Source organism: Pseudomonas sp. USHLN015, assembly GCF_037153275.1.
In the GTDB taxonomy this organism is placed as follows: Bacteria; Pseudomonadota; Gammaproteobacteria; order Pseudomonadales; family Pseudomonadaceae; genus Metapseudomonas; species Metapseudomonas tohonis.
In genome coordinates this window covers 56,975-112,792 of sequence record NZ_JBBCKP010000005.1, presented here as the reverse complement: position 1 = coordinate 112,792, position 55,818 = coordinate 56,975, and the positions used below count along the sequence as shown (strand labels likewise).

The window sequence follows — 55,818 nt, the reverse complement described above, 5'->3', positions numbered from 1 at the left end:
GGTGCAGGACCGTCTCCTGCAGGCGGCGCAGGCGATCCATGGCCTTGATCTTGGCTTCGAGGATGACGCGGTTGTAGGGCTTGGCGAGAAAATCGTCACCACCGGCTTCCAGGCAGCGCACGAGGGCTTCGTTCTCGGTCAGCGAGGTGAGGAAGATGATCGGCACCAGCTCCTCGCCAGCCAGTTGCTTGATCCGGCGCGCGGCCTCGAAGCCGTCCATGACCGGCATCAGGGCATCCATCAGGACCATGTCCGGCCGCTCCTGCTCGAACAGCGCCACCGCTTCCAGGCCATTGGCCGCCGTCAGGGCACGGTGGCCCTGGCGGTTGACGATGGTGGAGAGCAGCATGCGGTCGGCTGCGTTGTCCTCGGCGATGAGGATCGACAGGCGGGCCGACATGGCGGTTTCAGGCAATCTGGAACAGCTGTTCGAAGTTGGAGATGGCGAGGATCTTGCGGACGTCGGGGTTGCAGTTGACCAGGCGGATCTGCGCGCTGTCGCCGCCTGCGTGGTCACGCAGCAGGAGCAGCATGCCCAGGGCCGAGCTGTCGAGGTAGGTGGTGCCCTTGAGGTCCACCACGTAGCGCGTGGGGTGGATGCTCACGCGCTCGTAGGCGTCGCGAAACTCCTGGTGGGCCCCGAAATCGAAACGTCCCTGGATGACGATGGTCAACTCTTGCCCGTCGCTCGAAGGCAGCGAGGTGATGGCCATGCAAGACTCCTTGATCAGATGAAAACGCGTGCTGAAGATTTAGCACCCGCCTGGAGCCTCGGCAACCGCGATTTAGCGTTCCTCACGCCCGACGAGGCGTTGCGAGAGCTCGTCGAGCAGCTTCTGCTCGCGCTTGTCCTGGATCGCCCGCGCTTCGTCGATGTAGCGCTGCACCAGTTTCTTCAGGCCTTCCAGGCGTGCGTAGCGCTGCTGCCAGGCCTCACGCGCCTTCACCAGGTTCTCGCGGTGCCAGGCCACGCTCTGGGTCTGCTGGGCGACGGCCGTTTCCAATTGCGAGAGAAAGCGCTGGTAGTTGGTCAGCCACTGGCCGGAGACGCCCTTGCTGCCCTGGGTGATCCACTGCTGCTGGTAGTCGGACCGAAAACGCTCGAGATCGCCGAGCTTGCCTTCGGCCTGGCCGAGCAGGCCCTGGCAGTGGCCGACCTGGCGGGCGGCGTCGCGTTCGGCTTTCTGCGCCATTTCCACGACGGGGGCCAGGCGCGCGGCGCGGTCACGGGCCATGGATCATCAGCCCGCGTTGCCGGTGTTCAATACCGCTGCCAGGCGCTCGACACTCTGCGCCAGCGGCTCGCTTTCGTTGAGCCCCTGGTGGAGGTAGCGGGCCATGGCCGGTTGCCGGGCGATGGCCAGGTCGGTGTCGGCGTCTCCACCGGCGACATAGGCCCCGACGCTGATCAGGTCGCGGCTCTGCTGGTAGCGCGACCACAGTTGCTTGAAGCGCTGGGCCAGCTTCATGTGCTCCGGGCTGACCACCTGGGGCATGACCCGGCTGATCGACGCCTCGATATCGATGGCGGGATAGTGCCCCTCCTCCGCCAGGCGTCGTGACAGCACGAAGTGACCATCGAGCACGCCACGTGCAGCGTCGGCGATGGGGTCCTGCTGGTCGTCGCCCTCGGAAAGCACGGTGTAGAAGGCGGTGATGGAACCCCCGCCCTTCTCGCCATTGCCGGCACGCTCCACCAACTTGGGCAGCTTGGCGAACACCGATGGCGGGTAGCCCTTGGTCGCCGGGGGCTCGCCGATGGCCAGGGCGATCTCGCGCTGGGCCTGGGCGAAGCGGGTCAGCGAATCCATCAGCAGCAGGACGTTCTTGCCCTTGTCGCGGAAGTACTCGGCGATGCGCGTGCAGTACATGGCGGCGCGCATGCGCATCAGCGGGGCGTCGTCCGCAGGTGATGCGACCACCACGGAGCGCTTGATGCCCTCCTCGCCGAGGATGTGCTCGATGAATTCCTTGACCTCGCGGCCCCGCTCGCCGATCAGGCCGACCACGATGATCTCCGCCTCGGTGAAGCGGGTCATCATGCCCAGCAGCACCGACTTGCCGACACCGGTGCCGGCGAACAGGCCGAGGCGCTGGCCCCGGCCCACGGTGAGCAGGCCGTTGATGGAGCGGATGCCGACGTCCAGCGGCACGGAAATGGGGTCGCGGTTGAGCGGGTTGATCACCGGGCCGTCCATCGCCACCCAGTCCTCGGCCTTCATCCCGCCCTTGCCGTCCAGGGCGCGACCGGCGCCATCGAGCACGCGACCGAGCATGGACATGCCCATGGGCAGGCGGCCGGTATCGGGCAGCGGCACCACGCGCGCGCCAGGGGCGATGCCGGCGAGGCTGCCCACCGGCATCAGGTAGATCTTGTTGCCGGAAAAGCCCATCACCTCGCCTTCGACCTGCACCGGGTGGTAGCTGTCGTCGTTGATCACCAGGCAGCGGCTACCGATCGCGGCGCGCAGGCCCTCGGCCTCGAGGGTGAGGCCGACCATGCGCAGCAGGCGCCCTTCCACCACCGGCTGGGTGGGCAGCCGTACGGCATCGGCGTAGCCGCCGAGGCGCTTGGCGAAGCTGGTGCGTTCAAGACGCATGGGGCGGTTCCGGGGAACTCAGGTTGATGGCGATGTCGGCAGCCGGCGGGTGGACCTTCTGCTCGCGCTGCTGGTCGAAGAGCTGCTTGAGCGCCTGGCTCATGCGCGTCTCGATACTGGCGTCGACGCGGCTGTGCTCGGTCTCGATGCGGCAGCCACCGGGCAGCAGCGTCTCGTCCTCGAGGATGCGCCAGGTCTCTTCGTGGCGCTCGCGCAGTGCCTTGACCAGCTCGAAGTCCTGCGGGTTTATGTGGATGCGCAAGTTGCTGGCGCCCATGGGCAATAGTTTCAGGGCCTCACGCAGGATCTGGCGGATCTGGCTGGAGTCCATCGCCAGCTCGCGCTGGATGATCTGCCGGGTCATCTGACCGATCAGGTGCACCATGGCCTCTTCCAGTTGCTGGTCCTGTTCGGCGATGGGTGCCATGAGCTGGCCCATGAGGCTTTCCAGGGACTCCAGGCGCGCGTTGGTGGCCACCTCGGCCTCCTGCCGCGCCTTGATCTGGCCGGCGTGGAAACCGTCCTTCTCGCCGGTGGCGAAACCCTCGTTGTAGGCATCCTGGCGGATCGCCTCCAGTTCATCGAGCGTCAGCGGCTTGACGGCCTCGGGCTCGACCTCCTCGATCGCCTGGGGCGCTTCCATCGTCGGGAGGGATTCGGCAGCGGCCGGTTCGTCCGGCTGCCGGACGGGCTCGGCCGGCTCCTCGGCCACTTCGGCGGGGCCCTCGGGGTCGAAGCTGGGCAGGGACCAGCGGTCGAAGGCGTTCACATCCTTGGCGCGGATCAGTTCGCTCTGCGCTTCCTTGGTAGCCATCGGGCGGGCCTCAGATCATTTCTTCGCCGCCCTTGCCGCCGAGCACGATTTCTCCGGCTTCGGCCATGCGACGGGCGATGGTGAGGATTTCCTTCTGCGCGGTCTCCACGTCGCTGACGCGGACCGGACCCTTGGCTTCGAGGTCGTCGCGCAGCAGCTCGGCCGCCCGCTTGGACATGTTCTTGAAGACCTTCTCCTTGATCGCCTCGTCCGACCCCTTGAGGGCCAGCACCAGCACATCGGAGGACACCTCGCGCATCAGCGCCTGGATGCCGCGGTCGTCGACGTCGGCCAGGTTGTCGAAGACGAACATCAGATCCTCGATCTGGCTGGACAGGTCCTCGTCCACCTCGCGGATGGAGTCCATGAGCTGGCCCTCAACCGAGCTGTCGAGGAAGTTCATGATGTCCGCCGCGCGCTTCACGCCACCCATGGTGGTGCGGGTGGAACTGGCGTTGCCGGCGAACTGCTTCTCGAGGATCAGGTTGAGTTCCTTGAGCGCGGAAGGCTGCACGGTGTTCAGCGAGGAGACGCGCAGGATGATGTCCAGGCGCACCTTGTGGTCGAAATGGCTGAGCACCTCGCCGGCCTGGTCCGGATCGAGGTAGGCGACCACGATGGCCTGGATCTGCGGGTGCTCATAGCGGATGACGTCGGCCACGGCGCGCGGCTCCATCCACTTCAGGCTATCCAGGCCACTGGTGCTGCCGCCCAGGAGGATGCGGTCGATCAGGTTGTTGGCCTTGTCCTCGCCCAGGGCCTGGGTGAGCATCTTGCGGATGTAGCCGTCGGCGCCGACGCCCAGGCTGGTCTGGTCGCCGACGATCTCGACGAACTCGCCCATCACCTGCTCGACCTGCTCGCGATGCACGTTGCGCATCTGCGCCATCGCCACGCCGACCTTCTGCACTTCCTTCGGGCCCATGTGGCGCAGCACCTGCGCGGCATCGGTCTCGCCGAGGGAAAGGAGCAGAATGGCGGCCTTGTCCACCTTGGTCAGCTTGACCGGGGCGCGGTTATCACTCATCGGCGTTGATCCACTCTTTGACTACCAGGGCCACGCGACCCGGGTCTTCGGCTACCAGGCTCTTGATCGCGTTCAGTTGTGCATCATACCCCTCGCTCGGGCTCGGCAGCAGGATGCTTTGCGGCCCGCCGAGGCTCACCCGATCATCGGACAGCTCGCCGGACAGCCCACCCATTTCGCCCAGCTCGACGTCGCCGTCGCGACCGCCGCCGACCAGGTCCTTGCCCTTGCCGCCGCCGGAGATGTTGTTGAGCACCGGACGCAGCACGAACCACACCAGGATCAGGATCAGCAGCGCCGGGAACAGCTGCTTCAGGCCCGAGGTCAGCATCTGGAACCAGACCTGCTCGTACCACGGCAGTTCGATCACCTCGTCGCCACCGCCGACGAACGGGGTGTTGATCACGCTGACGCTGTCGCCACGGCTGGCATCGAAGCCCACGGCATCCTGCACCAGGCGGGTGAAGCGGGCGATCTCGTCGGCCGTCCAGGGCACATGGGTGGTCTCGCCCTGGGCGTTGACCTTGATCTGGTCGTCGAGCACCACGGCGACGGAAAGCCGGCGCAGGCGACCCTGCTGCTGCTTGGTATAGCTGATGGAACGGTCCAGCTCGAAGTTGCGCGTGGTCTGGTCGCGCTTGTCGGTCGGGTACGGCGCCAGCATCGGCTTGCCGGTGGCCTGGTCGATGATCTGCTGGCCGTTGTCGTCGAGGATCGGCTGGCCGGGCGCCACGGCCGGTGCGGCAGCGGCCGGAGCCGCCTGCTGCGGGGCAGTGGCCGGGCCCGGGGGCTGGTTGGACAGCGCGCCGGGAACGCCCTGCGGACCGGAGGCGGCCTGGCGCTCCTCGTTGAGCTTCTGCTCGCTGCGCAGCGCGGGCTGGTCCGGGTTGAACATTTCGGCGGTTGACTCCACCGCGCTGAAGTCGACGTCCGCGGAGACCTCGGCCTTGTAGCGGCCATTGCCCAGCACTGGCTGCAGGATGCTGTGCACACGCTGGGTGAACAGGCCTTCCATGCGGCGCGTGTAGTCGTACTGCTTGCCTGCCATGGACAGCTCGGAAAGCTCCTGCTGGTCGGACAGCAGCGTGCCCTTCTGGTCCACGACCGTGACCTGGCCCTTGTCCAGTTCCGGCACGCTGGTGGCGACCAGGTTGACGATCGCCATCACCTGGCTCGGCTCCAGGGAACGACCCGGGTACAGCTCGACCAGCACCGAGGCGCTGGGCTTGCGCTCGTCGCGTACGAACACCGAGCTCTTGGGAATGGCCAGGTGCACGCGAGCGCCCTTGACGTTGTTCAGGCTGGAGATGGTGCGTGCGAGCTCGCCTTCCAGGCCGCGACGGTAGCGGGTCGCTTCCATGAACTGGCTGGTGCCGAGGCCCTGCTCCTGGTCGAGGATCTCGTAGCCGACGTTGCCATCGTTCGGCGCGATGCCGGCACCGGCGAGCTTGATGCGGGCACGGGCGACGTCGTCGGCCTTGACCAGCAGGGCGCCGGAATTGGGTTCGATCTTGTAGGGGATGTCGGCACCGTTCAGGGCTTCCATCACCTGGTTGGCGTCCATGCCGCTGAGGCTGCCGTACAGCGGGCGGTAGTCCGGCTGTTGCGACCAGAGCACCACGGCGAAACCGATCGCCACGCTGGCGGCGAGACCGACCAGCAGGCCGATCTGGCGCAGCATGCTCATCTGCGACAGGTTTTCCAGGAATGCCAGCCCGAACAGGGGCTTCTTCTCGCCTTGCTCGCCCGCCTGGGCCGGGACGTTAGCGGTTGCCGCGTCTGCCATTTCTCAACCCTGCCCTTAAACCGGCATCTGCATGATGTCTTGATACGCCTGGACCAGCTTGTTGCGGACCTGGGTCATGGCCTGGAAGGACACGCTGGCCTTTTGCGAGGCGATCATCACGTCGGTGATGTCGACGCCGCTCTGCCCCATCTCGAAAGCGGTGGCGAGCTGGCTGGACGCCTGCTGGGTTTCGTTCACCTTGTTGACGGCCTGGCCGAGCATGTCGGAAAAGCTCGGCGCGTTGACCTCGGGCGTAGCGCTGGCCACGGGCTTGGTACGGGCCATGGCCTCCATCTGCATGGAGCGCATTTCCAACATCAGGCGATTGAATTCGACACCCTGGCTCATCACATTCCTCCGCGACCGCAATTTTTTGACACTGGAGCGGTCTTTGCGGGGGAGGTTGCAACAAGGGTGCCAAGGTGAGAGGAAGAAGCTTCAAGCGACAAGCGGCAAGCTTCAAGTAGTAGGCACGGGCAGACCTACCCAGGCTGGGTAGGCCGGATTTCTTGCGGCTTGCGGCTTATAGCTCAAGCGCTAGCGCGCGCTTCAGCGTCAGCTGGCATACAGATACGCCTCCACATCCATGCCCGCATCGCGCATCTGCGCGAGCTTGTAGCGCAGGGTGCGCGGGCTGATGCCCAGGCGTTCGGCGGCTTCCTTGCGGCGGCCGCGCTCGGAACGCAGGGTGTCGATGATCATCTGGAATTCGTGTCGACGCAGGTCCTCGCCCAACGCGCCCGCGGCGTCCGCAGCGGGCGCGGCAGGGCTGGCGGGCAAGCCGACCGGCGCCGGGACGACGGCCGCAACCGGGCTCAGGGGTACCGATACCGGTGCGACGGCCATGCCGATGGGCGCGGTGAGGCACAGGTCATGGGGCTGGATCAGGCCGCCCTGCTGCAGGATGAGCGCACGCTGGATGGCGTTGTCCAGCTCGCGGACGTTGCCCGGCCAGGGGTGGCTGACCAGCGCCTGGCGCGCCTCGGCGGAGAAGCGCACCGGGGCGTGGTTCATTTTCTTGACGTGCTTGCCCAGCAGGCGCTCGGCCAGGGGCAGGATGTCCGCCGGACGCTCGCGCAACGCGCGCCAGGCCAGGGGGAAGACCGAGAGCCGGTAGTAGAGATCCTCGCGGAAGCGCCCCGCCGCCACTTCGCCGGCAAGGTCGCGGTTGGTGGTGGCGAGCACGCGGATGTCCAGTTCGATGGGCTTGCGCGCACCGACCCGCTCCACCTCACGCTCCTGCAGTACGCGCAGCAGCTTGGCCTGCAGGCCCAGGGGCATCTCGGAAATCTCGTCGAGGAGGATGGTGCCGCCATCGGCTAGTTCGAACTTGCCGGGCTGGGCGGCGATGGCGCCGGTGAAGGCCCCCTTCTCGTGGCCGAACAGGGTCGCCTCGAGCATGTTGTCGGGGATCGCCGCGCAGTTGATCGCGATGAAGGGCTTGCTGGCACGCGGCGACTGCTGGTGGATGTAGCGGGCGAGCACTTCCTTGCCGGTGCCGGACTCACCGGAGATCAGCACGGTGGAGTCGCTACGGGCCACGCGGGCGGCCAGTTCCAGCAGCTGCAGGCTGGCCGGTTCCTGGGCCACGGGGCCCTCCCCTTCGCCGGCGCCGGCACGCCCCAGGGCATGGCGCTCGACCAATTCCAGCAGTGCGCGCGGCTCGAAAGGCTTGACCAGATAATCGGCGGCGCCCTGGCGGATCGCATCGACCGCGCGCTCGACGGCGCCATAGGCGGTCATCAGCAGCACCGGCAGTTGCGGGTAGCGGGTACGCACCAGCGCGAGCAGCTGGTGGCCATCCATGCCGGGCATGTTGACGTCGCTGATCATCATGCCGAAAGGCTCCTCGCCAAGCGCCACCAGGGCGGCCTCGGCGCAATCCGCTTCGCGGAAGTCGTAGCCGCCGAGCATCAGGGTGTCGGCAAGCGCTTCGCGCAGGGCACGGTCGTCTTCGACCAACAGAACTTTGACGGTCATGGGGTTACTCCTGAATTACCGGCTGTGCCGTGCCAAGCAGCGGCAGGACCAGGGTGGCGCAGGTGCCACGACCCGGGCGGGAGCTGAGCAGCAACTCACCCTGGTGCGCACGCGCCACCGCCTTGACCACCGCGAGGCCGAGGCCCGTTCCGGTGGTCTTGGTGGTGAAGAAGGGTTCGCCCAGGCGAGCCAGGGTGGCGGCGTCCATGCCCGGGCCGTTGTCACTGATGCACAGGCGCAGCGTGCCGCTCCGGCTGTACAGGTGGATCTTCAGGCGCACATCGCGGCCGGCGGCCTGGATGGCGTTTTCGATGAGGTTGAGCAGCGAGCCCACCAGGGTGTCGCGGTTGCACAGCAGTTCGCCGCCGCTGGCGTCGCACTGCCAGCGTACGGAGAGGCCACTGACATGGGATTCGGCGGCCGAGCGCAACGCGGCGAAGAGCATCACCGGCTTCAGGCGATCCGGCAGCGGCAGGTCGCCTCGGGCGAAGATCAGCATGTCGCGCACCTGGTGCTCCAGCTCGTGCAGCCGCTCCTTCAGGCGCCCGGCGAAACGCTGCTGCTGCTCCACCGGCAGTACCTGCTCGGTGAGATGGCTGGCATAGAGCAGCGCGGCGGAAAGCGGCGTACGGATCTGGTGGGCCAGGGAGGCGACCATGCGCCCCAGCGCGGAGAGGCGCTCGTGACGGGCCAGCTGGTCCTGCAGACGACGGGTTTCGGTGAGGTCGGCGAGCAACACCAGTTGCCCGGGCTCGCCGTTCAATGAACGGGTGGCGATGGACAGGCGGCGCCCGTCCTTCATGGATATCTCGTGGCCGTCGTCCTTGCGGGGGGCGAAGTTGCGGGCGATGACCTCGCGCCACAGCATCCCCACCAGCGGCTTGCCGAGCAGGCTGCGCGCCACGGGGTTGGCTTCCCGGACCACGCCCTGGCCGTCGATGACGATGACACCGCCGGGCAGCAGGTCGAGCAGGCTCTGCAGGCGCAGGGCCAGGCGTTCCTTCTCGGCGAGTTCCTGCATGCGCTGAGCGCTGACCAGGGCCAACTGCCCCTTGAGCTCCGTCACCCGAGCTTCCAACAGGCTGTACGACTCGCTCAGCTGGTTGGACATCTGGTTGAACATGGCGAACGCCTGTTCGAGGCTGGCTCGGCCGGCCTCCTCCACGGGCGCCGCACTGGCGGACTCAGGTTTCTGCGATGGGCTGGCACTGGCGGTCATGATTCTCTCTCGCTCGGCAAACCGTCAGGAGACGGTCAGTCGAGAGAGACATAGCAATACCCGTGCCTAAAAAAATATCCTTTTAAAACAAAGAATTACGAAATCAGCGTCAATCTTCTGCCATTTCGTCGTCGCGACGGCTCATGCCGTACTTGCGCATCTTCTCCACCAGGGTGGTGCGGCGGATGCGCAGGCGCTCGGCGGCGCGGGCCACCACGCCCGCGGCGTCGTCCAGGGCCTGCTGGATCAGCCCCTGCTCGAGGTTGCCCAGGTAGTCCTTGAGGTCCAGGCCCTCGGGCGGCAGCATCGCCGGGCTGCTGACGCCAGGCAGGCCGGCACCGATGGCGGAGCGCTCCTCGAGCTCCTCGCGCAGGCTGGCGGCCAACTGCTCGTCCTCGTCATCCACGTGGCGGAATTTCTTCGGCAGTTCGGTCACGCCGATGACGCCGTAGGGATGCATGATCGCCATGCGCTCCACCAGGTTGGCCAGCTCGCGGACGTTGCCGGGCCAGTCGTGGTTGCACAGCGACATGATGGCGGCGGAGTTGAAACGGATGGAGCCACGCTTCTCGTGCTCCATGCGCGAGATCAGCTCGTTCATCAGCAGCGGGATGTCCTCGACGCGCTCGCGCAGCGGGGCCATCTCGATAGGGAACACGTTGAGGCGGTAGTAGAGGTCTTCGCGAAAGCCACCGGTCTCGATCATCTGCTCGAGGTTCTTGTGGGTGGCGGCGATGATGCGCACATCGACGTTCTGGGTCTTGTTGCTGCCCACGCGCTCGAAGGTGCGCTCCTGAAGCACGCGCAGCAGCTTGACCTGCATCGGCAGCGGCATGTCGCCGATCTCGTCGAGGAACAGGGTGCCGCCGTTGGCCAGTTCGAAACGCCCGGCACGGCTGGTGATGGCGCCGGTGAAGGCGCCCTTCTCATGGCCGAACAGTTCGCTTTCCAGCAGCTCGGCAGGGATGGCGCCGCAGTTGACCGGAACGAAGGGCGCGTCGCGACGCTTGGAGTGGTAGTGCAGGTTGCGCGCCACCACCTCCTTGCCGGTGCCCGATTCGCCCAGGATCAGCACGCTGGCGTCGGTGTCGGCCACCTGCTGCATCATCTGGCGCACCTGCTGGATGGCCCGGCTGGTACCCACCAGGCTGCGGAACAGGTTCGGCTCGCGCTGGCGGCCGCGCTCGCGGGCCTGGTCATACATCTCGCGATAGACCTGGGCGCGGTGCAGGGAATCCAGCAGCTTGTTGTAGCTGGGCGGCATCTCGAGGCTGGCCAGCACGCGGCGGCGCACCTCGTCGGACCAGTCGGCCGGGACCACCTGGTCGATCAGCAGCACGGGCAGGAACTCGTCCCAGGTCGCCACCTGCTTGAGCAGCTCGGTGGTGCCGCCCTTGGACTCGACATCCCCGAGCAGGACGCAGAGCACGTCGCGCGTGGCGTTCAGCGCGCCGACAGCTTCACGCCAGTCGCGGCTGGCGCAGGCCAGGTGCTCTTCACCGAGAAAGTTCAGAATGACCGCCAGATCACGGCGGCGATCGCTGTTGTCGTCAATCAGCAGAATCTTGGTTTCACGCCACATGCTTGTTCTGTTCTTTGCTCGAGGGCTGATGCCGCCTCAGTAGCGGCACAAGGGCAACCGGTGCCATCAGATTCCCGATGAGCGCCAGCAATTGGCCACTAGTAAAGTCAAAAAAGTGCCAAGAGTCAAATTTATGGCGTGCTTTTTTTGCGTCTGGCGACAGATAGCCTAAGAGGCTGAGGGTGCAGCGCCGATCACCTGTCGACGCCGCATCGGGAGGCTATCAACCGAACAGTTGATAGACCTTGGCGCCCTGGTTGGAACGGACGAGATTGCGGAGTTCGTCGGCGACCTGGTCGCGCTGCTGGGCACAGGCTTCGGTGAGACGACGGTAGACATCGATCAGCGCTTCCAGCTGGGCACGCAGGCCCTCTTCCATGTCGGCGCAATCGAGCATGGCGACATTCACCTGGTCGCGGCACTGGCGGTCGAGCTGGCTCACGATTTCCCAGTCCTGGCTCTCGAAGGCGGAGACCAGGGCCAGGCGGGTTTCTTCGATCTGCTGGAGCATGGCTTGGCTCATTTTCCTCTCCTAACTCAGGGCGCTATGGCATCCCAGCCGGACTTCACTTCACGCAGCAGGCCGGCAACCTCGGTGAGAACCGCAGGGTCGTTGGCTTTGTTGGCGTGGATGAGGCGCGCGATCATGTATTCGTACAGGCGATCAAGATTGGCCGCGACTTCGCCACCGCGAGTCGGGTCCAGTGCTTCGCGGAGGCCGCCGATGATACCGATGGATTTGCTGATCAGCTCGCCTTTCAGTGAGCCCTGGTCGCGCATCATCGCACCCTGGGCCTGAGCCATGCGTTCAAGCCCGCCTTCCATCAGCATCTGGATCAGGCGATGAGGGCTTGCATCAGAGACCTGAGCCTGAACATTCACCTGCTGATACTGCTTCATGGCCAACATCGCTCTCATCTCGCAACTCCTCGTGAACCAGTGTTTCTTCGATGTCCATAATATCGGCTGGTTTCACGGGAGCTTTAAGCCTCCTGCTGAGCTTTTTTCGTCATTAAGACGCGAGCTGACCAAACCTCGGGTTCGGTCAGTTCTTCTTGGTCAGGCCAGGCAGTGCGTCGAGCTGAGAGGTCAGGCTGTCGCTGGTGCCCTGCATCTGCGCCAGCAGGGAGTCGAGGGTGGTGAACTGCTTGTACAGGCGGGTCTGCAGTGCGGTCATGCGCAGGTCGAGGGCCTCCTGCTGCTTGTCGACCCCCTTGATGGTGTCGCGAAGCACCTTGCTGCGCTGCTCGATGACGCCGGTGGAGTCGGTGTAGGGCTTGGCCTGCTTGGTCATGCGGCTGGCCAGGCCGTTGTCACCGGTGAAGAAATCGGAGATGCCCTGGTAATCGGCGGCGATGGCCTTGTCCAGCTTGGTGGCGTCCAGGTCCAGGGTACCGTCCTGCTTGGTGGTGATACCCAGGCTGGCCAGGGCCTTGACGGAGCCTTCGCCACTGGGGGTGACCAGCTCGCTGCGCATCGAGGCGAGCAGGGAGCGTGCGGTGGAGTCGCCGGCCAGCGCCGCCACCACGGGGTTGCTGCCTTCCACGGTGGTCACCTTGGTCAGCGAACTGATGGTGCTCACCATCTTGTTGTACGCGGTGACGAAGTTCTGGACGTTGGTCTTAACCGCGCTGCTGTTCTGCGAGACGGTCAGGGTCAGCGGCTTGTTGGCCTCGGTCTCGGCGGTCAGGTTCAGGGTGACGCCATCGATGGCGGTGGTGACGGCGTTGGAGTCGCTCACCACGTTGAGGCCGTCCACCGTCAGCTTCGCACTCTGGGCGGTCGACAGGGTCTTGCCGGCCTTGGCCACGGCCGCGTCGTACTCGGCGGTGCTCGGGAAGTCCGTCGGATTCAGGGTCGGACCGGGGAAGGTCAGCTTGCTCAGGTCGGTGTTGCTGCCCGAGGTGCTGGTGCCGGTCATGGTGATGTCTTTGCCATCGCCCATCTTGCTGCTGCTCAGCACCAGGCGCGAACCCTGGTTGTCGGTGACGATGGTGGCGGTGATGCCCTTCGCCGCGCCCTGCTTGTTGATCGCGTCGCGGATGCCGGAAAGGGTGTTGTTGGTGCTGTCGACGGCAACGGTCAGCGCATCGTCGCCACCGATCTTGATGTCCAGCGAGCCTTCGTTGAACTTGGTGGTCGCGCCGGTACTGAATGCGGCGGACGCGATCTTGCTGCCGGCGGCCAGTTGGGTGACGTTGATCTTGTAGGTCCCGCCGATGGCGCTCTGGCTGGCCGTGGCGTTGAGCGCTGCGGTGTTGCTCGAGGTTGCGGTGCGCGACAGGAAGCTGGTGGGGCTGTTGAGCAGCGACATCGCCGTCTGGAAATCACTGACGGCGCTCCGAAGCGAGCCGAGGGCGGTGAGCTTGGTCGTGGACTTCGACTCGAGGGTATCGAGCTGGTTCTGCTTCGGCGCCCGGGCGTTGGCCACCAGCGCTTTCACAGTGGCATCGATATCGATGAGTCCAGATCCAACAGTACCGATGGTGGTAGCCATCTCACACCTCCGTCAAAAAAACGTCCCGAGTTCCCTTCGGGGAACGATCATGAGTTTGGCACTCAAGAAACGTACCAACTCAAGCCTTGGCCTCGAACATCAGACTGCGGATGTCTTCCAGGCGTTCAGCGAGCTTCAGCAATTCCTCGGAGGGGATCTGCCGGATCAGCTTGCCGGAATCGGTATCGATGACCTTGACCACCACTTCCCCGCTGGAGTCATCGACATTGAAGTCCAGGCCGCGTTTCACCGTCTGGACGAAGGACTGGATATCGGCGACTGCCGATTCCAGGTCACCACCTTGGGCCTGGGAACGGGCATCCGCCTCGGCGGGGCTTGCCGCATTGCTGGCGGGCGCCACCGTCCTGGCAGCCTCCTGGCCGGGCGTTACGCTGGCAACGGGGTCCTTGGCCAACCTGGGCAGGGCACCGACCGACGTAATGTTCGAGATATCCATTTTACATACCTCACAATGGCCAAATGGGAGGAAGGGTTATCCCCTTCCCCCCATCGTTGCTGGGCGCTCTTCCTGCGTTATTGCAGCAGGCTGAGGACCGACTGCGGCAGTTGGTTCGCCTGGGCCAGGATCGCGGTACCGGCCTGTTGCAGAACCTGGTTCTTGGACAGGGTCGCAGTTTCAGCTGCGAAGTCGGTGTCCTTGATCCGGCTGCGAGCAGCGTCGGCGTTCTCGGAGATGTTCTGCAGGTTGGCTACGGTGTTATCGAAGCGGTTCTGCACAGCACCGAGGTCGGCACGTTGGGAGTCGATCGCGGCCAGGGCGCTATCGACCACTGCCAGGGCGCGCTGGGCACCATCGGCGGTGGAGATGTCGACGTTGGCAACGGTGTTCAGCGTCGAGGAGCTGCCGTTGAACACACCACCGGTCGCACCGGTCACCGCGAAGGATACCGGGGAATCCAGCTGTACGTAACCGAAGGCCTTGCCCCCACCCGCTTTCACGTCCGCGGCTGCACCGTAGGTACCGTCGCTGCCCTGTACGGCCACGTCGATGGTGCCTGCGGAGGTACCGGTGGCAGTGCCGAACTGGATCGTCTCACCGGTGGACGAGGTGATGGTGATCTTGTCGTTCTGCGTGTCGTAGTTGGCGGTCAGGCCAAGCTTGCCGGCGTTGGAGTTGATCTGGTTGGCCAAGTCTTCGTTGGAGGTCACACCCACCATCTGAACGGTGTTGGAACCTACGGTCATGTTGAAGGTGGCAGCACCGGAGGTGAAGTTCACATCGGCCTGGATCACGGTACGGGCGCTGGCGGAGAGGCCGGCGATCGAGCCGTCGAACTTCTGCGCGATGCTCTTCGCGCTGTCGGTCGAAGTGATGTTCACGTCCTTGGTCTGGCCATTGCCGACCACGGTCATGGTGCCGGAGGCGAAGGCGCCACCGCTACCTGCGATCATGGTGCCTGCGACGGTGGAGACCGAGGCGGCCGAAGCACCGGCGGAGTTGGTGGAAGCACCGCCACCGACCTGGTAGGAGCCCAGCTTGGCGGAGGACGCGTCCTTGAGGGTCACGTCGATGGTTTCGTAGGCGTTGGAACCGACCTGGAAGCTGGTGGTACCGAAGGTGCCGTCCAGCAGCTTGCGGCCACCGAAGGTGGTGGTTTCGGCGATACGGGACAGTTCGGCCTGCTGGGCGGTCACTTCTTTCTGCAGGGCGGCGCGGTCGGCGTCGCTGTTCGAGCCGCTGGCTGCCTGGATGGACAGGTCGCGGATACGCTGCAGGATGTTGGTGGACTGCTGCAGGGCACCTTCAGCGGTCTGCGCCAGGGAGATGCCGTCGTTGGCGTTGCGGGTCGCCTGGTTCAGGCCGCTGATCTGGTTGGTCAGACGGTTGGAGATCTGCAGGCCGGCGGCGTCGTCCTTGGCACTGTTGATACGGTTGCCGGTGGAGAGACGCTGCAGCGAGGTGTTCAGCGAGTTGGACGATGCGTTCAGGTTGCGCTGAGTGTTGAGCGAAGCGATGTTGGTGTTGACTGTAAGTGCCATTTGGCGTCTCCCGAAGTACCTAGTATTTACCTGAGCTTTGCGACCTTCAGGACCTGCTGCTCAGGTGCCCCTAGAATTCGCATTCGAACTGTTTATCGGCGCTTGCTGGTGGAGCTTTAGGGGAAATTTGAAATTTATTTCGCCTTGGGCTTGCCGAGCAGGCTCGAACAGTGTTCGTACCAGGGTTATCGGCAGGCGTAGCGAAGGTTTAGCCTTTCGCCACGCCGTTCGTCGGCGACCTCCGGTCAGTCCGGCAGCCAGGCGGAGCGCCAGCGCGCGAGGTTGTCCCCCTCCAGCATCCAGTTGCCCAGCACCTGCTCCCGCAGGGCGTCGCCGGCGGCGGCCGTGGCGTCCAGGTCGGCCAGGTGCATGCGGATGGCGTCCACCCAGTCGCGGAAGCGGTTCTTCACCCGAGTGGCGGTGAGATCGCCGCGGTAGCAGAGCACGTCGCTGCAGATCACCGGGAAGCCGCAGGCCCCGTACTCCAGCAGGCGCAGGTTGCTCTTGCACTCGTTGAACAGGTTCTGCTCCAGCGGGGCCAGGGCCAGGTCGAGGTCCAGGCTGGCCAGCTTGGCCGGGTACTGGTCGATGGGCAGGCCGATGTGGAACTCGTGGACGAACGGCCGCAGCTTCTCCGGGCACATGCCGAAGAACACCCACTCCACCTCCCCCGCCAGCTCGCGCACCACGTCGGCGATCAGCTCAAGGTCGCCCTGGTGGCTGCTGCCGCCGGCCCAGCCCACGCGGGGCTTGCGGCCACGACGGCGCTGGCTGCGCAGGTTGCCCCACCAGTGGGTGGGCAGGGTGTTGGGCACCACGCGGATGTCCGTGTGCAGGTCGGCGAAGGCTTCCGCCAGGGGCTGCGTCGAGACCACGAAGCGGTCGGTCAGGGAAACCGCCTGGCGCAGGGACTTGAGCACGTCCCGGGGCATGCTCTCGCGGTGCATGCTCTTGAGCGGCAGGTTGGGCAGGTAGTCGTCCAGCTCGTAGACCTTGAAGGCGCCGGAGAGCGCCTTCACCTCGCGCATGCCCGCGATCTGCGGCTCCATGATCTGCCGCTGGAACACCACGCTGCGGGCACCGAAGCGCTCCAGCTCAACCGGCGCCAGGTGCACGGCGCTGATCAGGCCGTCGATCAGGCCCTCCTCGCGCAACGCGGCGAACGGCTGGCGCACGCGGTAGTGGCCGCAGCCGGTGGCGTCCGCCGGGTAGCAGAGCACCTGGGGCAGCAGCGGATGGTGCACCCGCCGCGTGCCGTACTCGAAGCCGAAGCCATTGCCGGCCAGGGACAGGTTGGCGTTGTAGGCCGGATCACGGGCCAGGGTCGGCAGCCAGCGCTGCAACATCTCCTCCCGCGCCGCCTTGAGCGCGGCCTGGCGCTGCAGGGCGCCATCGATGGCCAGCACGGGCAGCTCGATGCCGTCGCGCAGCACCGTGCAATGGGGCGTCCAGACGTTCAGCAGGCCCGCGCTGCGAATGCGGAGGCACAGGTCGATGTCGCCATAGAAGGCGCTCAGCTGCGCCTCGTCCATGCCGCCGACCTCGATGAAGGCGCTGCGTCGCACCATCAGGCAGGCCGAGCCGACCGCGCTGTAGTTCTGCGTCACCTGCAAGCGATTCATGTAACCGGGGGCGTCGCCCTCTTCGCCGACGAAGGCGCGCCCGGCGACATCGTGCAACCCCAGCACCACGCCGGCCTGCTCGATGCACCCCATCGAATCGAGCACCTTGGCGCCCACCACCCCCACTTCCGGGCGCTGGGCGTGATTGAGCAACTGCTCCAGCCAATCCTCCTGCACCACCTGCACGTCGTGGCTCAGCAGCAGCAGGTAGTCGGACTCCACCGCCATCGCCACGGCGTTGACCGTCGCCGAGAAGTTGAACGCCCCGGCGAAGCGCCAGACCTTGACCTGCTCGCTCTGCAGCGCCTCGACGCCGTCAAGCCATTGGCGGGTCGCCGGCTCCCGGCTCTCGCAGTCGACCAGGAGCAACTCGTAGCGGGCATAGCGGGTCTTCTCCAGCACGCTCTCCACGCAGCGCTGGAGTAGCGGCAGGTGGTCACGCACCGCGACCACGATGGACACCCGCGGCTGGTCCGCGTGGCCGTAGTCGATGTGATAGCGCCCCGGCATGAACGCCTGCACCGTGGCCGAGTAGCCACGGGCCTCCAGGTGGCGCTCCAGCGCGACCTGCTCGGCCGGGTTGAAGGCCAGGCTGGGAACATCCGCCACCAGCAGCACCTCGGGCAGGTGCAGCAGGCCGTTGCCGCCGGAGCCCTGGACCAGGCGCAGGACGAGGTCCAGCCGGCAGGCATCGCCGAACACCGGATCGAAGCCGCCCAACTCGACGAAGCTGCGCTGGCGCAGCGCCCAGTGACGGCCGTGCATGGCCGGGAAGCTCAGCAGCAGATCGAGGTTGAAGTCCGGCTTGAACAGCGCCCCCAGGGCACCGGAGGGCGAACGCTGCAGCTCGTCGGCATAGAAGGCGTGGATGATCTCGCCGGTCTCCGCCTCGTGGGCCAGGGCCTCGGCGAGCTCCAGGCAGAACAGCAAGGGCCCGGCCTGGGTGAACTCGGTGCCCGCGTCCACCAGCAGCACCCAGTCGAAGGCGGCGGCGGCGACGAACCCGTTGATTGCCTCAACGGGGGCGTCGGGCGAGACCTGGACGAAACCGGCGCGCGTGCCCACGGCCGCTGCGCTGGCGCCGAAGACGGTGACCTCCACCGGCGCCGGCAGCGCGCGCTCCAGGCTCGCCAGGGTGCGCTCCAGCGCCCGCGCATCGTTGCGCTCGAGCACCAGCACCCCGAGCACGGGGCCTTCGCCCTTGCACAGCGCCAGGCGCTCGTCGATCAGCGCGCGCTCGGCCGCCACCGGCAGGCGCGAATCGAGCCAGGCGAGCAGCTTGGGCACCAGGCCCACGGCCATCTCGCCCATCAGCTCGGCGACACGGGCCGAGGCCAGGCCGTCGATGCCAAGGTTGAAATAGGGACGCGCCCGTGCCGCCAGCGCCTGCTGCCGCTCGCGGAACGCCGTATCCACCAGCAATTGGCGGATGGCCTCGGCGAGCTCACCGGGCTCGACGTCCAGCACGCCCGCCTGGGCGTCGTAGCACGGCCCGAACAGGGTGTTGGCCGGGTGCTGCAGGTTGATCGCCGGAGTGCCGCAGAGCATCGCCTCGACGCAGTAGTTGGAGTCCACCGCCACCAGCACGTCGGCGCTGGCGGCCCAGAGCGGGCCATCCTCGACCAGGTAGAAATAGCGCTCGGGGTCCGCGCCGCGCTCGGCCAGCAGCTCCTTGAAGCGGCGCTCGCCGAAGTGATAGTTCGGCGGCCGGTCCTTGATGATCGGGTTGAAGTGCAGGCCGGCACGGAACAGGGTTTCGCAGGCGTCGATGAAGGCGCCCACCGTCTGCCCGAAGATGCCTTCGTCGCCATGGGCGGTCAGGCTGCTGGTCCAGGTGGTGCCGAACACCACGACGGGCTCGCCCTCGCGCAAGGCGTGCCGGCGCCGCAGCTCGCCCTCGTGGACCAGCCGTTCGCCGGCCAGCTTGAGGAACTTGTCCCAGGCCGGGTTGCCGGTGACGCGCAGGCGCTCGGCCGGCACGCCGTAGTCCAGGTACCCCTCCAGCCCGCGCTGCCCATAGACCGCATGGATGTCCGCCACCAGTTGCGCGTGCACGGTGTGCGGGTCGTTCAGGGCCAGGGCGTGGGACAGGTGCAACGAAGGGATGCCCTGGGTCCGCGCCCAGTGCATCGCCACCTTGGACACCGGCAGCACATCCTCGCTGCCGATCATCAGGCACAACTGGTAGTGCCGCTGGGCCAGTTCCAGGCCATGCAGCACGGTCATCAGCAGCGGCAGCTCGGCATCCAGGCGCGCGCCGATCACTCGTGCCAGCGCCCCGCCCTCCTCGGCCGCCAGCAGCGCCGGCAGCGCCTGCTCCAGGTGCTGGCCGTACAGCTCGCGCAGCGGTTCCCACTCGGCACGTATGCCCTGGGCGCCCATGTCACCGAGCTCCTGGTCCATGGCATAGAGCTTGCCGCCGGCCTCGTCGACGATATCGATCAGCGCCTGGGAGATGTACGGGGTCAGGGTGACCACGGTGAGCGGGCCGTGGCGCTTGAAGAATTCCTTCAGCACGCCCACCTGGGGCTCCCAGAGGAAACTGACGATGGCGGGGGTTTTCACGAGCTGACTCCGCTGTGGGTCTTGAAGTAATCGCGCAGCAGCGCGGTCGCCAGGTGGTACTCGAGGCCGGAGACCAGGTCCACGCCTTGCCGCTGCCGCAGCATCGGCTCCACCACCCAGCCCCGGGCGATGGCCATGTTGCGGCTGTCGATGGCCTGGGCCCGCTGCCAGCGACGCAGCTGCTCGGCGACCTCGGGCGCCAGCCAGGGCTCCAGGTCGAAGTCGGGGCGATGGAAGGCCAGGGCCTGTTGCAGGAGGAACAGCACGTGCCGGGTCCGCAAGCTGCCGAGCGGCCCGGCCGTCTGCGCGGCAAAGGCTTCGGGGCCCTGCTCCAGCAGGGCCTCGATACCGGCCAGCGACGGCGCCGCGAGCACCGCCTCGCGGGCGGCCAGGCGTTCGGCCCAGGCGGCGTTGCCGGCCGGGTCGCGACGCTTCTCCAGGGCCACCAGGTAGCGCCCGCTGGCCGAGGTACCGAGCCTGGCGAGCACCTTCTGCTCCAGTTGCAGCGCCAGGCCGAAGAGCGCCTCGTCGCTGTCGAGCCAGGACAGCAGCCGCAGCCATTTGAAGCGCCGCTCCAGGCGCAGGTAGAGCAAGGCGTTGTCCCACAGGCCCGCGTAGGGCTCCAGCGCCACCAGGCTCAGGCCCCGGGCATCGGCCGCCGCCAGCAACGCGGCAGGCGAGCAGAGCGCCACCGCCGGGTCGTCACGGCCACGCTCGGGCCAGGCCGCCGGCGACTCGCCGAAGGCCGCCTGCCAATGGGCGGGCGAGCGCAGGTCGAGGACCACCCGCCCCTCCGACCGCAGGCCTTCGGTGCAGCGATCCAGCAGTTGCGCCAGGTCGCCCGGTGCCGGCAGCGCGGCGAAGGCGCGAACGCCGTCCCAGGCCTCGCGGGCCCCGGCGGTCGGTTCGACGACCACGCGCCCGGCCAGGTGGCGGGCGGCGAAGTCGTCCTCCACGGCACGGCGCAGGCGGGCGATGCCGGGGTTGTCGAAGAGCTGCGGCCCTTCGGACAGCGCCAGGTGGTTGGCGCTCCAGTCTTTCTCGTCAAGCGGCTGCGGATTCATGTGCGGTTCCAGGGGCAAAGCCCCATCAGTGTCTGTTCAGGTGGCGGCCGAGCACGAAGGCCTCGGCGGCCTCCATGCCCACGCAGGCGCCGCGCCAGCGGGCCAGGTGCTCGACGGCCTTGAGCGAGCGCGGATGCGGCCATTCGCGCATCTCCATCGCGTAGGCATCGAGGGCGCGCAGCTTGGTGTCGAGGGTCGAGCCGATGTCGTTGAACCAGCCCGGCCAGAAGGCCGGCGCGCTGTGGGGCACCTGCCATTCGGTGGACGAGGGGATTTCGAAGAACAGCAGCGTGTGCACCGGGTGGCCAGGCTGCGGGCGGCAGGCGGTGACCACCGCCTCGTGCAGGCGCCGGTGGTCGATGTTCACGTCGCCGCTCCAGTGGGCATAGACGATGCCCGGGCGGTGGCGGGCGACCAGCGCCTCGACGGGCTTGACCAGGTCCAGCAGGTCGAGGCCGTCCAGGCGGTTATCCGGCAGGTCGAAGCACTCCAGGCCCTGCACGCCGAGGATGCGGTTGGCCTCGGCGCAGGCATCGCGCAGCGCCTGCTGCTCGGCCTCCTCCGGGGTGCCACGGCTGAACAGGCCCTGGGCCATGATCGCCACCTGCACCTGGTCGCCGTCGGCGACATGACGGGCGATGCTGCCGCCGCAACCCAGCACCTCGTCGTCGGGGTGGGCGGCGATGACTAGTACGCGTTCCTTGCTCATCGGGGGTCTCCGGGGGTGACGGGTGCGCCGAAGCGGCGTTCCAGCTGGGCGGCGGTATCCAGCAGGACATCGGTGGTGAAGAAGGCATCCGAGGCGTTGCGGCCGCAGAGCACCAACGCCGGGGCATGCTCCAGCACGCGCTCGCGCAGCTCGCGGTTGGCGGCCTCCTGGGCCAGGGTGACCTCCGGGAAGCCGTTGGCGATGGACTGCTCCAGCACCAGCCGGGCCTCGCAACCGGGGGCCAGCACTGCGGCATCGCGCAGCTCGCGCAGCACCGCCGCAGCCTGCTGGGCGGTGGTCTCGCCCGGCGCATCGAGGGCCTCCACCGTCAGGCGCCAGGGCGCCTCGTTCCGTTCCAGGACGTTGTCGTAGAGGGTGATGCGGAAGGCGCGCGCCGCCGGGTCGTTCAGGTACAGGTAATGGCAGTCGCAGGCCGCCGGCCGGTCCAGCAGGAAATGGAACAGGCGCAGGGGCAGGAAGCGCGGCGGCGCGGAGGCGACCGGCAGCCCCAGCGCCCTGGCCAGCAGCGCCAGCGGCGCGGTCCAGACCAGTTGCTCGAAGCCCAGCCGCTCGCCGTCGGCCAGGTTCAGCACCTGCGCCGCGTGATCGACGCCCTGGACCTGGGCGCCGGTTAGGATGCGCCCGCCGCCGGCCCGCAGGCGCTCGCAGAGGGCGTCGACCCAACTGCCGACACCACCGTTGCGGGGGTAGCGATGGCGCACCGCGCTGCGCCCTTCCAGGTAGTCGCGGAACGCCACCTTGGCGTCGTAGACCGCCGAACGCTTGAGCTCCCGGCATACCTCGGCGCTGCCGGCGATGACACGGCCATAGCCGAGGAAACGGTGGCTGCTCGCGCTGAGCTGGTCGAAGGGCGCCACGTAGAAACGCCTGAGCAGCGGGAAGAACACCTCGCGCGCCAGCGGCTCGCCGAAGTGCGCGAGCAGCGCCGCCTCCAGGCTCGGGGCGTCGCGGTCGGTGGTCAGGCTGTTCAGCAGCCCGGTGAAGCAGGCCTGGTAGAGGCTGGGCGCCAGGCCGCTGATGTCGATGAACTGGCTGCGCTCGTTGAGCACGCCGGCGAAGACATTGCCCACCCGCAACACGGGCACCTCCTGCCAGTCGAGGCCGGCCTCGTCGAACAGCAGGTGGTCGACCCGCGCATCGCCGGTCATCGCCGGGACATGGGTGCCCTGGTCGAACGCATTGCCGTCCTCGTCGCGGTAGGAGCGCAGCAGCCCGCCGCACGCATCGGCGCGTTCGATCAGCACCACGGGCAGGCCGCAGGCCTGTACCCAGTTCGCCGCCAACAGCCCGGCGATGCCGCCCCCCACCACCACGACCGGGCGCACGGCGTTCATGCCCGCACCGCCGGCTTGCGCGCCACCAGCATCCAGGAGGCGAAGCGATGGCCATCCGCCGGCTCGTAGCGCACCGACTGTTTCTCCTCCAGGTGCAGCAGCTCGAAGTCGGCGAACAGCGCGCGCAGGTGCGCCTCGTCGGAGAAATGCACGCGGCCGGTGCCGGCGAAGGAGCCATCGGTGAAGCCGCTGCGGGTGTGCGGGTCGGCATCGGGCTGGCCACGGCGGGCGTCCGAATGGTTCACCGAGTACCAGTCGACGCCGATGAAGAACCCTCCGGGCACCAGGGCTTCGTGCACCTGGCGCAGGCAGCGGCGGATGGCCTCCTCGCCGTTGCAGGTGAGGGAGGCGCGGTCCAGCACCAGGTCGAAGCCCGGGGCGAAGGGCCAGGGCTGGGTGAAGTCGCCGGTGGCGATGGTCGCGGCCAGCTCGGGCAGGCGCTCGCGCAACTGGGCGGCGATGGTCGGGCTGCCTTCCACGGCGTGGTAGTCCACGCCCAGGGACTGGAAGAACGGGATGTTGGCGCCCGCGCCACAGCCCAGCTCCAGCACGCGCCTGCCGGGGCCGAGCTCGCGGCAGTGGCGCTTGGTCAGGCTGACCACGTCGGACCAGGGCCAGATGGAAAGGTGGGTGCTGGCGGCGTAGCGCTGTTCCCACTCGATGGAAAAACTCATGTCAGCTCCCTGAATTCGCTGCGGCTGTCGCCGCTGTTCATCCACCAGTCCAGCACGCCGAGACCGGGCACGAACGCGCCCCACAGCTGAGGATAGGTGGGCGGGGTGAAGGCCTGGTAACGCACCTCGATGCCCCGTGCGGCGAAGGCGGCCTCGTCGAGGTAGTCACGCCCCAGGGCGCCGGACAGGTAGCTGTCCGCACCCAGGGCCAGGCAGATATCGAGCACCAGCTGCGACTTGCGGCTGTCGACGTCCAGCTCGCTGGCACGCACCAGGGGCGTCTCGATGCCGAGTTTGTCCAGCCAGAAGCCCAGTTGGCGCCAGCAGAGCTCGGCCAGGTTGTCCTGGCGCTCGGCGTACAGCTGCTCCAGCTGCGCGTAGCGTTCGGCGAAGCGCGGTGCCCGGCGGTAGTTCATGGCCACGGCCTTGAGGTGGTCGCGGCGCCAGTCGCGGCTCTCGTCGATGCGGGTCTCGCGCAGGGTGCCGGCCAGGTGGCCCCGGCCGAGCACCGGCACCGTCAACCATTGGGCGCCCTGGGGCGTCTTGATGCGATTGCGGTTGATGAAGCTGTTCTTCTCGAACTGCACGGTGTCGAGGAAGACGAAGCGGTCGACCCGGGCGATGCGGTCGAAGTAGCCCAGCCACGGCAGGTAGGCGGGCTGGTGGATGGCGACCTGGCGCGCGTCACTCATCGAAGAGCCCCGCCAGGAGCGGCCCGCGCAGGCGTCGCCAGTCCTCGGCGAAGAGCGCCAGGACCTCGACGTCGAAGACCCCATCCGGGCGGTGGATGTGCCGGCGCAGGCGCCCCTCCGGCACGAAGCCCAGGCGCTGGTGGACCCGCAGGCTGGCCGCATTGAAGTCGAGCACTTCCGAGCAGATCTTCTCCAGCTGCAGCCCCTCGAACACCTGCTCGGCGAGCAGCGCCAGCATGCGCAGGCCAGTGCCCCTGGGCTGCGGCGAGTCACCGAGGTTGAAGCCCCAGGTGCAGCGCCGGTGCCGCTCGCTGATGTCCGCGAGGCTGGCGTAGCCCACAGGCGTGCCGTCACGCTCCAGCAGCAAGTGGCGCGAGGCCGGGTTGGCCAGTTCGCGCTGCAACCACCTCTGGTGCTCGGGCAGGGCGATCTCGGCGGTGTTGTACATGCACTGGCGCACCGGCTCGGCGTTGCGCCAGCGCAGCAGCAACGCGGCGTCGTCCAGGGTCGCCGGACGCAGCTGGAAGGTCGATGCCGGCACCGCGCTCATGGCGCGTCCACCGGGGCGAAATCCCCCAGGCGGAGCAGCTCGCCGCTGCCGATGGCCCGTGTCGCGACGCTGCCCAGCGCCTGCTCGTAAAGGGCGGGCGGCAAGCCGTTGCCGGGACGGCGCAGCCCCAGGTTGTGCTCGTCCAGGCGTTCGCCCACGGCGATATCGCGCAGCGCCATGAGGCTGCGCCGGGCGAGTACGCGCATGTCCCCTTCGGCGCGCGTCGGGCGCAGGTAGGGCGAACCGATGATGGCGTCGGCCCGGTGGATATGGGCGATCCATTCGGCCAGGCCCTGGGGGTTCTCGGAGAACCAGTGATCCGGCCCCGGCAGGTCGTGGTCGAGGGTGAAGTGCTTCTCGAACAGCCGCGCCCCGCGCGCCACCGCCAGGGAGGCCGCCAGGGGCCCCTGGGTGTGGTCGGAGAACCCGGTCAGCAGCCCGGGGAAGGCCTGCTGCAGGGTGCCCAGCTTGGCCAGGTTGACGTCCGCGTCGGGGGTCGGGTACTGCGAGGTGCACAGCAGCAGCGCGACCTGGGCACCCTCGAACCAGCCCACCGTCTCCAGCGCCTGGTGCACGTCGGCCAGGTCGCTCATGCCGCAGGACAGGATCAGCGGCAGCCCGGCGCCGGCGTAGTGGCGCAGCAGCGGCAGGTTGCTGAAATCGTCCGAGCCGACCTTGATCGCCGGCACGCCGATGCGTTGCAGCAACGCGAGATCGCTGCGGTTCTGCGGCGAGGAGAAGAAGGTGATGCCGACCTTGGCGCAATGGGCCCTGACCGCCCGCCACTGCGCCTCGTCGAACTCGTAGCGCTTGAACATCGCCAGCATGGACTCGGTGACGCTGCGCCCCTGGGACTGGTAGGTGAACATCTGCTGCGGGTCGCCGCAGAACTCCTCGGCCTTGAAGGTCTGGAACTTCACCGCGTCGGCGCCCGACTCGCGGGCGACGTCGATCATCTTCAGGGCCAGGTCGAGATCACCGTTGTGGTTGATGCCCACCTCGGCGATGCAATAGGGCTTCTCGTCGGGCCCGATGGGGCGTCCGGCAATTTCGAAGCGGCGTGTCGACATGCTGATGGTTCCTCTGCGGACGGCTCAGGAGCCGACCGACGCATCCAGGAGGGCGCGGCAGACCCGGACGGCGCCGAAGCCGTCGACCAGGTCCCAGGCGCGTTGGGAAAGCCCGCGCAGCCGCTCGGCATCGAGGCCGTCCAGCGCGCGCCGGTAGTCCGTGGGGGTGACACGGGCGTGCTCGCCCAGGTCGATGGCCAGGCCGAGTTCGTGCAACCCCCTGGCCAGCTCGCGCTGGTTCTCGGCCAGCACCACCACCAGCGCCGGCAGGCCGAGGGCGCAACGCTCCCAGGACGACGAGCCGGCGGCGCCGATGGCCAGGTCGGCCTCGGCCATCAGCCGGGCCATGTAGTCGATCTGGCAATGCAGGCGCCAGCCGTGGGCGGCGCAGAGGGCGTCCAGCGCCTGCCGGTCCGCGTGCCCCTGGCCAATGACCACGTCCACCTGCAGTGACGGCCGCCAGCCGGCCAGCGCCTGCAGGGCCTTGAGCGTCTCGCCCTGGTCGTCGCCGCCGGTGAAGAACACCAGCACGCGTTCCAGCTCACCGGTACGCGGGGCGACCTGCTCGCGGGCCAGCAGGAACTCGTCGCGCAACAGCGCATGGGTGGGGCCGAACAGGCGGGTCGCCGCGTCCGCCAGGCGGCCGGCATAGCGTACGTCCGGCTCGGCGTGCAGGCCCTGGTCCAGCAGCAGGTCGCAGTCCAGCGGGCGGTTGGCCAGGTCGTCCAGCACCATGACCCGCCGCGCATGGCGACGAGCCAGGCCGTGCCACTCGGCGTCCAGGCCGTAGTGGTCGACGATGCACCAGTCGAAATGGCGTTCGCCCAGCAGCGCATGCAACGCCTCGGCGTCGGCGAGGTTGTCGATCCGTGCCTCGGCGGTGCCGGCCGCCCGCTCGCCGGCATAGCGTGCCGGCAGCTCGAGCAGTTCGTACTCGGCCGGCACCAGCGACAGGGGCGCGCCTTCCAGGCCGCGACAGGCGAAGCTCAGGTGGGCGCCCTGCTCGTGCAGTTCGCGGGCCAGCGTCAGGCAGCGCATCAGGTGGCCGCTGCCGATGACGGGCGACGCATCCACGCGAAACAGCACGCGCATCTCAGATGTCCCCCTCCAGCAGCAGGGTCGCGTACATCAGTTCGGCACGGTGCCAGTCCTCGGGGCTGTCGATGTCCTGCACCAGGTAGCGCGGCAGGATCAGCGGCAGCGAATGCGCGGCGTGGATCGCCTTGCCCTCGTTCCAGGCGGCGCTGCGCCCCCAGTAGAACTGGCCGGCGTCGTGGTAGGCGCGCTCCAGGTCCTGGGAGCGGGTCTCGTAGAACTCGGGGTAGAGCGACTCGACGCCGCCGTCGGCATTCACCCGCAGGGCGCGCTGCACCGGCGAGGCGAAGTCGGTGACGGTGAAGGCGAAATCCTTGTCCGGGCGCGCGGCCAGAAGCTCGAAGCCTTCGACGAGCTTCTCCGGCAGCACCAGGGGCGCGGTGGCGTAGAGGCAGCAGGTGTAGTCGGGCTGGTAACCGGCGGCGGCCAGCTCGCGCAGGGCGTGCTGGATCACCTCGACGGTGCCGGCATGATCGTCGGCCAGCGACGCCGGACGCACGAAGGGCACCTCGGCGCCATGGGCCAGGGCGATGTCGGCGATCTCGGTATCGTCGGTGCTGACCACCACCCGCTCGAACAGCCCGCAGGCCAGGGCGGCGCGGATCGAGTAGGTGATCATCGGCTGCCCCTGGAAGAGCTTCACGTTCTTGCGCGGAATCCGCTTGCTGCCTCCGCGGGCAGGAATGATGGCGACCTTGCTCATGGGCGTTTTTCCAGAAGGAACCAGTTGATGTCGTCGGTCGGGAAATTGACGTCGCGCCGATAGACGAAGCCGTAGTCGACCAGCTGCAGGTCGGGGTACAGGTCGAGCATCTCGCCGGCGAAGTCCCGCTTGAACAGCTTGCCCGCATGGCCCCGGTAGCTGATCTCCACCGGCGCGGGGCTGTAGTACTCGGCGATCAGCACGTGACGGCGGCTGGCCTCATGGAGTTTGGCATAGGCCTGGGGCAGCAGCTCCGGCGGCAGATGGATGAGTACGCCCCGGGTGAAGGCCAGGTCCACGGGCTGTTGCACCGGGTAGTCGAACAGAGAGCCCTGCCAGATATCGGCGATGCCCAGGGCCTGGGCGATGTCGCGGGCCTTGGCGTTGAGCTCGACGCCCAGCAGCGTCGCCTCGGGGAACAGGCGGTTCAGCGCGCGCAGGTTGAGGCCGCGGTTGGTGCCCAGCTCCAGCACGCTGTCGATGCGCCCGGCGCGGCGCAGGGCCTGGGCGAAGAAGGCGGTGACGTTGGCGACGTGGACCTCGCCGTCGTTGCGGTCGACGTACTGGTCGCCGAACTCGCCTTGCCAGAATCGTTCTTGCTCGGTCAGCTCACGCACGGGTTTCTCCAGTCACTGCAGGACGCTGGCGAGGGTGCTCGCCACCTGGTCCTGCTGCTCGTCGGTCAGGTCGGGGAACAGCGGCAGGCTCAGGGCCTCGGCGTAGTAGCGCTCGGCCTCGGGGAAGTCGCCCGGGGCGAAGCCCAGCTGCCGGTAGTAGGGCTGCAGGTGCACGGGGATGTAATGCAGGTTGACGCCGATGCCGGCACCGCGCAGTGCTTCGAAGATCGCCCGGTGGCCGTGCTGCAGGCGCTCCAGGCGCAGGCGCACCGGGTACAGGTGCCAGGCCGGCTCGGCGCCCGCCTGCACCTGCGGCAGTTCCAGCGGCAGGTCGGCGAGCCGCTCGCCATAGCGGGCCACCAGTTGCCGGCGACGGGCGACGAAGGCATCCAGGCGTTGCAGCTGGGACAGGCCGAGGGCGGCCTGCAGGTCGGTCATGCGGTAGTTGAAGCCCAGTTCCAGCTGCTGGTAGTACCAGGGGCCTTCGCTCGGGCCCGTCATCGCCGCCGGGTCACGGGTGATGCCGTGGCTGCGCAGGCGGCGCAGGCGCTCGGCCAGCCGCGGGTCGTTGGTGGTGAGCAGGCCGCCCTCCCCCGTGGTGATGATCTTCACCGGGTGGAAGCTGAACACGGTGATGTCGGCATGCTCGCAACAGCCCACCGGGCGACCGCCGTAGCTGGCGCCGATGGCATGGGAGGCGTCCTCGATCACGCGGAAGCCGTAGCGTCGCGCCAGTTCAGCGATGCGTGCCATGTCGCAGCTCTGTCCGGCGAAGGCGACGGGAACCACCACCTTGGGCAGGGTGCCGTCGCGTTCGGCGCGCTGAAGGCGGGCGTCGAGCTGGGCGACATCGAGGTTGAGGGTCGCCGGGTCGATGTCGACGAAATCCACCTGGGCGCCGCAGTACAGGCCGCAATTGGCGCTGGCGACGAAGGTATTGGGGCTGGTCCAGAGGCGGTCGCCCGGCCCCAGGTCGAGGGCCAGGCAGGCGATGTGCAGGGCTGCGGTGGCGTTGCTCACGGCGATGCCGTGGGCGGCCTGGCAACGCTGGGCGACGGCCTGCTCGAAGCGTTCGATGGCCGGGCCCTGGGTCAGCCAGTCGGAACGCAGGGTGTCGACCACCGCATCGATGTCGGCCTGGCTGATGTTCTGGCGACCGTAGGGAATCATGGTCAGGCCCAGGCGTCGGCCAGCTGTCGCAGCTCGGGCACGCTCAGGTAGTGGGGATTGCTGTCGGAGACGTACTCGAAGCCCTCCTCCACCGCCACACCGACGCCACCCAGGCCATCGCGGGCGTAGTCGTACTGGGTGTTGAAGGTGATCGACGGGGCGATGACGAAGTGCCGGTCGAATTCGAAGGTGTGGGTGCTGTCATCGCGGGAGATCATCATTTCGTGCAGCTTCTCGCCCGGGCGGATACCCACCTGCTTGTGCGGCATGCCGGGCGCCAGCGCCTCGGCCAGGTCGGTGATGCGCGCAGAGGGGATCTTGGGCACGAACAGTTCCCCGCCGTGCATGCGCTCGAAGCTGCGCATGACGAAGTCGACGCCCTCGTCGAGGGTGATCCAGAAGCGGGTCATGCGCGGGTCGGTGATCGGCAGCTCGCGGGCGCCTTCGGCGATCAGCTTGCGGAAGAACGGCAGGACCGAACCCCGGGAGCCGACCACATTGCCGTAGCGCACCACGGCGAAACGGGTCTGGTGGTCACCGGTGATGTTGTTGGCGGCGACGAACAGCTTGTCGCTGAGCAGCTTGGTGGCGCCGTAGAGGTTGACCGGGCTGGAGGCCTTATCGGTGGACAGCGCCACGACCTTCTGCACGCCATTGGCCAAGGCCGCGTTGATGATGTTCTCGGCGCCGCTGACATTGGTGCGGATGCATTCGGTGGGGTTGTATTCGGCGGCCGGCACCTGCTTCAGCGCAGCGGCGTGGACTACCAGGTCGATGCCGCGCATGGCCTGCTGCAGGCGTTCGGCATCGCGCACGTCACCCAGGAAATAGCGCATGCAGGGGGCGTTGAACTCCTGCTGCATCTCGTACTGCTTGAGTTCGTCGCGGGAGAACACCACAACCCGCTTGGGCTGGTAGCGCGCCAGCAGGGTACGGATGAACGCGCGACCGAACGAGCCGGTGCCCCCGGAAACGAATACGGACTTGCCATCGAACATGCTGCTCTCCCCTGCCCATGTCAGCCGGCCCTGCGCCGGATGAACGCGCTGCCTTTATCGCTGACAGTTTTATGGCGCTCGCTTTTGATGTCGAGACCCAAAGCAAGCATGGTGCCAACCCGTTGAAATGCAAGGAGGCCCGGCAAGGAGACGGAGGGATTGGCGCCGCGCGCGACGGGCGCGGCGGACGAGTCAGTTGAGGAAGTTGAACAGACTCAGGCCGCTGATCTTCACGTAGCTCTGCTGCGCGGCCTGGAGGATGGTGGACTGCATGGTCAGGCGCGACAGGGCCTCGGCATAGTCGAGGTCCTCCAGCGACGACTGCACGGACTTGTTCACCAGGCTGACATCGTCGACGAAGCCTTCGGTCGAATCCAGTGTGTTCAGGCGTGCCCCTACCGAGCCCTGCACCGCCAGCACCTTGGTGTTGACGGCGTCGAGGTTGGAGGTGGCGATCGCCACGGCGTCGCGGATCTGCCGGTTGCCTGCCGGGGTATCGGAGGACGACTGCAGGGCCTTGCGCAGGTCGGAGACGACGTTGAGCAGGCTGCGTTTCTCGGCGTCCGGCTTGCGGTTGACGGCAAAGTCGTCACCGGCCGCCGGCGCACCGTCGATCTGGACCTTGACACCACCGTAGGTGATGAAATCGGAGGTCTGCGAGTTGGTGTCCAGGGCACCGGTGGCCAGTTGCCCGGCCGGCGGGGTCGCCGGGTTGTAGGTGGTCCAGTCATAGCCGACCGGCAGGGTGGCCGGGTCGTAGACCACATAGCGCTGGGCATCGAGGAAGTGGATGCCGATGGCGTCGGTGGCCGCCGGCGGGTTGCTGGAGGGGAAGACCGTGTCGTAGTCCGTCTTGTCGACGACCAGGCCCTGGGAAATGGTCGCGGTGCTGCCGGTCCCCGTGGCGCTCTTGGAGGTGGTCACGCGGTTGGCGTTGAAGACGTTCTCGAACAGGTCCTTGCCGTTGTCGCCCAGGGCCAGGAAGTTGCTGCTGGCCACCTGGACCTCGCGCCGGCCTTCGTCGCCCTGGTAGCTGTAGGTGCCATCGGCATTACGCACGAAGGGCTGGGTGTCGGCCTGGGACCCGGAAAACAGGTACTTGCCGCTGGCGTCCTTGCTGTTGAGCAGGCTCATCAGTTCGTCTTCGCGCTGCTGCAACTCGGTGGCCAGGGAGGCCTTGTCGGTGGAGTCCAGGGCACCGTCGCCCGCTTCGACGGCGATCTCGCGGATGCGCTGCATCACGTTGCCGACGGAGGTGAGGATGCTCTCTTCGGAGTTCAGGCTGTTCTTCGCGGCGGTGATGTTGGACTTGTACTGGGCGTTGAGCGCCTCTTCCTGGCTCAACTGCAGCAGGCGCACGGAGGCCACGGGATCGTCGGCGGGCGTGAGGATGCGCTTGCCGGTGCTGATCTGCTCCTGGGTCCGGGTCACGTTCGCGTAGTTCTTCTGCAGGCCCGCGACCTGGTTGTTGAAAGCCTGGATAGTCGAGATTCTCATTTCACATCAGCCTCAATTGAAGGCGCCTATGAGTGTATCGAACAGCGCGCGCGCAACTTGAATGACCTGGGCGTTGGCGTTGTAGTACTGCTGGAACTGGATCAGGTTCGCCGCCTCCTCGTCCAGGTTCACGCCCGAGAGCGAGTCGCGGTTCTCCTGCGCCTGGCTCAGCACCGCCTCGCTGGCATCGGAGTTGACCCGCACCTGCGCGGTCAGCGAACCGACCCGCTCCACCAGTCCGCTATAGGCATCGGTATAGGTGGCGCCGGTGCTGCCGTTGCCGACCACCGGCTTGGTCTGCAGGCCGACCAGGGCCAGGGCGTTGCGGTTGTCACCGGTACCCTTGTTGTTGAAGGCCAGGCTGAAGCTGTCGCCGCTCTGCGGGGTGCCGCCCATGGTGAATTCGTAGGTGTAGCTGTTGTTGGTCGACGGGTCGGTGTAGTTCAGCCGCAGGGTGTTGGTCTGCCCCGGGGTCAGCGCCGTGGTGGACGGCGACACATAGCTCAGGGTGGCACCGGCCGGCAGGGTGCCGTTTAGGGTGTTGGTGGCCGCATCGAAGGTCAGCGCGATGCCGCTGGCGCCGAACAGGTCCTGCAGGTCGGTGACGTCGATCGGCGAGGGCCCGCTGGTCAGGGCCGGCTGGCTGATGGTGCCGGTGCCTCGGTTGTTGGTGGTCGCCTCGGCCCGCGCCGAGCCGGAGAAGGCCAGTTGGTCGGAGGTCTTGAGCACGCTCTCGAAATCAGTGGCGCCACGCCGGGTCGGCTGCAGGGTGAAGCGATCATTGGCCGCCGGCAGCGAGTCCAGCTGCACCTGGAAGCCCTGGTCGTTGCCCGCCGCGTCGGCGAAGCTCAGGGTATAGGGGCCGGTGCCGGTGACGCTGACCGTCATCGGCGCGTTGTCCGACAGGCGCGTGGCGGTGTAGTTGGTGCCGTCGAAATCCAGGCGGTAGTCGCTGGTGCCGAGCCTGCTGGTGTTGGTGATGTTCAGCGTGGCGTTGGCGGTGCCGGTGTTGTTGACGTTCGGCAGCACCCGCAACGACGCCGACTGCGGGTCGTTGATGTTGCCGAACAGCGGGCTGCCGGCACGACCGGCGGAGTCCAGGCCCTGCCCCAGCTGCTTGTTGATGGTGTCGGAGATGGTGATCGCCAGCTGGCCCAGGGCGTTGTACGACTGGTCCAGCGCGGTGTCGCGGTAGGCCAGCAGGCCACCCATCTCGCCACCGGAGATCTGCGTGGTGATGGTCTGCGAGACGCCGCCTGTGACCAGGTCGATCTGGTAGCGCGACGGGTCGTCGACGCCGGGCTTGGCCCGCAGGGTGGAGGCGGTGTTGCCCACCACCAGCGGCTGCCCGGTGCCGACAAAGAGGCTGACGCTGCCGTCGCTCTGCTCCAGGGTCTTGACCCCGATCATCTCGGAAATCTGGCGGATGGCCTCGTCACGGGCGTCCAGCAGGTCGTTGGGCTCGGCGCCGCTGGCGCGGGCCTTGGCGATGGCGTCGTTGTAGTTGGCGACGTTGGCGGCCAGGGAGTTGACCTGGGTGGTCAGCGCGCCGAGCTGGTCGTTGATCTGGCTGTTCTGCTTGTCGAGCTGGTCGTAGAGGGTATTGAAGGTGTCCGCCAGGCCCTTGGCCTGGGACAGCACCGCCTCGCGCGCGGCCACCGAGGACGGGTCCTGGGAGGCGGTCTGCAGCGAGGTGAAGAAGCTCTTCAGCGCCGGGCTGATGCCGGTGGTGGTATTGGACAGCAGGCCGTCGAGCTGTTCGATCTGGCTCTTGAAGGTCTGCAGCTCGCTGTTCTGGCTGGTGGCGGTGCGCAGCTGCGAGGTGAGGAATTCGCTGGCCAGGCGACGCACGTCGACCACCTGGCTGCCGGAGCCGATGTAGCCGCCGCCGGTGAACTGCGGGATATTCGATTGCTGCACGGCCTGCTGGCGCGAATAGCCCGGCGTGTTCACGTTGCTGATGTTGTGTCCGGTCACCGTCAGGGAGGTCTGCGAGGTGCGCAGCCCGGACAGCCCGATGGATAACAGGTCAGCCATGTCTCATCCTCATGAACGGGGCACCGTCGACTCGCCGGCCGCTACAGCCTGGTAGGTCTGCATCTGCCGGGCGATCTGGGCGACCTTGCGCGCATACTGCGGGTCGGTCGCGTAGCCGGCCTGCTGCAGTTCGCGTACGAAACGCTCAGGCTTGTCGGTTACTTCCAGTGCCTCTTGATATCGATCGTTCCCCTGCAGAAAGTTCACGTAATCGTGGAAGCTCTGCTGATAGGAATCGTATGCGCGGAACGATGCCGCTTCCTTGACGGCCTGGCCGTCCTTGAATTCGGTGGTCAGGGCGCGGGCCGACTGGCCGTCCCAGCCGTGGGACTTGATGCCGAACAGGTTGTGGCTGCTACTGCCGTCCTGCTGGCGGATGATCGACTTGCCCCAGCCGGTCTCAAGGGCCGCCTGGGCCACCAGGTAGCGCGGATCGACGCCGATGCTCTTCGCCGCTTCCTGGGCCATGGGCAGCATGGTGTCGATGAACTCCTGCGGCGAGTTGAACGCGGACTTGCCCGGCGCCAGCGGCGGCTGGGCGATGCGCCGGCCGATCACGGCGTCGTTGCCGGCAATGCGGTTGGCACTGGTCTCGGGCGCACCATAGGACTTGGCCGGCAGCCAGTCGGAGCCGGCCAGGGCCTGGCTCTGCGCCGGCGCCTGGGCAGCGCCGTCGGCAGCGCTGGCAGAGGGCACGATGCCGGCCAGCAGGCGGTCGGTGAGCTTGCTCGGCAGGCTGATGCGACGCATCGCCAGCAGCTTGGAGTCGTCGCGGCCATCGGCCGGTGCCTCGATCCTGCTGCCCTTCTGCGGCCAACTGATGCCATTGGTCTCGGCCACCTGGGCGAAGGGATTCGGGCCGGTGGACTTGGAGACGCCCTTGTTCTTGGTCAACTGGCGAGTGAGCACGTCGGACAGGCCGATGCCCTGCCCCTTGGAGATGGTCACGGCCAGCTGCTGGTCGTACATGTCCTGGTAGGTCTTGCTCTCGTTGCTGTTGAGGAAGTTGCCCTCGGCGAAGACATTGTTGGCCGAGCGCATGGCCTTCATCATCTCGTTCAAAAACAGCGACTCGAATTCCTGGGCGACCTTCTTGATGTTCGCGTCGCTGTCCCGATCCTTGCCCACCTTGAACTGGGCCATGCGGTTGAGGTCGGTGTACGCGCCGGTATCGACGGGGCTGCCTGCGCCTATACCTGCCGAGAGTCTGGAGTCCATGGCCGCCTCCTCAGATCACGATCAGGTCGGCCTGGAGGGCGCCGGCTTGCTTGAGCGCCTCGAGGATGGCCATCAGGTCGGAAGGAGCGGCGCCCACCTGGTTCACCGCGCGGACGATCTCGTCCAGGGTGGTGCCGGGGCCGAACTTGAACATCGGCTTGGCTTCCTGGTCGGCATTGACCTTGGAGCGCGGCACCACGGCGGTCTGCCCGCCGGACAGGGCGCCGGGCTGGCTGACGATGGGGTCTTCGGTGATGGTCACGGTGAGGCTGCCGTGGGTGACGGCGGCCGGCTGCACCTTGACGTTCTGGCCGATGACGATGGTGCCGGTGCGCGAGTTGATGATGACCTTGGCCACCGCCTGGCCGGCTTCCACTTCGAGGTTCTCCAGCACCGACATGTAGTCGACGCGCTGGCTCGGGTCCATCGGCGCGGTGACGCGCACCGAGCCGCCGTCCAGCGCCTGGGCGACGCCCGGGCCGAGCAGCTCGTTGAGCTTGTCGACGATGTTCTTGGCGGTGGTGAAGTCCGGGCGATTGAGGTTCAGGGTCAGGGTGTTGCCCTGGTCGAACCCGCTCGGCACCGGACGTTCGACGGTGGCGCCCGCGGGGATGCGGCCGGACGACGGAACGTTGACGGTGATCTTCGAGCCGTCGCTGCCTTCGGCGTCGAAGCCGCCGACCACCAGGTTGCCCTGGGCGATGGCGTAGACGTTGCCGTCGATGCCCTTCAGCGGCGCCATCAGCAGGCTGCCGCCGCGCAGGCTCTTGGCGTTGCCGATGGACGAGATGGTGACGTCGATGGCCTGGCCGGGCTTGGCGAAGGGCGGCAGGTCGGCGTGGATGGACACTGCCGCTACGTTCTTCAGCTGCACGTTGCCGGAGCCGGCCGGCACCTTGATGCCGAACTGCGCCAGCATGTTGTTGAAGGTCTGCAGGGTGAAGGGCGTCTGGGTGGTCTGGTCGCCGGTGCCGTTGAGGCCCACGACCAGGCCGTAGCCGATCAGCTGGTTGTTACGCACGCCCTGGATACTCGCCAGGTCCTTCAGCCGTTCGGCATGGACGGCTGTGGCGGCGAGCAACAGGCAGAGGGCAGCGGTCAGTCGTTTCATCTTCGCGATCACCTGCTCAGAACGGCCACAGCGGGCTCATGAAGAAGCGGTCGAACCATCCTGGCTGGCTGGCATCGGCGAAGGCGCCGGTACCGGAATAGGTGATGCGCGCATCGGCGATGCGGTTGGAGGAGACGCTGTTGTCGGTGCCGATGTCGTCTGCACGGACCAGGCCGGCGATGCGCACCAGTTCGTCGCCGGTGTTCAGGGTCATCCACTTCTCGCCGCGCACGGCGAGGATGCCGTTGGGCAGCACTTCGGAGACGGTGACGGTGATCGAGCCGCTGAGGCTGTTGCTCTGCCCCGCCTGGGAGTTGCCGCTGGTGTCGCGGGTGCCGCTGTAGCCGACGTCCATGGACAGGTTCTCCGCCTTGAGCGGATTGAGGCCGGTGCTGGGGTTGTCGACCCGCACGCCGCCGCCGAACAGCGAGGTCAGCCCGAGGTTGGCGGTGCTGTCCTTCTTGATCTGCGAGGTGGCGTTCTTGCTGGCCTGGGTACGCTCGTTGAGGGTGATGGTGATGATGTCACCCACACGATACGCCTTGCGGTCGTCGTAGAGATTGGTTTCGAAGCCGGCCTGATAGATGGAGCCGTTGTTCTGCGCGGCGGGCATGGGCGTGCGCGGCAGGACAGGGGCGTAATAGGGATCGTTCGGCTTGGCGGCCGGCGCGACGCACCCGGTGAGCAGGTGGGCGGCGAGCAGCGAGACGGGAAGGATCAGCCGGTTCATGACAACTTACCTCGAGGGTATTACAGGTTCTGCGAGAGGAATCCGAGCATCGAGTCGGCCGTGGAGATGACCTTGGAGTTCATCTCGTAGGCGCGCTGGGTGGTGATCATGTTCACCAGTTCCTCGACCACGCTGACGTTGGAGTTCTCCAGGGTGTTCTGCAGCACGTTGCCCAGGCCGGTCAGACCGGGGGTGCCGACCTGCGGCGCACCGCTGGAGGCGGTCTCCAGGAACAGGTTGTTGCCGATGGCCTGCAGGCCGCCGTAGTTGACGAAGTCGGCGGTCTGGATATTGCCGATCACCTGCGGCGTCGGGTTGCCGAAGGTGGTGACGGACGCGGTGCCGTCCTCGCCCACGGTGAAGGTCTGCACCTCGGCCGGCAGCACGATCGCCGGCTCCAGGGGGTAGCCCTGGGAGGTGACGACCTGGCCGTCGGAGTTCAGGTGGAAGCTGCCATCGCGGGTGTAGGCGACGGTGCCGTCCGGCATCAGGATCTGGAAGAAGCCACGGCCGTTCACCGCCAGGTCGAGCGGCTGCTCGGTGGTCTGCAGGCTGCCCTGGGTGAAGATCTTCTGGGTGCCGGCGATGCGCACACCGGTACCCAGCTGCAGGCCGCTGGGCAGTTCGCTGTCCTGGGTGCTCTGCGCGCCGGGCTGGCGGCGGATCTGGTACAGCAGGTCCTCGAACTCGGCGCGATCACGTTTGAAACCCGTGGTCGATACGTTCGCCAGGTTGTTGGAAATGGTGGTCAGGTTCATGTCCTGAGCCGCGAGGCCCGTCTTGCTGACCCAGAGTGCCGGAAGCATCTTCGTTCTCCTCGGGCGCCGGTTTCATGGCGCCGCGTACTGGTAATTAGCTGAGTTGCATGACCCGTGCCATCGCCGAAGCATCGTCTTCGGCGGTGCGCATCATCTTCACGTGCAGTTCGAACTGGCGCGACAGCGAGAGGATCGCGGTCATCTCTTCCACCGCGTTGACGTTGCTGCCCTCGAGGAAGCCGGAGGTCACCTGGACGGCGCCATCCACCGGCGCGGGCTGGCCGCTCTTGAGGCGCATCAGGCCGTCGGTGCCTTTTTCCAGCTGCTTGAGATCGGGGTTGACCAGCTTGATGCGGTCGACCTGGGCCATCACGTTCGGGGCCTCCCCCAGGGAACGGATGCTGATGGTGCCGTCGGCGCCGATCTCCACCTTCTGTTCCGGCGGGATGGCGATGGGACCGGAATTGCCGATCACCGGCAAACCGTCGCCGGTACGCAGCTGGCCGAGGGCGTCGACCTGCAGGCTGGCGGTGCGCACATAGGCTTCGCTGCCGTTGCCCGACTGCACGGCGATCCAGCCCTGGCCACCGATGGCGATGTCCAGGTCGCGACCGGTTTCCTGCATTGAGCCCGGGGTGAAGTCGGTGCCGGGGCGCTCGCTCATGGCGTAGACGCGCGCCGGAAAGGTGTCGCCGAACACGGGCATGGAACGGGCCTGCTCGTAGTCGCGACGAAAGCCCGTGGTGGAAATGTTCGCCAGGTTGTTGGCGTGGGCGCGCTGGGCCAGGGTGTTCTGGCTGGCGCCTGACATGGAGACGTACAGCATCTTGTCCATGGGGTTCTCCGAGTGGGCTTTTGACGCCCGCTGACTCTTTGCAAGCTATTCAGCAATTGCTGTGCCAGAAACGGAAAAACCAGTACAAGCCACTGATACATAAGGAAAAATACAAAAGAAAAAGGCCCGAGCAAGGGGCCTTCGAATGCCGTGGCGGCGAGGGGCTGCCGCCAGCGGCAAGGTCCTTGCCGCCCGATGACCCGGGCGGCAAGCACCACTCAACGCAGGTTGATGATGGTCTGGGTGACCGCGTTCTCGGTTTCGATGGTCTTGGCGTTGGCCTGGTAGTTGCGCTGCGCCACGATCAGGTCGACCAGCTCGGTGGAGATGTCGACGTTGGAGGCCTCCAGCGCTCCGGACTGCAGGGCGCCCAGGGTGCCGGAACGCGGGGTGCCGATGACCGGCTCGCCGGATTCGGAGGACTGCACCCAGGAGGTCTTGCCCACCGGGGTCAGGCCCTGGACGTTGGCGAAGTTGGCCAGCACCACCTGGCCCTGGATCTTCGACTGGCCGTTGGTGTAGCGGGCGAAGATGTTGCCCTCGTCGTCGATCTCCAGGCCCGACAGCTGGCCGGTGGTGTAGCCGTCCTGGGCGACCTTGGTCACCGCGAAGGCGCTGGAGAACTGGGTCGAGCCGCGGATATCGAAGCTGATGGTCGGCGCGGCGGCGGCGCCGTTGGCGCTCCATACCGGCGGAGTGGCGCCGTTGGACTGCGCCGGCACCCAACCGGTGATGCCCAGGGTGCCGTCGGCGTTGACGGTGAAGCCGCCCGTGCCGGTGAAGGTGCTGGTGTCGAGCTGGCCGGAGCTGGTGAAGCCCACCGTGGTGCTGATCGGCGCGGTGCTGGCCGGGTTGGTCGGGTTGCGACCGTCGATCAGCACGTTCATGGTCCAGGAGTTGGCCGGGGTGGCCGACTTGACGAAGTACTGGGTCATGACGTGGGCGTTGCCCTGGGCGTCATAGATGTTCACCGAGGTCGACGAGTTGTAGGTGGTCGGGTCGGCCGGGTCGAACGGCGTCTTGGTCGGCACCGTGTTGGTGGAGTTGAGGTTGAACGGCTGGGTGATGGTGGTGGTGGCCTTGGGCTGCTGGTTGTTGGTCTGGATCACCAGGTCGCCGACCACGCCACTCTGCAGCGCACCATTGGCATCCACCGAGTAGCCCTGCAGGCGATAGCCGTTGTTGTCGACGATGTAGCCGTTCTTGTCGGTGCCGAAGTAGCCGGCGCGGGTGTAACTGATGGCGCCGTTGTTGCTGGTGATGAAGAAGCCGTTGCCGTTCACCGCCAGGTCGAGGGCGTTCTCGGTGTAGTCGATGGTGCCCTGGTTGTAGAGCTGGGCGACGTTGCCCAGCAGCACGCCGCTGCCGATGGTCTTGCTGCCGGAACCGAGCACGGAGGCCGAGTACAGGTCCTGGAACTCGCCACGGGATTGCTTGAAGCCGACGGTGCCGGCGTTGGCGATGTTGTTGCCAGTGATATTGAGGTCACTGGAGGCGGCACGGATGCCGCTGAGTCCGATATTGAACGACATGGGATGCTCCTGTAACGCCGGCGCCGCCGACGATTATTGACCGATGACCTTGACCTTGGAGAGTGCGACGCTGCCCAGCCCGGCGAGGTTGAGCGTCATCTCGGCGCCATTCAGGCCGAGGGTGACGCTGTCCACGTTCGCCGGCAGGTTGGTGGACATCGCCACCGTCTTGCCGTCGATGGCCGCCTCGGCCTGGAAGGTGTAGGTACCGTTCGGCGCGACGTTGCCGCTCGAATCCTTGCCGTCCCACATGAAGCTGACCTGGCCGGCATTCTGGGCGCCCAGGTTGATGCGGTTGACGGTGTTGCCCTTGCTGTCCAGCACGTTGACGTAGACGTTGGTGCTGGCGCCGGTGAGGTTGATGCTGCCCTTCATGGTCTCGCTGGTGTCCACCACCGCCTTGTTGGTGGTGACGATGACCTTGCGGCCGACCAGGGAGGACGCCTGCAGCGCCTGCGAGGACTGGGTGCTGGAGAGGATGCTCTCGACGCTGGTATTCAGGTTGTCGAGGCCTTCCACGGTACTGAACTGGGCCAGCTGCGCCACGAACTCGCTGTTGGTCTGCGGGTCCAGCGGGTTCTGGTTGTTCATCTGGGCCACCAGCAGCTGCAGGAACTGGTCCTTGCCCAGCGAGCTGTCCTTGGTCTTGTCGTTGTCCTTGAGCTTGTACTGGTCGAGGACCGAGCTGCTCGAAGTTCCGCTTACGCTGTCAACGCTCATCTTGTTCCCTCACTCGCGCCTTACTGACCCAGGGTCAGCACGCGCTGCATCATCTGCTTGGCGGTGTTCATCATTTCGACGTTGGTCTGGAAGGCGCGGCTGGCGGAAATCATGTCGGCCATCTCTTCCACCACGTTGACGTTGGGGTAGTACACGTAGCCATCGGCGTTGGCGGCCGGGTGGTTCGGCTCGTAGCGCGGAGTCAGGGCGCTCTGGTCTTCGATCACACCGAGCACCTGCACGCCACGACCGGATTCGTCCTCGCCGGCGAACAGCGAGCCGCTGCTGCCGCCCTCGCTGTTGAGCTGGCTCTGGAACATGGTCGAGAAGACCGGGTGACGGGCACGGTAGGTCTGGTTGATGCTGGAAGACACCGTCTCGGCGTTGGCGATGTTGCTGGAGATGGTGTTCAGGCGAGTGCTCTGGGCGCTCATGCCGGTGCCGGCAATGTTGAAGACGCTGGACAGTGACATGGTGGTGATCTCCGTTATTCGCCGCGCAGGGCGCTGACCAGCCCTTTGAACTTGCTGTTGAGCAGGGTGAAGCTGGCCTGGAACTGCATGGAGTTCTCGGTGTAGGTCGATTGTTCCTGCTGCAGGTCGACGGTGTTCTGGTCGATCGAGGGCTGGAACGGAATCCGGTACTTGAGGCTTTCGTCGAACAGGCTGGCGCCTTCGGCGGCGATGTGGCGCTCGTTGGTCAGGTTGGCATGGAAGGTGCCCTTGCTGTTCTCCACCTGCTGCTGGAGCACGGCCTTGAAGTCCAGGTCACGCGCCTTGTAGTTGGGCGTGTCGGCGTTGGCGATGTTGTTGGCCAGCACTTCGGCACGCTGGGTGCGGAAGCTGAGGGCCTTTTCATGGATGCCAAGGGCGCTTTCGAAGCTGATGCTCATGTCTCTGACCTTTGCCGAGTGGCAGTTCGGTTTGTCTGCCTGACATTCAGCAAAGGCTGTGCCAACTTTTAAAACCCTTTATTTTCAATGGCTTGAGATAAATCCGAGCGGCAATCGAAGCGGCAACGGCAAGGCATTACCGCTTTTGCCGGTGCCGACGGCAACGCGGATGGGCGATCTTGCCGCTGGGCGGCAATGGCCGCCAGCGGTGATCGCCGCCCTGCCCTCTCCTTTTGCCCACGTGGTCTAGGCTTTGGTTTCCGCTTGGCGGCAGCCGCTGCGCAACGCCGCCATCGCCCCTTGATCGACGAACCCGAGGAGATCGAAATGCCCATCGAAAAAGCCCTGTACCGCGCCTACGCCGAAGCCTACGGCGGCCGTGAAGGCCGTGCCGTTTCGTCCGATGGCGTACTGGATGTGAAGCTGACCACGCCCAAGGAACTGGGCGGGCCGGGAGGTGAAGGAACCAACCCCGAGCAGTTGTTCGCGGCCGGCTATTCGGCGTGCTTCCTCGGTGCCATCAAGTTCGTGGCCGGCAAGGAGAAGGTCGCCCTGCCGGACGACGCGTCCATCGAAGGCATCGTCGGCATCGGCACGCTGCCCACCGGTTTCGGCATCGAGGTGGAGCTGCGCATCTCCCTGCCGGGCGTCGACAAGGCCGTGGCCAAGGACCTGATCGACAAGGCGCACGTGGTGTGCCCCTACTCCAACGCGACCCAGGGCAACATCAATGTGACCCGCACGCTGGTTTGAGGGCACGCGCCACCGCCGCGACACAAATGAAAAGGGAGGCTTTCGCCTCCCTTCCTCATTTCATCCGCGGGTCACTTGACCTTGTAGATGATCCCCGGGCTGCACTGCACCATCTGGTACAGGTCCGGCAGGCCGTTGAGCGCCTCGGACGCACCCAGGAACAGGTAGCCACCGGGTTTCAGCGTGGCGTGGATGCGCGTGAGGATGTCCTTCTTCACCTCGGCGGAGAAGTAGATCAGCACGTTGCGGCAGAAGACGATGTCGAACTTGCCCAGTGCCGCGTAGCTGTCCAGCAGGTTCAGCGGGCGGAACTCGACACGGTTGCGGATCGCCGGCTTGACCACCCAGCGCCCCGGCCCTTTGGGGTCGAAGTAACGGGTCAGGCGCTCCTGGGAGAGCCCGCGCCCCATCGCCAGGCTGTCGTACTCGCCGGCCTTGCAGGCGGCGAGCATGGCGCTGGACAGGTCGGTGGCGACGATGCGCACGCCGGCCTTGAGCTGGCCGAGGTTGGTCTTCTCGAATTCGTCGATCGCCATGGACAGGGAGAACGGCTCCTGCCCGGACGAACTGGCTGCCGACCAGATGCGCAGCGGCTGGTTGGGCGAGGCCTTGATCATCTCCGGCAGCACCCGGCTCTTCAGTACCTCGAAGGGATAGGTGTCGCGAAACCACAGGGTCTCGTTGGTGGTCATGGCATCGACGACCTGCTCGCGCAGGCCGCCACGGGGGGAACCCTGGATCTTCTGGATCAGCTCCCCCAGGGTCTTGATGCCGTTCTGCTCCATCAGCTTGTTAAGGCGGCTGGATACCAGGTACTGCTTGTTGCTTCCCAGCAGGATGCCGCAGGTTTTTTCCAGGAAGGTCCGGAACTGCTCGAAATCCAAGTTACCTGAAGACACTAGGCCCGCCTCATTCATATCTGTTTCCTGGGGGAGTCATCCCTCAGCCGCCATCAGCGATTCTGATCCGCTCGATCACCCGCGCCGCCAGATCGTCGGGTCGGAACTTGGCGAGGAAATCATCCGCGCCGACCTTCTTCACCATCGCCTGGTTGAACACGCCGGAGAGCGAAGTATGCAGGAGGATGTGCAGTTTCTGCATTCTCGCATCGCCTCGGATCTCCGCCGTCAGCGTGTAGCCGTCCATTTCCGGCATCTCGATGTCGGAAATGATCATCAGCAACTCCTTCTCCGGCGCCTTGCCCTGCTCGACCATGTCGTGCAGGTAGTTGTACGCCTGGCGGCCGTCGTTGAGCGCCGTGACCTCGACGCCCACCGTCTCCAGGCAGCGGATCAGCTGCTTGCGGGCCACCGACGAGTCGTCGACGATCAGCACCCGCTTGGTGACGGCACTGGCCTGGGTGTTCTGGTCGATCACGCCCTCGGAAATGACTTCGGAAGTCGGTGCGACCTCGGCGAGGATCTTCTCCACGTCGATGATCTCCACCAGGTTCTTGTCGACCCGGGTAACCGCGGTCAGGTAGTGCTCACGACCGGTCCCCTTGGGTGGCGGATGGATCTCCTCCCAGTTCATGTTGACGATGCGCTCCACCGAGCGCACCAGGAAACCCTGAACCTTGGTGTTGTATTCCGTGATGATGACGAAGCTGTTCTTCAGGTCATCCAGCCCACGTCGACCGGTGGCCATGGCCAGGTCGAGGATGGGAATGGTACCCCCGCGGATGTTGGCCACGCCGCGGACCACAGGGCTCGACTTGGGCATGATGGTGAGCTTGGGGCATTGCAGCACCTCCTTCACCTTGAACACGTTGATCCCGTAGAGCTGGGTCCCATCCAGCCGGAACAGCAGCAACTCCAGCCGGTTCTGACCGACCAGTTGCGTACGCTGGTTAACCGAATCCAATACACCGGCCATGCCAGGACTCTCCCGTTATTAGCTTCAGCACGCTTCGCCTTAGAGTAGCAGGCGGCACGGGCCTTGCTTTTGATCTTGATATGAACGCTATGACGACGATTTTCCGACACACGATGGCACAACGCCGCCATCTTTTTAAGGCTCTTTTACTTGTTTTGCTCGGCCTCGGCCATAACGGCGCCTCGGCTGAGGAACTCACTTCGCCCGAAGTCCTTATCGGCTCCACCCAAGGCTTTCTTGAGTTCACGGTGGAGGATTATCTGCAGACCAACAATATCCAGGGTCGTTACGACATTCAGATCAACCGTCTCGACCCGCGCCTGCGTCTGGCCGCCTGCGACAGGGAATTGACGGTCGCACTGGAAAGCCCGGCACAACCCATCGGCCGGGTCACCGTCAGCGTGCGCTGCGAAGGCAGCACGCCGTGGAGCATCTACGTCCCCGCGCAGGTGCGGCTGTTCCGGGAAGTAATAGTAGTAGCCCGTCCGTTGCGCAGGGGGGCGGTCGTCACCTCGGATGACTACAACCTGGTGGAACGCGAGGTGGGCCTGCTCAACCAGGGCTACCTCACCGACCCCGCACAGGCCGAGGGCTTCAAGCTGACCCGCGCCGTGGTCGCCGACCAGGTGCTGGCGCCGGTGCACCTGGAGACCGCCGAGGTGATCCGCAAGGGCGACCAGGTGGTGATCACCGCCAGGAGCAGCAGCATCAGCGTGCGCATGCCCGGCGAGGCCTTGACCGATGGCTCGCCGGGGCAGCAGATAAGAGTGCGCAACCTGCAGTCCAAGCGCGTTGTCAAAGCTCGGGTGGTAGGCCCGGGCCAGGTCGAAGTCTCAATGTAGGCACGGGTTTTGTATGTACATACGTCATGTCGTGTAAAGTGCCGTTCCGACGTCACTTCCAGGCCCGGAAAAAAAGTCCGGAAATTTGCCTAAAGTTTCATTAGGCATGGCCGATAGCGTCGGTAAGCGTCCAAACACCCAGAGGTTCTGCATCATGGTCATCGACTTCAACCGGCTGAATAACGCCGCTACGCCGCCCGGTACGGGCCGTACGAGCAACGCCCAGGCCGGCGGCAAGAACGAAGCCGTCTCCAGCTCGACGACTCCGTCGCAGGCTGCCACCACCGACGCGGCCAAGACCGCCAAGACCGCCAAGACCGGTGAGAACGTGCAGCTCAGCAGCGATGCGCAGAACCTGCAGAAAGCCACCGACAAACTGCGTGACCTGCCCACCGTGGACAAGGAGCGCGTCGAAAAAATCAAACAGGCCATTGCCGACGGCTCCTATCAGGTAGACAGTCAGCGCGTGGCCAGCAAACTGCTCGACTTCGAATCCCAGCGCTAGTCCCATGGCAGCGCTGGGGACATTGGACGCCCAATCCCCAGAGCCCGCGATGCAAGACACTATCCTGCTCGACCTGTTCACCAACGATATCGGCCACGCCCAGCGTCTGCTTGAGCTGATCGATACCGAATTCAAGGCCCTCACCGAGCGTGACCTGGGCCATCTCGAAAAGATCCTCGCCGACAAGCAGCCCTTGCTCGCCCTGCTCGATGCCCATGGCAAAGAGCGCACCGAAGCCCTCCTCGCGCTGGACCTGACCGCCGACCGTTCCGGCCTGCACAGGCTCGCCAAAACCTCGCCGCTGGGGGCCGACCTGATCGCCCGCAGCGAGGAATTGAGCGCCGTGCTCGAGCAGTGCCAGACCGCCAACCAGCGCAATGGCCGGCTGATTCGAGCGAATCAGGCCTCCGTTGGCAGCACCCTGGCGATTCTGCGTGGTCAGGATGCTCCCAGCCTCTATGACAGCCGTGGTGGTGCCGCTAAAATCCCGCGACAGCGCCCGCTCAGCCAGGCCTGATAACAATAAGGGTACGACGACATTACCGGCACGATGCCAGTATGCTAGTGCCGGAAGTCATTCGTGCTTGGAGAGTCCTGGACCGTGTCCAATGCGTTTATCGAAGAAGATGGCCCCCAACCACCCAAGGTGCTCAAGGCGCCGGTGGAGATCCTTGCCAATCTTCGTCTGCTGCAGCAAAACCACGACCCGCTGATCATCACCTTCAACGAGCGCAGCCAGCGCTTCCAGACCTACCTCGTCGAGATCGACAAGGACAAGAAGATGCTGGCCCTCGACGAGATGATCCCAAACGACGGTGAACGATTCCTGCGCAACGGCGAGAGCTTCCGCCTGGAAGGTTTCCGCGACGGCGTGCGCATCGCCTGGGAATGTCCACAGCCCGTGCGTGTCGGGGAGTTCGAAGGTGACGCCTGCTACTGGTGCCCGCTCCCCGATGAGGTGATCTACCACCAGCGTCGCAACGCCTTCCGCGCCCCGCTGATGCTCAGCCAGCTGGCGGTGGTGGAACTGGCCGGCGACAAGCTGCCCAAGGGCCTGCCCGGGCACATGCTGGATATCTCCGCCACCGGCTGCAAGCTGCGCTTCCCGGGCGACCTCACCAGCCGTTTGCAACCCGGCCAGGTCTACGAACGCTTCAGCGCCCAGCTGCCGGTCGGCACCCTGGTCGCCGCCGTCGAACTGCGCCACGCCAGCTACGACGAAAAGCTCGACATGACCTTCGTCGGCATGCGCTTCTACCGCTCAAGCGGCCAGGAACAGCGCCTGATCGAACGCTTCGTCTACCAGCTGCAGCGCGAAGCCCGGCGCTTCGACAAGGACGACCTGTTCTAGCCAGTCGCACCGCTCGCCTCGCGAGCGGTGCACTTCCCTCACGGCACGCGCACCTCTATCCCGAGCTCCGCCAGGCGCGGCAGGTGCTCCGGCCGGTCCAGCGCCCACATCACCGGCAACAGGCCATGGCTCCATTCCAGCTCCTGCAGGCGTTCGCAGGTGAGCGCCAGCAGCCGATCGCTGCCCCAGGGCATCGCCTCGAACAGCCGTGGATCGACCCGGCGCAGGCCCAGCAGCACGTAGCCACCTTCCTCCGTCGGCCCGAGCACCGCCTGATGTTGCTGCAAGGCCTCGCAGGCCGCTGCCAGGTAATCCGCATCCAGTGCCGGGCTGTCATGACCGAACAGCACCACCGCATCGCTCTCCGCCAGGCCCAGCGCGGCGATGCGGCGCATGCGCTCGCCCAGGTCGCCCGCCGGCTGGCCGACCACGGTCCAGCCCAGCTCGCCGGCAAGACCCGAAAGCGCCTCGTCGGGACCATCGTCCAGCCACAGGAAGCGCTCGCCGAACCCCGCCACCGGCAGGCCCAGCGTCCGCTCGACCAACTGCCGCTGCAGGAGACTCGCGCCCTCCTCGCCCAGCACCGGCACCAACCGGTTCCTGACGCTGCCGGGCTGCGGCGCCCGGGCCAGCAGGTGCAGGGAAATGCTCAAGCTCATGGTCAGCCCTCCTCGGTCCGGTAGCGGGCGCGCAGCAGCGAGCGCCCGGGCGAGTAGTTCCGACAGCGGCGAGCGGCATTGATTCGGCGCCGATGGAGGACGCCCGTCGCCATCAGCTGGGACGGGGCTCCTCGGGGGGCGGCGGCGTGAAGCTGTCGCCGCCCATCTGCTCGTGCACCACCTGCTCGTCCACGCGCGGGTCGAGGGCGGCCACCAGGGGCGAGCTGACCTCCGGGGTCGCCACGTGATGCAACGGCGCCTCGTCGACGCGGTGCAGCCCGGTCACCTTGTCGGGCCGCACGCGCAGCACCAGCACCAGCGCGCAGAGGCTGGCGAAGGCATAGAACATGTTCGGCCCCACCTGCTTCATCAGCGCACCGGTGACCAGCGGACCGACGCTCGCGCCGACGCCGAAGGTGATCAGCAGCATGGCGGTCAGCGAGACCCGCCGCTCCGCCTCGATATGGTCGTTGGAAAACGCCACCGCCAGCGGGTAGAGGGTGAACTGCAGCATGCAGACCAGGAAGCCCATGGGGAACAGCAGCTCCATCGGCACCTGCGGCATCAGCGCCAGCGGCAGGGCCGCCAGCACCAGCAGCGCGGCGACGGTGCGGATCAGCATCGCCCGGTCATGGCGGTCCGACAGCCAGCCCAGCGGCCACTGCACCAGCAGGCCGGCGAGGATGCAGCAACCCATGAACAGACCGATCTGCTCCGTGGACAACCCCTGCCGCGTGGCATAGAGCGGCGCCAGGCCATAGAAGGAGCCGAGCATCAGCCCGGAGATCAGCACCGTGGTCATCGACTGCGGCACGCGCTTGATGAAGAAGCGTGGCTCCAGGGGCGCCGGATGCAACGGCGCCGGGTGGATCTTGCGGGTCACCGCCACCGGCACCAGGCACAGCGCGAAGCACATCGCCACCAGCATCAGCAGCTCCGGGCCCAGGTTCGGGTGCAGTACCAGCACCAGCTGGCCCAGCACCAGGCCCAGGTAGGACGCCACCATGTAGCCGGCGAACACCTGGCCACGCTGGCCGGCGTCCGCCTGCTCGGTGAGCCAGCTCTCGATGACCATGTACTGGCACATCATCCCCAGGCCCACCAGCATGCGCATGAACAGCCACGCCGGCAGCCAATCGATCAGGCCATGCCCCAGCACCGCCGCCGTCACCGCACCGGCACAGGCCACGTAGGCACGGATATGCCCCACCCGCGCGATCAACCGGTGCCCCAGCTTGCCGCCGAGGATCAGGCCCAGGTAGTTGGCCGCCATCAGCGCACCGACCCACAGACCGTCCACCTTGTCGGCGGCCAGGCGCAGGCCCAGGTAGGTACTGAGCAGGCCGGAACCGATGAGCATCAGCAGCGTGGCGAAGTAAAGGGCACGAAAGGACTTCAAGACACGACCCATTGGCTTTCCATGCGCTCCTTGAACAAGAGCGGGCCGCCATATGCGGCCCGCAAGGGGGGATGCTACGCCTGGGCGGCCAGTACGCGCCGCTCCCAGGGGGTGATCTGATCGAAGAAGCTGGTCAGCTCCATCGTCTTGGTGGCGATGTAGCCTTCGATGAACTCCTCCCCGAACAGTTCCCGGGCCAGATCACTGCGCTTCAGACGCTCCAGAGCGGCATGCAGGGTACAGGGCAGGACCAGGGATTCGGGAATATCGAACTCGCCCTGCATGGGCGCGCTCGGCGCGATCCGCTGCTCCATGCCGTGCAGCCCCGCCGCCAGGCTGGCCGCAATGGCCAGGTACGGGTTGGCGTCGGCCCCCGGCAAACGGTTCTCCACCCGCCTCGCCACCGGCGCGCTGGCCGGAATGCGCAGCCCAGCGGCGCGATTGTCGTGGGACCAGCAGGCATTGTTCGGCGACGCATAGGGGTGGCAGAGGCGCTGGTAGGAATTCACGTTCGGCGCGAACAGCCCGGTGAAATCCGCCATCGCCGCCTGCTGCCCGCCAATGAAATGGTAGAAGGCATCGGTCGCCTCGCCCGCCCCGTCGCTGAAAATATTCCGCCCCTCCCCGATCGTCACCACGCTCTGGTGAATGTGCATCGAGCTGCCCGGCGTGTGCGCCAGCGGCTTGGCCATGCACACCACCGTCACCCCGTGCTTGAGCGCCACCTCCTTGAGCATGTGCTTGAACAGGAACGTCTGGTCCGCCAGCAGCATCGCATCGCCATGCAGCAGGTTGATCTCGAACTGGCTCACGCCCATCTCGTGCATGAAGGTGTCGCGGGGCATGCCCAGCAGCTCCATGCACGCATAGACCTCCTCGAAGAACGGGCGCAGGCCGTTGTTGGAGGTCACGCTGAACGCCGAGCAACCATCCTCGCGGCGCCCGTCCAGGCCCAGCGGCGGCTGGAAGCTCTGGTGCGGGTCGGGGTTCGGCGCAAAGACGAAGAACTCCAGTTCGGTGGCCACCACCGGGGCCCAGCCGTGGGCGGCGTAGCGCTCCAGCACGCGGCGCAGCAGGCCGCGGGTCGACAGGCCGGACGGCCGCCCATCCAGCTCCTGGGCGTCGCAGATGGCCAGGGCGCGCGGGTTGGCGCTCCAGGGCAGGCGGTGCACCTGGCTCGGCTCGGCCACCAGCGCCAGGTCACCGTCGTCGCTGCCGTAATACTTCGCCGCCGGGTAGCCACCCATGATGCATTGCAGCAACACGCCCCGTGCCAGCTGCAAACGGCGGCCGGAGAGGAAGCCCTCGCCGGTCATCACCTTGCCTCGCATCACCCCGTTGAGGTCAGGGGTGACGCACTCGATCTCGTCGATGCCGGCCAGTCGTTCTGCGAGGGAACCTGGGACGTCGGTAGTCATGCTTGTTGTCCTTGTGGGTACTGCGATCACGCCGAATTGGCGGCGTGCACAAAATACGCACCGACTGTTCGATATATCAAGCACCTGTGTTCCAGCACGACCCCATGCCGGCAGTCGTGGGGTGGGTAGAGCCACACGAAACCCATCATGCCCGCCACAACACGTCCCCGAACCCATGAAAAAGGGGCCCAACCAGCGGTTGGGCCCCTCTCGTCACTCCATCCGTAGCCCGGGCCTCAGCCCGGGAACCCGCCCGGCACTCAGGCGATACGCGCGCCCCTCGGGCTCACCTCCAGCTCGCCGATCTTCTCCAGCCGCGCCCGCACGATATTGCGGCTGATGCCCAGCAGGCGCCCGGTCTGCAACTGGTTGCCGTGGCAGAAACGGTAGGCGGTGCGGAACACCGTCTCCTCGATGTGCTCGTACAGGTCCGGGCGGTTCTGCTCGAACAGCGCCGTCAGCGCCGCCTCCAGGTCCACCGGCGCGGCCGGGCCGGCCAGCACGCCCTGCGGCTGGTCGTGGCGCACACCCGACGGGCGCATGTCCACCAGGTGCAGGTCACCCGGCTGCACCTGCTGGTTGCGGCACACCAGCAGCGCATGGTGGATAGCGTTCTCCAGCTCGCGGATGTTGCCCGGCCAGCTGTGGGTCAGCAGCTTGCGCTCTGCCTCCACACTCAGGGATGCGCGGTTGTAGCCCAGGCGCTGGCAATGCTCCTCCAGGAAGAACTCGGCCAGCGGCAGGATGTCCCCCGGCCGCTCGCGCAGCGGGGGCAGGCGGATGGTCGCCACGTGCAGGCGGTAGAACAGGTCCTCGCGGAAATGCCCCGCCACCACCGCGTCGGCCAGGTTGACGTTGGTCGCTGCCACCAGGCGCACATTGATCGGGATCGGCGTGCGCGAGCCCAGGCGCACCACCTCGCGCTCCTGCAGCACGCGCAACAGCTTCACCTGCATGTTCAGCGGCAGGTCGCCGATCTCGTCGAGGAACAGCGTCCCGCCGTTGGCCGCCTCGAACCAGCCGGCCTTGCTGTTGGTCGCCCCGGTGAAGGCACCCTTCTCGTGGCCGAACAGCTCGCTCTCCACCAGCGACTCGGGGAAGGCGCCGCAGTTGACCGCCACGAAAGGCTCCTTGCCGCGACGGCTGAGGTGATGGATGTGCCGCGCCACCAGCTCCTTGCCGGTGCCGGTCTCACCGATGATCAGGGCATTGGCCTCGCTCGGCGCCAGACGCTCGATACGGTTGAGCAGCTCCTGCGAACGCGGGTCCTTGAAGACCAGGACCGTGGCACGCACGGACTTGGTCAGTTCGCGGGCATTGGGGTGGGTGAGCAGCGACATGATGCATTCCTGGCAGAGATGGGCGCGCCGCCATAGTGCATCAATCTAAATAGACTAAAAAATTATTAATTAGCATTTATATATTCCATAAAAGATATAAGCGACGCGACTGCTGCCCCAGCAGCAACGCGCCAGCAATCCCTTGTGCCGGCACCAGCACTGCAGCGGCAGCCCCGCAGCACGCCCCACACGAGCAAACCCGCGCCAACACTGGCCCCGGCGGCCAGCGCCCGTGCCATGGCATGCATCCTGCTCCCACCGCAGCATCAGCCGGGCTCACCGGCACGCATTGCAAGGAGTGGAACCATGAACAGAATCTGGCGCAGCAGCCTGGCGGCCCTCGCCGCCCTGGCCTTCGCTTTCGGCGCCCAGGCCGCCGAAGCCCCCACCTCGGTGAAGATCGCCATCGTCGCCTACACCCAGGGCGGCAAGCCGGTGTTCGGCGGCATCCCCGGCCGGGTGATCGAAGAAGGCTGGCTGGCCTCGGAGCTGGACAAGCGCGGCATCAAACTCGACTGGATCGCCCTGCCCCACGCCGGCGCCGGCCCGCAGATCAACGAAGGCTTCTCCAACAACAGCATCGACTTCGCCGTGCGCGGCGACCTGCCCTCGGTGATCGGCGCCGCTGGCGGCGTGCCCGGCAAGCTGGTCGTGCCCGGCGGCAACGGCAACAACGTGTACCTGGTGGTGCCGGCCAACTCCCCGGCCAAAAGCATCGACGACCTCAAGGGCAAGCGCATCGCCCTGCACCGCGGCCGCCCCTGGGAGTTCGCCTTCAGCAACTTCCTCGCCAGCAAGGGCCTGGCCCTGACCGACTTCAAGATCGCCAACCTCAACCCCCAGGTCGGCGCCGCCGCCGTCTCCGCCGGCAAGGTCGACGCCGCCGTGCTGCTCAACGAGTCCTACCTGCTCGAAGACAAGGGCGTGGGCCGCATCATCTGGTCCACCAAGCAGGGCTCCAACGACTGGCGCCTGGTCTCCGACCTCTGGGGCACCGACGACTTCATCCAGCGCCATCCCGACGTCCCCCAGCTGCTCGCCACCGCCTGGGTCAAGGCCGCCTGGTGGATCTCCCAGGAGCAGAACCAGGACGCCTACTACCAGCTCTCCTCCCGCGCCGGCACCCCGGAGAGCGTCCTGCGCCGCGACGACCAGGGCGACCCGGTCGCCTGGAAGGACCGCTGGGCGCCCAAGAGCGACCAGCAGCTCAAGGCCCACTACCAGGCCCTCACCCGCTACGCCCTGGACAACCGCCTGATCCGCGAGGACGTCGACATCGGCCAATCCCTCGCCACCCGCTTCACCAACCAGGCGCTGATCGACCTGCACCTGGAAGACTACTGGCCCAGCCTCAAGGGCCAGCTCAGCGCCCGCTGAGCACGCCACAACCGCATGGGTGGAGGTAAAAACGACCTCCACCCTACGCCCCTCCCGACCTAACCCGCCCCTGCTTCCCCACTGCTTCCCACGCAACAACCCCCTGCTTCCCCGCCAGCACCGCCCCGCGTGAAAAACCTCCAGGCCCAGGCCCCGCGCGGCCTTCGCCGTTCTGGCGCGAAACCTGCTCCGTCCCCTGCATGGCGTGGGCACGTCCATCGCCCCGCCCCATCCAAGGAGGATCTCCATGAGCATCGAATTCTTCACCCGCCTGCCCCTGCACGGCGAAACCCAGTACCTGCCCGGCGACCCGCGCAACCGGGGCGACTGGCACCGGGGCGGCCCCAGCACCGGTGCGGTGTCCGGCTTCGCCGTCGGCGACCACTTCACCTACATCGACTACCTCGGCCAGATCGCCCGCGCCGCCGAGATCAACGGCTTCGGCGGTGCGCTGATGGTCAACGCCCCCATCGGCGAAGAGCCCTGGACCGTCTGCTCGCTGCTCGCCCGCGAGACCCGCACGCTGAAGTTCGTCACCGCCTTCCAGCCCTACCACTACACGCCCTGGGTCGCCGTGCAGCAGGCCGCCACCTACCAGCGCGCCACCGGCAACCGCCTGGTGTGGAACATCATCAACGGCGGCTCCGACGCCATCCAGCGCCAGGTCGGCGACTACAGCGGCCACGACGACCGCTACGCCCGCGCCACCGAGTTCATGGACGTGGTGCGCGGCTACTGGCACAACGAGAACTTCCACTACGACGGCACCTACTACAAGGCCGACGGCGGCGGCCTGCGCGGCCCGCTGAAAAAGGCCGAGCTGCCGCTGATCTGCACCGCCGGCTCGTCCATCCCGGCCCGCGAATTCGCCGCCAAGCACGCCGACTACTACCTGATGCGCGCCGAGCACCCGGACGAAGTCCGCGCGCTGATCGCCGACGTGCGCGAGCGCGCCCTCAAGTACGGCCGCCACGACATCCGCTTCGGCCTGTCCATCGACGTCATCACCCGCGAGACCGAGGACGAGGCCCGCGCCGAGGCCAAGCGCTTCTTCGACGAAGGCGTCGCCCGCGGCGCGGTCAAGGCGGTGGCCGCCCACGCCGGCCTGCGCACCGCGCGCAAGCTCAGCTACGAGCATGGCTACCAGGAGAAGGCCGAGAACCCGGGCTACGAAGACTTCTTCATCCACCCCAACGTCTGGGCCGGCTTCGGCTACATCGGCATCCCCCCGGGCTGCGCCCTGGTCGGCAGCTACGCCAACGTCGTGGCACGCATCCGCGAGTACAACGAACTGGGCATCGACCTGTTCTTCCTGGCCGGCTACCCGCACCTGGAAGAGGCCTACCGCCTGGGCGAGCACGTGCTCCCGCACTTCCGTGGCGAGCGCGACGGCCTGGTGAAGAGCACCGACGCCCCCATCGAACTGCGCGCCGTCAACGGCGGCCCCGCCGGAGCCTGACGCCATGGCCGAGCAGCGCTTCCTGATCGACGCCAGCCTCGCCCTGGTGCTGCTGTTCTCCTGGCTGCCGCTGCTGGGCGCCGCCTGAAACCGAACCGGATCGAAGGAAAGAGTCGATGCACGATGAACTGACCCGCCGCCGCTTCCTCGGCGGCAGCCTGGCCCTCGGTGGCGGGCTGCTGCTGGGGGGCGGCCTGCTCGCCGGCTGCGACCAGCAGGCCCCCGGCACCCAAGCCGCCAACCCGCTCGTCCCGAGCCCTGGCGGGCGCCTGCGCCTGGGCATCATCGACGGCAACCAGAGCGGCAACCTCGACGCCCACAAGCCCATCGGCAGCGGCATCGTCCGGGGCTTCGCCCTCTACGCCAAGCTGTGGGAGTGGGACGAGCAGATGCAGCCGCGCCTGGCCCTGGCCGAAGAGGCCGAGGTCAGCCCCGATGCCCGCACCTGGACCCTGCGCCTGCGCCAGGGCCTGGAGTTCCACCACGGCAAGACCATCGACGCCGACGACCTGATCTTCTCCGTGCGCCGCCTCACCGACCCGGAACTCGCCTCGCCCTACGCCGCGCTGCTGCACTGGGTGGACCGCGACAACCTGGTCAAGCTCGACGAGCGCACCATCCGCCTCAGTTTCAAGGAAGGCCGCGGCTTCTTCCCCCTGGCGGAAACCTGGGTCAACTTCGGCGGCATCGTCCCGGTGGACTACCACCCCGTCACCAACCCCGTCGGCGCCGGGCCCTACAAGCTGAAGAGCTTCACCCCCGGCCGGCGCTCGCTGTTCACCCGCTTCGACAACTACTACAAGAGCGGCAAGCCCTACGCCGACGAGCTGGAAATCATCGACTTCAAGGACCAGGTCTCGCGCCTCGCCGCCCTGCGCGCCGGGCAGATCGACATGGCCAACGGCATGCCGAGCGAACAGCTCGACCTGCTGCGCAACGACCCGCGCATCAAGCTGGTGACCTCCATCACCGGCAACTGGCTGTCCTTCGACATGAACACCGCCAAGGCGCCCTTCGACGACCCGCGCGTGCGCCAGGCCTTCCGCCTGCTGGCCGACCGCGAGGAGCTGGTGCGACGCGCCCTCAACGGCCAGGGCCGCGTCGCCAACGACCTCTACGC

Annotated in this window: 54 protein-coding genes (2 of these 54 only partly in view); 8 read left to right on the top strand and 46 right to left on the bottom strand. The window is 66.7% G+C overall.

Going from position 1 to position 55,818, the window contains the following annotated elements; genetic code table 11:
- From WFQ67_RS11565 to flgB, 40 genes are all read right to left on the bottom strand, one after another.
- Positions 1-400 carry the start of a fused response regulator/phosphatase gene (locus tag WFQ67_RS11565; protein WP_213625454.1) on the bottom strand. The gene continues 1,298 nt to the left of window position 1, outside the view, so only the first 400 of its 1,698 coding nucleotides appear in the window; the start codon lies at positions 398-400; its stop codon lies beyond the left edge, outside the window.
- Positions 401-407: 7 nt separating this feature from the next.
- Positions 408-713 (bottom strand): STAS domain-containing protein, encoded by a 306-nt coding sequence (locus WFQ67_RS11560; protein WP_111260885.1) that lies wholly within the window; start codon positions 711-713, stop codon positions 408-410.
- Positions 714-785: 72 nt separating this feature from the next.
- Positions 786-1,235, bottom strand: a complete 450-nt coding sequence (fliJ, locus tag WFQ67_RS11555; protein WP_263150261.1) for a flagellar export protein FliJ — start codon at positions 1,233-1,235, stop codon at positions 786-788.
- 6 nt (positions 1,236-1,241) lie between these two features.
- Complete coding sequence (fliI, locus tag WFQ67_RS11550; protein WP_213625456.1) at positions 1,242-2,600, bottom strand: flagellar protein export ATPase FliI; 1,359 nt, start codon at positions 2,598-2,600, stop codon at positions 1,242-1,244.
- Complete coding sequence (gene fliH / locus WFQ67_RS11545; protein ID WP_337056940.1) at positions 2,590-3,414, bottom strand: flagellar assembly protein FliH; 825 nt, start codon at positions 3,412-3,414, stop codon at positions 2,590-2,592. Before fliH ends, fliI begins: the two co-directional genes overlap by 11 nt.
- A 10-nt stretch (positions 3,415-3,424) precedes the next feature.
- Positions 3,425-4,441, bottom strand: coding sequence for a flagellar motor switch protein FliG (gene fliG / locus WFQ67_RS11540; RefSeq protein ID WP_111260889.1), 1,017 nt, complete (start codon positions 4,439-4,441; stop codon positions 3,425-3,427).
- Positions 4,434-6,227, bottom strand: coding sequence for a flagellar basal-body MS-ring/collar protein FliF (fliF, locus tag WFQ67_RS11535; protein WP_173177782.1), 1,794 nt, complete (start codon positions 6,225-6,227; stop codon positions 4,434-4,436). Before fliF ends, fliG begins: the two co-directional genes overlap by 8 nt.
- A 15-nt stretch (positions 6,228-6,242) precedes the next feature.
- Positions 6,243-6,575, bottom strand: coding sequence for a flagellar hook-basal body complex protein FliE (fliE, locus tag WFQ67_RS11530; protein WP_173177780.1), 333 nt, complete (start codon positions 6,573-6,575; stop codon positions 6,243-6,245).
- Between the two features lie 207 nt (positions 6,576-6,782).
- Positions 6,783-8,207 carry a sigma-54-dependent response regulator transcription factor FleR gene (gene fleR / locus WFQ67_RS11525; RefSeq protein ID WP_263150268.1) on the bottom strand — a complete coding sequence of 475 codons (1,425 nt, stop codon included), beginning with the start codon at positions 8,205-8,207 and terminating at the stop codon, positions 6,783-6,785.
- A gap of 4 nt (positions 8,208-8,211) precedes the next feature.
- Positions 8,212-9,426 (bottom strand): sensor histidine kinase, encoded by a 1,215-nt coding sequence (locus WFQ67_RS11520; RefSeq protein WP_213625459.1) that lies wholly within the window; start codon positions 9,424-9,426, stop codon positions 8,212-8,214.
- Between the two features lie 109 nt (positions 9,427-9,535).
- Positions 9,536-11,008 carry a sigma-54 dependent transcriptional regulator gene (locus tag WFQ67_RS11515; protein ID WP_111260895.1) on the bottom strand — a complete coding sequence of 491 codons (1,473 nt, stop codon included), beginning with the start codon at positions 11,006-11,008 and terminating at the stop codon, positions 9,536-9,538.
- 223 nt (positions 11,009-11,231) lie between these two features.
- Positions 11,232-11,531 (bottom strand): flagellar protein FliT, encoded by a 300-nt coding sequence (locus WFQ67_RS11510; RefSeq protein ID WP_111260896.1) that lies wholly within the window; start codon positions 11,529-11,531, stop codon positions 11,232-11,234.
- Between the two features lie 14 nt (positions 11,532-11,545).
- On the bottom strand, positions 11,546-11,926 hold the full coding sequence (gene fliS, locus WFQ67_RS11505; protein ID WP_173177772.1) for a flagellar export chaperone FliS: 381 nt from the start codon (positions 11,924-11,926) through the stop codon (positions 11,546-11,548).
- Positions 11,927-12,053: 127 nt separating this feature from the next.
- Positions 12,054-13,505 (bottom strand): flagellar filament capping protein FliD, encoded by a 1,452-nt coding sequence (gene fliD / locus WFQ67_RS11500; RefSeq protein WP_213625460.1) that lies wholly within the window; start codon positions 13,503-13,505, stop codon positions 12,054-12,056.
- A gap of 79 nt (positions 13,506-13,584) precedes the next feature.
- On the bottom strand, positions 13,585-13,962 hold the full coding sequence (locus WFQ67_RS11495) for a flagellar protein FlaG (protein WP_213625461.1): 378 nt from the start codon (positions 13,960-13,962) through the stop codon (positions 13,585-13,587).
- Between the two features lie 77 nt (positions 13,963-14,039).
- On the bottom strand, positions 14,040-15,506 hold the full coding sequence (locus tag WFQ67_RS11490; protein ID WP_213625462.1) for a flagellin: 1,467 nt from the start codon (positions 15,504-15,506) through the stop codon (positions 14,040-14,042).
- A gap of 245 nt (positions 15,507-15,751) precedes the next feature.
- The gene (locus WFQ67_RS11485; protein WP_337056939.1) at positions 15,752-19,693 is read right to left on the bottom strand and encodes a glycosyltransferase; all 3,942 of its coding nucleotides are present in this window, start codon (positions 19,691-19,693) and stop codon (positions 15,752-15,754) included.
- Positions 19,690-20,757, bottom strand: coding sequence for a hypothetical protein (locus tag WFQ67_RS11480; RefSeq protein ID WP_337056938.1), 1,068 nt, complete (start codon positions 20,755-20,757; stop codon positions 19,690-19,692). Before WFQ67_RS11480 ends, WFQ67_RS11485 begins: the two co-directional genes overlap by 4 nt.
- Positions 20,758-20,782: 25 nt before the next feature.
- A complete protein-coding gene (locus WFQ67_RS11475; protein WP_337056937.1) occupies positions 20,783-21,466 on the bottom strand; it encodes a PIG-L deacetylase family protein in 684 nt (227 codons plus the stop codon).
- On the bottom strand, positions 21,463-22,821 hold the full coding sequence (locus tag WFQ67_RS11470) for an FAD-dependent oxidoreductase (protein ID WP_337056936.1): 1,359 nt from the start codon (positions 22,819-22,821) through the stop codon (positions 21,463-21,465). Before WFQ67_RS11470 ends, WFQ67_RS11475 begins: the two co-directional genes overlap by 4 nt.
- On the bottom strand, positions 22,818-23,495 hold the full coding sequence (locus WFQ67_RS11465) for a class I SAM-dependent methyltransferase (protein ID WP_337056935.1): 678 nt from the start codon (positions 23,493-23,495) through the stop codon (positions 22,818-22,820). The genes WFQ67_RS11470 and WFQ67_RS11465 overlap by 4 nt, the downstream gene beginning before the upstream one ends.
- Positions 23,492-24,187 (bottom strand): WbqC family protein, encoded by a 696-nt coding sequence (locus WFQ67_RS11460; protein WP_337056934.1) that lies wholly within the window; start codon positions 24,185-24,187, stop codon positions 23,492-23,494. Before WFQ67_RS11460 ends, WFQ67_RS11465 begins: the two co-directional genes overlap by 4 nt.
- A complete protein-coding gene (gene pseH, locus WFQ67_RS11455) occupies positions 24,180-24,737 on the bottom strand; it encodes a UDP-4-amino-4,6-dideoxy-N-acetyl-beta-L-altrosamine N-acetyltransferase (protein ID WP_337056933.1) in 558 nt (185 codons plus the stop codon). The genes WFQ67_RS11460 and pseH overlap by 8 nt, the downstream gene beginning before the upstream one ends.
- Positions 24,734-25,807 carry an N-acetylneuraminate synthase family protein gene (locus tag WFQ67_RS11450; RefSeq protein WP_337056932.1) on the bottom strand — a complete coding sequence of 358 codons (1,074 nt, stop codon included), beginning with the start codon at positions 25,805-25,807 and terminating at the stop codon, positions 24,734-24,736. The genes pseH and WFQ67_RS11450 overlap by 4 nt, the downstream gene beginning before the upstream one ends.
- A gap of 24 nt (positions 25,808-25,831) precedes the next feature.
- Positions 25,832-26,899 (bottom strand): UDP-2,4-diacetamido-2,4,6-trideoxy-beta-L-altropyranose hydrolase, encoded by a 1,068-nt coding sequence (gene pseG, locus WFQ67_RS11445; protein ID WP_213625470.1) that lies wholly within the window; start codon positions 26,897-26,899, stop codon positions 25,832-25,834.
- A 1-nt stretch (position 26,900) separates the two neighbouring features.
- Positions 26,901-27,605 (bottom strand): pseudaminic acid cytidylyltransferase, encoded by a 705-nt coding sequence (pseF, locus tag WFQ67_RS11440; RefSeq protein ID WP_213625471.1) that lies wholly within the window; start codon positions 27,603-27,605, stop codon positions 26,901-26,903.
- Entirely contained in the window at positions 27,602-28,222 is a 621-nt protein-coding gene (locus WFQ67_RS11435) for a pseudaminic acid biosynthesis-associated methylase (protein WP_213625472.1), read from the bottom strand. Before WFQ67_RS11435 ends, pseF begins: the two co-directional genes overlap by 4 nt.
- Before the next feature lie 12 nt (positions 28,223-28,234).
- On the bottom strand, positions 28,235-29,392 hold the full coding sequence (gene pseC / locus WFQ67_RS11430) for a UDP-4-amino-4,6-dideoxy-N-acetyl-beta-L-altrosamine transaminase (RefSeq protein ID WP_337056930.1): 1,158 nt from the start codon (positions 29,390-29,392) through the stop codon (positions 28,235-28,237).
- A 2-nt stretch (positions 29,393-29,394) separates the two neighbouring features.
- The gene (pseB, locus tag WFQ67_RS11425; protein WP_337056929.1) at positions 29,395-30,390 is read right to left on the bottom strand and encodes a UDP-N-acetylglucosamine 4,6-dehydratase (inverting); all 996 of its coding nucleotides are present in this window, start codon (positions 30,388-30,390) and stop codon (positions 29,395-29,397) included.
- A 192-nt stretch (positions 30,391-30,582) separates the two neighbouring features.
- The gene (flgL, locus tag WFQ67_RS11420) at positions 30,583-31,887 is read right to left on the bottom strand and encodes a flagellar hook-associated protein FlgL (protein WP_213625475.1); all 1,305 of its coding nucleotides are present in this window, start codon (positions 31,885-31,887) and stop codon (positions 30,583-30,585) included.
- Positions 31,888-31,899: 12 nt separating this feature from the next.
- The gene (gene flgK, locus WFQ67_RS11415) at positions 31,900-33,924 is read right to left on the bottom strand and encodes a flagellar hook-associated protein FlgK (protein WP_337056927.1); all 2,025 of its coding nucleotides are present in this window, start codon (positions 33,922-33,924) and stop codon (positions 31,900-31,902) included.
- A gap of 9 nt (positions 33,925-33,933) precedes the next feature.
- Positions 33,934-35,142 carry a flagellar assembly peptidoglycan hydrolase FlgJ gene (gene flgJ / locus WFQ67_RS11410; RefSeq protein ID WP_337056925.1) on the bottom strand — a complete coding sequence of 403 codons (1,209 nt, stop codon included), beginning with the start codon at positions 35,140-35,142 and terminating at the stop codon, positions 33,934-33,936.
- A gap of 10 nt (positions 35,143-35,152) precedes the next feature.
- Positions 35,153-36,262 (bottom strand): flagellar basal body P-ring protein FlgI, encoded by a 1,110-nt coding sequence (locus WFQ67_RS11405; protein ID WP_416367176.1) that lies wholly within the window; start codon positions 36,260-36,262, stop codon positions 35,153-35,155.
- 7 nt (positions 36,263-36,269) lie between these two features.
- A complete protein-coding gene (gene flgH / locus WFQ67_RS11400) occupies positions 36,270-36,983 on the bottom strand; it encodes a flagellar basal body L-ring protein FlgH (RefSeq protein ID WP_021220622.1) in 714 nt (237 codons plus the stop codon).
- 20 nt (positions 36,984-37,003) lie between these two features.
- Complete coding sequence (gene flgG / locus WFQ67_RS11395; RefSeq protein ID WP_111260919.1) at positions 37,004-37,789, bottom strand: flagellar basal-body rod protein FlgG; 786 nt, start codon at positions 37,787-37,789, stop codon at positions 37,004-37,006.
- Positions 37,790-37,835: 46 nt separating this feature from the next.
- On the bottom strand, positions 37,836-38,576 hold the full coding sequence (locus WFQ67_RS11390; RefSeq protein WP_173177718.1) for a flagellar basal body rod protein FlgF: 741 nt from the start codon (positions 38,574-38,576) through the stop codon (positions 37,836-37,838).
- A gap of 218 nt (positions 38,577-38,794) precedes the next feature.
- Positions 38,795-40,108, bottom strand: coding sequence for a flagellar hook protein FlgE (flgE, locus tag WFQ67_RS11385; protein ID WP_173177716.1), 1,314 nt, complete (start codon positions 40,106-40,108; stop codon positions 38,795-38,797).
- A 33-nt stretch (positions 40,109-40,141) separates the two neighbouring features.
- Positions 40,142-40,828, bottom strand: coding sequence for a flagellar hook assembly protein FlgD (gene flgD / locus WFQ67_RS11380; RefSeq protein ID WP_213625479.1), 687 nt, complete (start codon positions 40,826-40,828; stop codon positions 40,142-40,144).
- A gap of 20 nt (positions 40,829-40,848) precedes the next feature.
- Positions 40,849-41,301 carry a flagellar basal body rod protein FlgC gene (flgC, locus tag WFQ67_RS11375; RefSeq protein ID WP_173177714.1) on the bottom strand — a complete coding sequence of 151 codons (453 nt, stop codon included), beginning with the start codon at positions 41,299-41,301 and terminating at the stop codon, positions 40,849-40,851.
- A gap of 14 nt (positions 41,302-41,315) precedes the next feature.
- On the bottom strand, positions 41,316-41,720 hold the full coding sequence (gene flgB / locus WFQ67_RS11370; protein WP_213625481.1) for a flagellar basal body rod protein FlgB: 405 nt from the start codon (positions 41,718-41,720) through the stop codon (positions 41,316-41,318).
- 327 nt (positions 41,721-42,047) lie between these two features.
- Between flgB and WFQ67_RS11365 the strand changes: the two genes are divergently transcribed.
- The gene (locus tag WFQ67_RS11365; protein ID WP_173177710.1) at positions 42,048-42,473 is read left to right on the top strand and encodes an organic hydroperoxide resistance protein; all 426 of its coding nucleotides are present in this window, start codon (positions 42,048-42,050) and stop codon (positions 42,471-42,473) included.
- A 71-nt stretch (positions 42,474-42,544) separates the two neighbouring features.
- On the opposite strand, the gene cheR is transcribed toward WFQ67_RS11365, so the two are convergent.
- Both cheR and WFQ67_RS11355 read right to left on the bottom strand, forming a co-directional pair.
- Positions 42,545-43,372, bottom strand: coding sequence for a protein-glutamate O-methyltransferase CheR (cheR, locus tag WFQ67_RS11360; protein ID WP_173177708.1), 828 nt, complete (start codon positions 43,370-43,372; stop codon positions 42,545-42,547).
- 43 nt (positions 43,373-43,415) lie between these two features.
- Entirely contained in the window at positions 43,416-44,348 is a 933-nt protein-coding gene (locus WFQ67_RS11355) for a chemotaxis protein CheV (protein ID WP_111260926.1), read from the bottom strand.
- 155 nt (positions 44,349-44,503) lie between these two features.
- On the opposite strand from WFQ67_RS11355, the gene flgA reads away from it, so the two are divergent.
- From flgA to WFQ67_RS11335, 4 genes are all read left to right on the top strand, one after another.
- A complete protein-coding gene (flgA, locus tag WFQ67_RS11350) occupies positions 44,504-45,190 on the top strand; it encodes a flagellar basal body P-ring formation chaperone FlgA (RefSeq protein WP_442969586.1) in 687 nt (228 codons plus the stop codon).
- 154 nt (positions 45,191-45,344) lie between these two features.
- Entirely contained in the window at positions 45,345-45,695 is a 351-nt protein-coding gene (gene flgM / locus WFQ67_RS11345; protein ID WP_337056922.1) for a flagellar biosynthesis anti-sigma factor FlgM, read from the top strand.
- 49 nt (positions 45,696-45,744) lie between these two features.
- Complete coding sequence (locus WFQ67_RS11340) at positions 45,745-46,212, top strand: flagella synthesis protein FlgN (protein ID WP_337056920.1); 468 nt, start codon at positions 45,745-45,747, stop codon at positions 46,210-46,212.
- An 84-nt stretch (positions 46,213-46,296) separates the two neighbouring features.
- On the top strand, positions 46,297-47,046 hold the full coding sequence (locus WFQ67_RS11335; RefSeq protein ID WP_213625485.1) for a flagellar brake protein: 750 nt from the start codon (positions 46,297-46,299) through the stop codon (positions 47,044-47,046).
- A 38-nt stretch (positions 47,047-47,084) separates the two neighbouring features.
- Here the strand turns inward: WFQ67_RS11335 and WFQ67_RS11330 are convergent, their stop codons facing one another.
- The 4 genes from WFQ67_RS11330 to WFQ67_RS11315 form a co-directional block, all read right to left on the bottom strand.
- Positions 47,085-47,705 carry a TIGR04282 family arsenosugar biosynthesis glycosyltransferase gene (locus WFQ67_RS11330; RefSeq protein ID WP_213625486.1) on the bottom strand — a complete coding sequence of 207 codons (621 nt, stop codon included), beginning with the start codon at positions 47,703-47,705 and terminating at the stop codon, positions 47,085-47,087.
- Between the two features lie 112 nt (positions 47,706-47,817).
- The gene (locus WFQ67_RS11325) at positions 47,818-49,116 is read right to left on the bottom strand and encodes an MFS transporter (protein WP_213625487.1); all 1,299 of its coding nucleotides are present in this window, start codon (positions 49,114-49,116) and stop codon (positions 47,818-47,820) included.
- A gap of 62 nt (positions 49,117-49,178) precedes the next feature.
- Positions 49,179-50,420, bottom strand: a complete 1,242-nt coding sequence (locus WFQ67_RS11320; RefSeq protein ID WP_173177901.1) for a glutamine synthetase family protein — start codon at positions 50,418-50,420, stop codon at positions 49,179-49,181.
- A gap of 362 nt (positions 50,421-50,782) precedes the next feature.
- Positions 50,783-51,862 (bottom strand): sigma-54 interaction domain-containing protein, encoded by a 1,080-nt coding sequence (locus tag WFQ67_RS11315; protein ID WP_173177680.1) that lies wholly within the window; start codon positions 51,860-51,862, stop codon positions 50,783-50,785.
- 306 nt (positions 51,863-52,168) lie between these two features.
- On the opposite strand from WFQ67_RS11315, the gene WFQ67_RS11310 reads away from it, so the two are divergent.
- The 3 genes from WFQ67_RS11310 to WFQ67_RS11300 all read left to right on the top strand — a co-directional run.
- Complete coding sequence (locus WFQ67_RS11310; RefSeq protein ID WP_337056919.1) at positions 52,169-53,239, top strand: ABC transporter substrate-binding protein; 1,071 nt, start codon at positions 52,169-52,171, stop codon at positions 53,237-53,239.
- Between the two features lie 247 nt (positions 53,240-53,486).
- Positions 53,487-54,698 carry an LLM class flavin-dependent oxidoreductase gene (locus WFQ67_RS11305; RefSeq protein ID WP_337056918.1) on the top strand — a complete coding sequence of 404 codons (1,212 nt, stop codon included), beginning with the start codon at positions 53,487-53,489 and terminating at the stop codon, positions 54,696-54,698.
- 116 nt (positions 54,699-54,814) lie between these two features.
- A protein-coding gene (locus tag WFQ67_RS11300) for an ABC transporter substrate-binding protein (protein ID WP_337056917.1) crosses the window boundary here: on the top strand, positions 54,815-55,818 show its 5' portion. 568 nt of this gene lie beyond the right edge of the window; 1,004 of the gene's 1,572 nt are visible here — the first part of the coding sequence; its start codon is at positions 54,815-54,817; its stop codon lies off the right edge, out of view.

Excerpts from the sequence above, each read along its gene's own strand:
- WFQ67_RS11560 (WP_111260885.1), bottom strand. The coding sequence starts at position 713 with ATGGCCATCACCTCGCTGCCTTCGAGCGACGGGCAAGAGTTGACCATC.
- fliJ (WP_263150261.1), bottom strand. The coding sequence starts at position 1,235 with ATGGCCCGTGACCGCGCCGCGCGCCTGGCCCCCGTCGTGGAAATGGCG.
- fliI (WP_213625456.1), bottom strand. The coding sequence starts at position 2,600 with ATGCGTCTTGAACGCACCAGCTTCGCCAAGCGCCTCGGCGGCTACGCC.
- fliH (WP_337056940.1), bottom strand. The coding sequence starts at position 3,414 with ATGGCTACCAAGGAAGCGCAGAGCGAACTGATCCGCGCCAAGGATGTG.
- fliG (WP_111260889.1), bottom strand. The coding sequence starts at position 4,441 with ATGAGTGATAACCGCGCCCCGGTCAAGCTGACCAAGGTGGACAAGGCC.
- fliF (WP_173177782.1), bottom strand. The coding sequence starts at position 6,227 with ATGGCAGACGCGGCAACCGCTAACGTCCCGGCCCAGGCGGGCGAGCAA.
- fliE (WP_173177780.1), bottom strand. The coding sequence starts at position 6,575 with ATGAGCCAGGGTGTCGAATTCAATCGCCTGATGTTGGAAATGCGCTCC.
- fleR (WP_263150268.1), bottom strand. The coding sequence starts at position 8,207 with ATGACCGTCAAAGTTCTGTTGGTCGAAGACGACCGTGCCCTGCGCGAA.
- WFQ67_RS11520 (WP_213625459.1), bottom strand. The coding sequence starts at position 9,426 with ATGACCGCCAGTGCCAGCCCATCGCAGAAACCTGAGTCCGCCAGTGCG.
- WFQ67_RS11515 (WP_111260895.1), bottom strand. The coding sequence starts at position 11,008 with ATGTGGCGTGAAACCAAGATTCTGCTGATTGACGACAACAGCGATCGC.
- WFQ67_RS11510 (WP_111260896.1), bottom strand. The coding sequence starts at position 11,531 with ATGAGCCAAGCCATGCTCCAGCAGATCGAAGAAACCCGCCTGGCCCTG.
- fliS (WP_173177772.1), bottom strand. The coding sequence starts at position 11,926 with ATGAGAGCGATGTTGGCCATGAAGCAGTATCAGCAGGTGAATGTTCAG.
- fliD (WP_213625460.1), bottom strand. The coding sequence starts at position 13,505 with ATGGCTACCACCATCGGTACTGTTGGATCTGGACTCATCGATATCGAT.
- WFQ67_RS11495 (WP_213625461.1), bottom strand. The coding sequence starts at position 13,962 with ATGGATATCTCGAACATTACGTCGGTCGGTGCCCTGCCCAGGTTGGCC.
- WFQ67_RS11490 (WP_213625462.1), bottom strand. The coding sequence starts at position 15,506 with ATGGCACTTACAGTCAACACCAACATCGCTTCGCTCAACACTCAGCGC.
- WFQ67_RS11480 (WP_337056938.1), bottom strand. The coding sequence starts at position 20,757 with ATGAATCCGCAGCCGCTTGACGAGAAAGACTGGAGCGCCAACCACCTG.
- WFQ67_RS11475 (WP_337056937.1), bottom strand. The coding sequence starts at position 21,466 with ATGAGCAAGGAACGCGTACTAGTCATCGCCGCCCACCCCGACGACGAG.
- WFQ67_RS11470 (WP_337056936.1), bottom strand. The coding sequence starts at position 22,821 with ATGAACGCCGTGCGCCCGGTCGTGGTGGTGGGGGGCGGCATCGCCGGG.
- WFQ67_RS11465 (WP_337056935.1), bottom strand. The coding sequence starts at position 23,495 with ATGAGTTTTTCCATCGAGTGGGAACAGCGCTACGCCGCCAGCACCCAC.
- WFQ67_RS11460 (WP_337056934.1), bottom strand. The coding sequence starts at position 24,187 with ATGAGTGACGCGCGCCAGGTCGCCATCCACCAGCCCGCCTACCTGCCG.
- pseH (WP_337056933.1), bottom strand. The coding sequence starts at position 24,737 with ATGAGCGCGGTGCCGGCATCGACCTTCCAGCTGCGTCCGGCGACCCTG.
- WFQ67_RS11450 (WP_337056932.1), bottom strand. The coding sequence starts at position 25,807 with ATGTCGACACGCCGCTTCGAAATTGCCGGACGCCCCATCGGGCCCGAC.
- pseG (WP_213625470.1), bottom strand. The coding sequence starts at position 26,899 with ATGCGCGTGCTGTTTCGCGTGGATGCGTCGCCCGTCATCGGCAGCGGC.
- pseF (WP_213625471.1), bottom strand. The coding sequence starts at position 27,605 with ATGAGCAAGGTCGCCATCATTCCTGCCCGCGGAGGCAGCAAGCGGATT.
- pseC (WP_337056930.1), bottom strand. The coding sequence starts at position 29,392 with ATGATTCCCTACGGTCGCCAGAACATCAGCCAGGCCGACATCGATGCG.
- pseB (WP_337056929.1), bottom strand. The coding sequence starts at position 30,390 with ATGTTCGATGGCAAGTCCGTATTCGTTTCCGGGGGCACCGGCTCGTTC.
- flgL (WP_213625475.1), bottom strand. The coding sequence starts at position 31,887 with ATGAGAATCTCGACTATCCAGGCTTTCAACAACCAGGTCGCGGGCCTG.
- flgK (WP_337056927.1), bottom strand. The coding sequence starts at position 33,924 with ATGGCTGACCTGTTATCCATCGGGCTGTCCGGGCTGCGCACCTCGCAG.
- flgJ (WP_337056925.1), bottom strand. The coding sequence starts at position 35,142 with ATGGACTCCAGACTCTCGGCAGGTATAGGCGCAGGCAGCCCCGTCGAT.
- flgH (WP_021220622.1), bottom strand. The coding sequence starts at position 36,983 with ATGAACCGGCTGATCCTTCCCGTCTCGCTGCTCGCCGCCCACCTGCTC.
- flgG (WP_111260919.1), bottom strand. The coding sequence starts at position 37,789 with ATGCTTCCGGCACTCTGGGTCAGCAAGACGGGCCTCGCGGCTCAGGAC.
- WFQ67_RS11390 (WP_173177718.1), bottom strand. The coding sequence starts at position 38,576 with ATGGACAAGATGCTGTACGTCTCCATGTCAGGCGCCAGCCAGAACACC.
- flgE (WP_173177716.1), bottom strand. The coding sequence starts at position 40,108 with ATGTCGTTCAATATCGGACTCAGCGGCATCCGTGCCGCCTCCAGTGAC.
- flgD (WP_213625479.1), bottom strand. The coding sequence starts at position 40,828 with ATGAGCGTTGACAGCGTAAGCGGAACTTCGAGCAGCTCGGTCCTCGAC.
- flgC (WP_173177714.1), bottom strand. The coding sequence starts at position 41,301 with ATGTCACTGTCCAGCGTCTTCAACATTGCCGGCACCGGCATGAGCGCC.
- flgB (WP_213625481.1), bottom strand. The coding sequence starts at position 41,720 with ATGAGCATCAGCTTCGAAAGCGCCCTTGGCATCCATGAAAAGGCCCTC.
- WFQ67_RS11365 (WP_173177710.1), top strand. The coding sequence starts at position 42,048 with ATGCCCATCGAAAAAGCCCTGTACCGCGCCTACGCCGAAGCCTACGGC.
- WFQ67_RS11355 (WP_111260926.1), bottom strand. The coding sequence starts at position 44,348 with ATGGCCGGTGTATTGGATTCGGTTAACCAGCGTACGCAACTGGTCGGT.
- flgM (WP_337056922.1), top strand. The coding sequence starts at position 45,345 with ATGGTCATCGACTTCAACCGGCTGAATAACGCCGCTACGCCGCCCGGT.
- WFQ67_RS11340 (WP_337056920.1), top strand. The coding sequence starts at position 45,745 with ATGCAAGACACTATCCTGCTCGACCTGTTCACCAACGATATCGGCCAC.
- WFQ67_RS11330 (WP_213625486.1), bottom strand. The coding sequence starts at position 47,705 with ATGAGCTTGAGCATTTCCCTGCACCTGCTGGCCCGGGCGCCGCAGCCC.
- WFQ67_RS11325 (WP_213625487.1), bottom strand. The coding sequence starts at position 49,116 with ATGGGTCGTGTCTTGAAGTCCTTTCGTGCCCTTTACTTCGCCACGCTG.
- WFQ67_RS11320 (WP_173177901.1), bottom strand. The coding sequence starts at position 50,420 with ATGACCGGCGAGGGCTTCCTCTCCGGCCGCCGTTTGCAGCTGGCACGG.
- WFQ67_RS11315 (WP_173177680.1), bottom strand. The coding sequence starts at position 51,862 with ATGTCGCTGCTCACCCACCCCAATGCCCGCGAACTGACCAAGTCCGTG.
- WFQ67_RS11310 (WP_337056919.1), top strand. The coding sequence starts at position 52,169 with ATGAACAGAATCTGGCGCAGCAGCCTGGCGGCCCTCGCCGCCCTGGCC.
- WFQ67_RS11305 (WP_337056918.1), top strand. The coding sequence starts at position 53,487 with ATGAGCATCGAATTCTTCACCCGCCTGCCCCTGCACGGCGAAACCCAG.